This window comes from Pseudomonas paracarnis (genome assembly GCF_904063055.1).
Taxonomy (GTDB): Bacteria; Pseudomonadota; Gammaproteobacteria; order Pseudomonadales; family Pseudomonadaceae; genus Aquipseudomonas; species Aquipseudomonas paracarnis.
Genome location: NZ_CAJFCN010000001.1, coordinates 1 through 57,671 on the forward strand (window position 1 = coordinate 1; position 57,671 = coordinate 57,671).

The 57,671-nt window shown below is 59.6% G+C and carries 48 protein-coding genes (1 of these 48 running past the window's edge); 27 read left to right on the forward strand and 21 right to left on the reverse strand.

Annotation, left to right across the window (positions count from 1 at the left end):
* Window positions 1–145: 145 nt before the first annotated feature.
* From JMV15_RS00005 to JMV15_RS00055, 11 genes are all read right to left on the reverse strand, one after another.
* Window positions 146–1,117 carry a peptide ABC transporter ATP-binding protein gene (locus JMV15_RS00005; RefSeq protein WP_014716895.1) on the reverse strand — a complete coding sequence of 324 codons (972 nt, stop codon included), beginning with the start codon at window positions 1,115–1,117 and terminating at the stop codon, window positions 146–148.
* A complete protein-coding gene (locus JMV15_RS00010; RefSeq protein ID WP_014716896.1) occupies window positions 1,117–2,085 on the reverse strand; it encodes an ABC transporter ATP-binding protein in 969 nt (322 codons plus the stop codon). The genes JMV15_RS00005 and JMV15_RS00010 overlap by 1 nt, the downstream gene beginning before the upstream one ends.
* Window positions 2,086–2,095: 10 nt before the next feature.
* Window positions 2,096–3,007 carry an ABC transporter permease subunit gene (locus JMV15_RS00015; RefSeq protein ID WP_003188486.1) on the reverse strand — a complete coding sequence of 304 codons (912 nt, stop codon included), beginning with the start codon at window positions 3,005–3,007 and terminating at the stop codon, window positions 2,096–2,098.
* A 10-nt stretch (window positions 3,008–3,017) separates the two neighbouring features.
* Window positions 3,018–4,028 carry an ABC transporter permease subunit gene (locus tag JMV15_RS00020; protein ID WP_003171721.1) on the reverse strand — a complete coding sequence of 337 codons (1,011 nt, stop codon included), beginning with the start codon at window positions 4,026–4,028 and terminating at the stop codon, window positions 3,018–3,020.
* Window positions 4,029–4,104: 76 nt separating this feature from the next.
* Entirely contained in the window at window positions 4,105–5,703 is a 1,599-nt protein-coding gene (locus JMV15_RS00025; RefSeq protein WP_014716897.1) for an ABC transporter substrate-binding protein, read from the reverse strand.
* A gap of 80 nt (window positions 5,704–5,783) precedes the next feature.
* A complete protein-coding gene (locus JMV15_RS00030; protein ID WP_014716898.1) occupies window positions 5,784–7,178 on the reverse strand; it encodes an OprD family outer membrane porin in 1,395 nt (464 codons plus the stop codon).
* Between the two features lie 171 nt (window positions 7,179–7,349).
* Window positions 7,350–8,903: an ABC transporter substrate-binding protein gene (locus tag JMV15_RS00035; RefSeq protein WP_370694796.1), complete on the reverse strand. Its 1,554-nt coding sequence runs from the start codon at window positions 8,901–8,903 to the stop codon at window positions 7,350–7,352.
* Window positions 8,904–9,259: 356 nt separating this feature from the next.
* Window positions 9,260–10,888 (reverse strand): ABC transporter substrate-binding protein, encoded by a 1,629-nt coding sequence (locus tag JMV15_RS00040; RefSeq protein ID WP_201491214.1) that lies wholly within the window; start codon window positions 10,886–10,888, stop codon window positions 9,260–9,262.
* A gap of 258 nt (window positions 10,889–11,146) precedes the next feature.
* Complete coding sequence (locus JMV15_RS00045; protein ID WP_038448905.1) at window positions 11,147–12,748, reverse strand: ABC transporter substrate-binding protein; 1,602 nt, start codon at window positions 12,746–12,748, stop codon at window positions 11,147–11,149.
* A 103-nt stretch (window positions 12,749–12,851) separates the two neighbouring features.
* Window positions 12,852–16,199, reverse strand: coding sequence for a dermonecrotic toxin domain-containing protein (locus JMV15_RS00050; RefSeq protein ID WP_038448907.1), 3,348 nt, complete (start codon window positions 16,197–16,199; stop codon window positions 12,852–12,854).
* 180 nt (window positions 16,200–16,379) lie between these two features.
* Window positions 16,380–17,093: an SIMPL domain-containing protein gene (locus JMV15_RS00055; RefSeq protein WP_038448909.1), complete on the reverse strand. Its 714-nt coding sequence runs from the start codon at window positions 17,091–17,093 to the stop codon at window positions 16,380–16,382.
* Window positions 17,094–17,298: 205 nt separating this feature from the next.
* Here JMV15_RS00055 and JMV15_RS00060 point away from each other — a divergent pair, with 205 nt between their 5' ends.
* The 3 genes from JMV15_RS00060 (at window position 17,299) to JMV15_RS00070 (ending at window position 20,938) form a co-directional block, all read left to right on the forward strand.
* On the forward strand, window positions 17,299–18,561 hold the full coding sequence (locus tag JMV15_RS00060; protein WP_003188495.1) for an ATP-binding protein: 1,263 nt from the start codon (window positions 17,299–17,301) through the stop codon (window positions 18,559–18,561).
* On the forward strand, window positions 18,554–19,114 hold the full coding sequence (locus tag JMV15_RS00065; protein WP_003171731.1) for a response regulator transcription factor: 561 nt from the start codon (window positions 18,554–18,556) through the stop codon (window positions 19,112–19,114). Before JMV15_RS00060 ends, JMV15_RS00065 begins: the two co-directional genes overlap by 8 nt.
* Before the next feature lie 99 nt (window positions 19,115–19,213).
* Window positions 19,214–20,938 carry an ABC transporter ATP-binding protein/permease gene (locus tag JMV15_RS00070; RefSeq protein ID WP_014716904.1) on the forward strand — a complete coding sequence of 575 codons (1,725 nt, stop codon included), beginning with the start codon at window positions 19,214–19,216 and terminating at the stop codon, window positions 20,936–20,938.
* Window positions 20,939–21,133: 195 nt separating this feature from the next.
* Here the strand turns inward: JMV15_RS00070 and JMV15_RS00075 are convergent, their stop codons facing one another.
* Window positions 21,134–21,571, reverse strand: coding sequence for a YhcB family protein (locus JMV15_RS00075; RefSeq protein ID WP_003171734.1), 438 nt, complete (start codon window positions 21,569–21,571; stop codon window positions 21,134–21,136).
* Window positions 21,572–21,717: 146 nt separating this feature from the next.
* Here JMV15_RS00075 and JMV15_RS00080 point away from each other — a divergent pair, with 146 nt between their 5' ends.
* From JMV15_RS00080 to zapE, 3 genes are all read left to right on the forward strand, one after another.
* A complete protein-coding gene (locus JMV15_RS00080; RefSeq protein ID WP_038448913.1) occupies window positions 21,718–22,347 on the forward strand; it encodes an alpha/beta hydrolase in 630 nt (209 codons plus the stop codon).
* A 16-nt stretch (window positions 22,348–22,363) separates the two neighbouring features.
* Window positions 22,364–23,719, forward strand: a complete 1,356-nt coding sequence (locus JMV15_RS00085) for a tryptophan--tRNA ligase (RefSeq protein WP_038448915.1) — start codon at window positions 22,364–22,366, stop codon at window positions 23,717–23,719.
* Between the two features lie 79 nt (window positions 23,720–23,798).
* The gene (gene zapE, locus JMV15_RS00090; RefSeq protein ID WP_014716907.1) at window positions 23,799–24,893 is read left to right on the forward strand and encodes a cell division protein ZapE; all 1,095 of its coding nucleotides are present in this window, start codon (window positions 23,799–23,801) and stop codon (window positions 24,891–24,893) included.
* Window positions 24,894–25,031: 138 nt separating this feature from the next.
* Here the strand turns inward: zapE and JMV15_RS00095 are convergent, their stop codons facing one another.
* On the reverse strand, window positions 25,032–25,952 hold the full coding sequence (locus JMV15_RS00095) for a GlxA family transcriptional regulator (protein WP_172832691.1): 921 nt from the start codon (window positions 25,950–25,952) through the stop codon (window positions 25,032–25,034).
* A gap of 220 nt (window positions 25,953–26,172) precedes the next feature.
* Here JMV15_RS00095 and JMV15_RS00100 point away from each other — a divergent pair, with 220 nt between their 5' ends.
* Entirely contained in the window at window positions 26,173–27,309 is a 1,137-nt protein-coding gene (locus JMV15_RS00100; RefSeq protein WP_019816964.1) for an acyl-CoA dehydrogenase family protein, read from the forward strand.
* Between the two features lie 144 nt (window positions 27,310–27,453).
* Here JMV15_RS00100 and JMV15_RS00105 read toward each other — a convergent pair whose 3' ends face one another.
* Window positions 27,454–28,494, reverse strand: a complete 1,041-nt coding sequence (locus JMV15_RS00105) for an NADP(H)-dependent aldo-keto reductase (protein ID WP_014716910.1) — start codon at window positions 28,492–28,494, stop codon at window positions 27,454–27,456.
* Window positions 28,495–28,744: 250 nt separating this feature from the next.
* On the opposite strand from JMV15_RS00105, the gene rplM reads away from it, so the two are divergent.
* The 8 genes from rplM (at window position 28,745) to JMV15_RS00145 (ending at window position 34,542) form a co-directional block, all read left to right on the forward strand.
* A complete protein-coding gene (rplM, locus tag JMV15_RS00110) occupies window positions 28,745–29,173 on the forward strand; it encodes a 50S ribosomal protein L13 (protein WP_003188508.1) in 429 nt (142 codons plus the stop codon).
* 14 nt (window positions 29,174–29,187) lie between these two features.
* Complete coding sequence (rpsI, locus tag JMV15_RS00115; RefSeq protein WP_002555064.1) at window positions 29,188–29,580, forward strand: 30S ribosomal protein S9; 393 nt, start codon at window positions 29,188–29,190, stop codon at window positions 29,578–29,580.
* A 266-nt stretch (window positions 29,581–29,846) separates the two neighbouring features.
* Window positions 29,847–30,440, forward strand: a complete 594-nt coding sequence (petA, locus tag JMV15_RS00120) for a ubiquinol-cytochrome c reductase iron-sulfur subunit (RefSeq protein ID WP_003188524.1) — start codon at window positions 29,847–29,849, stop codon at window positions 30,438–30,440.
* On the forward strand, window positions 30,440–31,651 hold the full coding sequence (locus tag JMV15_RS00125) for a cytochrome b (protein ID WP_003188526.1): 1,212 nt from the start codon (window positions 30,440–30,442) through the stop codon (window positions 31,649–31,651). Before petA ends, JMV15_RS00125 begins: the two co-directional genes overlap by 1 nt.
* Complete coding sequence (locus tag JMV15_RS00130; RefSeq protein ID WP_038448919.1) at window positions 31,651–32,430, forward strand: cytochrome c1; 780 nt, start codon at window positions 31,651–31,653, stop codon at window positions 32,428–32,430. Before JMV15_RS00125 ends, JMV15_RS00130 begins: the two co-directional genes overlap by 1 nt.
* A 148-nt stretch (window positions 32,431–32,578) precedes the next feature.
* A complete protein-coding gene (locus JMV15_RS00135) occupies window positions 32,579–33,196 on the forward strand; it encodes a glutathione S-transferase N-terminal domain-containing protein (protein ID WP_003188529.1) in 618 nt (205 codons plus the stop codon).
* Window positions 33,197–33,213: 17 nt separating this feature from the next.
* The gene (locus tag JMV15_RS00140) at window positions 33,214–33,633 is read left to right on the forward strand and encodes a ClpXP protease specificity-enhancing factor (protein ID WP_014716912.1); all 420 of its coding nucleotides are present in this window, start codon (window positions 33,214–33,216) and stop codon (window positions 33,631–33,633) included.
* A gap of 159 nt (window positions 33,634–33,792) precedes the next feature.
* On the forward strand, window positions 33,793–34,542 hold the full coding sequence (locus JMV15_RS00145) for a FadR/GntR family transcriptional regulator (protein WP_003188534.1): 750 nt from the start codon (window positions 33,793–33,795) through the stop codon (window positions 34,540–34,542).
* Between the two features lie 130 nt (window positions 34,543–34,672).
* Here JMV15_RS00145 and JMV15_RS00150 read toward each other — a convergent pair whose 3' ends face one another.
* On the reverse strand, window positions 34,673–35,830 hold the full coding sequence (locus JMV15_RS00150; protein WP_038448921.1) for a hypothetical protein: 1,158 nt from the start codon (window positions 35,828–35,830) through the stop codon (window positions 34,673–34,675).
* A gap of 233 nt (window positions 35,831–36,063) precedes the next feature.
* Here JMV15_RS00150 and kdgD point away from each other — a divergent pair, with 233 nt between their 5' ends.
* The 5 genes from kdgD to JMV15_RS00175 all read left to right on the forward strand — a co-directional run bounded on the left by kdgD (window position 36,064) and on the right by JMV15_RS00175 (window position 42,715).
* On the forward strand, window positions 36,064–36,975 hold the full coding sequence (gene kdgD, locus JMV15_RS00155; protein ID WP_003188537.1) for a 5-dehydro-4-deoxyglucarate dehydratase: 912 nt from the start codon (window positions 36,064–36,066) through the stop codon (window positions 36,973–36,975).
* Between the two features lie 54 nt (window positions 36,976–37,029).
* Entirely contained in the window at window positions 37,030–38,475 is a 1,446-nt protein-coding gene (locus JMV15_RS00160) for an aldehyde dehydrogenase family protein (RefSeq protein WP_014716914.1), read from the forward strand.
* 182 nt (window positions 38,476–38,657) lie between these two features.
* Window positions 38,658–40,022, forward strand: a complete 1,365-nt coding sequence (locus JMV15_RS00165) for an MFS transporter (RefSeq protein WP_014716915.1) — start codon at window positions 38,658–38,660, stop codon at window positions 40,020–40,022.
* A gap of 10 nt (window positions 40,023–40,032) precedes the next feature.
* The gene (gene garD, locus JMV15_RS00170; protein WP_019816962.1) at window positions 40,033–41,586 is read left to right on the forward strand and encodes a galactarate dehydratase; all 1,554 of its coding nucleotides are present in this window, start codon (window positions 40,033–40,035) and stop codon (window positions 41,584–41,586) included.
* A gap of 187 nt (window positions 41,587–41,773) precedes the next feature.
* The gene (locus JMV15_RS00175; RefSeq protein WP_038448924.1) at window positions 41,774–42,715 is read left to right on the forward strand and encodes an AEC family transporter; all 942 of its coding nucleotides are present in this window, start codon (window positions 41,774–41,776) and stop codon (window positions 42,713–42,715) included.
* A gap of 124 nt (window positions 42,716–42,839) precedes the next feature.
* On the opposite strand, the gene JMV15_RS00180 is transcribed toward JMV15_RS00175, so the two are convergent.
* From JMV15_RS00180 to gatC, 6 genes are all read right to left on the reverse strand, one after another.
* Window positions 42,840–43,223 carry a carboxymuconolactone decarboxylase family protein gene (locus tag JMV15_RS00180; protein WP_034126296.1) on the reverse strand — a complete coding sequence of 128 codons (384 nt, stop codon included), beginning with the start codon at window positions 43,221–43,223 and terminating at the stop codon, window positions 42,840–42,842.
* The gene (locus JMV15_RS00185; protein ID WP_014716918.1) at window positions 43,220–44,299 is read right to left on the reverse strand and encodes a calcium/sodium antiporter; all 1,080 of its coding nucleotides are present in this window, start codon (window positions 44,297–44,299) and stop codon (window positions 43,220–43,222) included. Before JMV15_RS00185 ends, JMV15_RS00180 begins: the two co-directional genes overlap by 4 nt.
* A gap of 26 nt (window positions 44,300–44,325) precedes the next feature.
* Window positions 44,326–44,697, reverse strand: a complete 372-nt coding sequence (locus JMV15_RS00190) for a septal ring lytic transglycosylase RlpA family protein (protein ID WP_014716919.1) — start codon at window positions 44,695–44,697, stop codon at window positions 44,326–44,328.
* Window positions 44,698–44,854: 157 nt separating this feature from the next.
* The gene (gene gatB, locus JMV15_RS00195) at window positions 44,855–46,300 is read right to left on the reverse strand and encodes an Asp-tRNA(Asn)/Glu-tRNA(Gln) amidotransferase subunit GatB (protein ID WP_005784800.1); all 1,446 of its coding nucleotides are present in this window, start codon (window positions 46,298–46,300) and stop codon (window positions 44,855–44,857) included.
* Window positions 46,301–46,310: 10 nt separating this feature from the next.
* Window positions 46,311–47,762: an Asp-tRNA(Asn)/Glu-tRNA(Gln) amidotransferase subunit GatA gene (gene gatA, locus JMV15_RS00200; RefSeq protein ID WP_014716920.1), complete on the reverse strand. Its 1,452-nt coding sequence runs from the start codon at window positions 47,760–47,762 to the stop codon at window positions 46,311–46,313.
* Between the two features lie 16 nt (window positions 47,763–47,778).
* The gene (gene gatC / locus JMV15_RS00205) at window positions 47,779–48,066 is read right to left on the reverse strand and encodes an Asp-tRNA(Asn)/Glu-tRNA(Gln) amidotransferase subunit GatC (protein ID WP_003188556.1); all 288 of its coding nucleotides are present in this window, start codon (window positions 48,064–48,066) and stop codon (window positions 47,779–47,781) included.
* Window positions 48,067–48,276: 210 nt separating this feature from the next.
* On the opposite strand from gatC, the gene mreB reads away from it, so the two are divergent.
* The 7 genes from mreB to JMV15_RS00240 all read left to right on the forward strand — a co-directional run.
* A complete protein-coding gene (mreB, locus tag JMV15_RS00210; RefSeq protein ID WP_002555108.1) occupies window positions 48,277–49,314 on the forward strand; it encodes a rod shape-determining protein MreB in 1,038 nt (345 codons plus the stop codon).
* 139 nt (window positions 49,315–49,453) lie between these two features.
* Complete coding sequence (mreC, locus tag JMV15_RS00215; protein ID WP_201491305.1) at window positions 49,454–50,521, forward strand: rod shape-determining protein MreC; 1,068 nt, start codon at window positions 49,454–49,456, stop codon at window positions 50,519–50,521.
* Window positions 50,521–51,009, forward strand: a complete 489-nt coding sequence (gene mreD, locus JMV15_RS00220; RefSeq protein ID WP_003188558.1) for a rod shape-determining protein MreD — start codon at window positions 50,521–50,523, stop codon at window positions 51,007–51,009. Before mreC ends, mreD begins: the two co-directional genes overlap by 1 nt.
* A gap of 50 nt (window positions 51,010–51,059) precedes the next feature.
* Window positions 51,060–51,656, forward strand: coding sequence for a Maf family protein (locus tag JMV15_RS00225; protein WP_020301268.1), 597 nt, complete (start codon window positions 51,060–51,062; stop codon window positions 51,654–51,656).
* A 70-nt stretch (window positions 51,657–51,726) separates the two neighbouring features.
* On the forward strand, window positions 51,727–53,184 hold the full coding sequence (rng, locus tag JMV15_RS00230) for a ribonuclease G (protein ID WP_003188562.1): 1,458 nt from the start codon (window positions 51,727–51,729) through the stop codon (window positions 53,182–53,184).
* A gap of 78 nt (window positions 53,185–53,262) precedes the next feature.
* The gene (locus JMV15_RS00235; RefSeq protein ID WP_201491215.1) at window positions 53,263–57,078 is read left to right on the forward strand and encodes a YhdP family protein; all 3,816 of its coding nucleotides are present in this window, start codon (window positions 53,263–53,265) and stop codon (window positions 57,076–57,078) included.
* A 48-nt stretch (window positions 57,079–57,126) separates the two neighbouring features.
* Window positions 57,127–57,671, forward strand: partial view of a carbon-nitrogen hydrolase family protein gene (locus JMV15_RS00240; RefSeq protein WP_014716924.1) — the 5' portion only. It continues 304 nt past the right edge of the window; the window shows 545 of its 849 coding nt (coding positions 1–545); it begins with the start codon at window positions 57,127–57,129; its stop codon lies off the right edge, out of view.

A 57,671-nucleotide genomic window follows, 5' to 3' on the forward strand; every position in this document is an offset into this window, starting at 1 on the left:
ACCACACAGGCGCTGGTAATACTGGCCCGCAAGCTTGCTAGGGTGGTGTTCGCTCTGCTGAAAGGGCAAAGCGAATATCAGCCAAAAGTTGGTTGAGGGTTGCCCCTCAACCATAGAATCTCCCACAGTGGGAAACAATGTTGCTTCAGGCCACGAATTGCTCCGCGTAGTGACAAGCCACCTGCCGGTTATCCAACGGCCGCAACAGCGGCTCCTCACTGCTGCAGCGCTCGGTCGCATACGGGCAGCGCTTGTGGAACGCGCAACCCGGCGGCGGGTTCAGTGGGTTGGGCAGTTCGCCGACGATCTTGATCTTTGGCTTGCTCGGGTCCGGGTGAATGGTCGGCGTGGCCGACAGCAGCGCCTGGGTGTAAGGGTGCAGCGGGCGTGCGTAGATGTCTTCCTTGGGGCCCACCTCAACCGGGCGGCCGAGGTACATCACCATCACATCGTCAGCTACGTGCTGTACCACCGCCAGGTTGTGGGAAATGAACACGTAGGCGGTGTTGAATTCCTGCTGCAAATCCATGAACAGGTTAAGCACCTGTGCCTGGATCGACACGTCCAGCGCCGAGGTCGGTTCGTCCGCCACCAGCACCTTGGGTTGCAGCATCATTGCGCGAGCCAGGGCGATACGCTGGCGCTGACCACCGGAGAACATGTGCGGGTAGCGCTGATAATGCTCAGGGCGCAGGCCCACTTGCTTCATCATCGCCTGCACTTTTTCGCGGCGCTCGGCAGCGGACAGGTGGGTGTTGATCAGCAACGGCTCCGCCAGTTGATCACCGACTTTCTGGCGTGGGTTCAACGAGGCATAGGGGCTCTGGAACACCATCTGCACGTCTTTGCGCAATTGCTTGCGCTGAGCCTTGTTGGCGCCGGCCACTTCTTGCCCGGCGATTTTCAACGAGCCCGACGAGGGCTCTTCAATCAGCGTCAGGGCGCGGGCCAGGGTGGATTTGCCACAGCCCGACTCGCCTACCACGGCGAGGGTCTTGCCGGCTTCCAGCTCAAAAGACACACCATTAAGAGCACGCACGGTGGCGTGGCCTTTGAAGAGGCCACGGGACACTTCGTAGTGACGGGTGAGGTCGCGGGCGGTAAGTACGACGGCCATTACGCCACCTCCTGGTTCAACGGGTAGAAGCAGCGGGCAAGGCTGTTGCTTTTCGGATCGAGGCCCGGCCGCTGGGCGCGGCAGGAGTCCTGCACATACGGGCAGCGCGGCGACAGCAGGCAACCCTGCGGACGGTCATAGCGGCCCGGCACGATGCCCGGCAGCGTGGCCAGGCGCGTGGCACCCAGGCTGTGCTCGGGAATCGCCTTGAGCAACGCTTCGCTGTACGGGTGTGCCGGAATGTCGAACAACTGCGGCACCTGGCCGACTTCCACGGCCTGGCCGGCGTACATTACGCACACGCGCTGGGCAGTCTCAGCCACTACCGCGAGGTCGTGAGTGATCAGCACCAGGCCCATGTTCTGCTCTTTTTGCAGGGCCAACAGCAGCTCCATGATCTGCGCCTGGATGGTCACGTCCAACGCAGTGGTCGGTTCATCGGCGATCAGCAGTTTCGGTTCGCCGGCAATCGCCATGGCGATTGCCACGCGTTGGCTCATACCACCGGACAATTGGTGCGGGTAGGCATCCATACGGCTGGCAGCGCCTGGGATCTCGACCTTTTCCAGCAGCTCGATGGCGCGTTTGCGTGCTTGTTTGCCGGACATTTTCAAATGCAGGCGCAGCACTTCTTCGATCTGGAAACCCACGGTGTAGCTGGGGTTCAGCGCGGTCATCGGATCCTGGAACACCATCGCCAGGTCTTTGCCGACGATCTGGCGGCGCTGGCGGTTGCTCAACTTGAGCATGTCCTTGCCGTCGAAGTTCAGCGCATCGGCGGTGACGATGCCGGGGTGCTCGATCAGGCCCATCAGCGCCATCATGGTCACGGATTTACCCGAGCCCGACTCGCCAACGATTGCCAGGACTTCGCCCTTGTCGACGGAAATGTCGAGGCCATCGACTACCGGCACGGCGGTCTTGTCGCCGAAGCGCACGTTGAGATTCTTGATTTCTAACAGTGACATGGGAATCTCCTCAGGCGGCGTTCTTGAGTTTCGGGTCCAGCGCGTCGCGCAGGCCGTCACCCATCAAGTTGATTGCCAGCACGCTGAGCAAAATGGTCAAGCCAGGCAGGCTCACCACCCACCAGGCGCGTTCGATGTAGTCGCGGGCCGAAGCCAGCATGGTGCCCCACTCAGGGGTTGGCGGTTGTACGCCAAGGCCGAGGAAGCCCAGGGCCGCGGCATCGAGAATCGCCGAGGAAAAGCTCAAGGTCGCTTGTACGATCAGCGGCGCCATGCAGTTAGGCAGCACGGTGATGAACATCAGGCGTGGCAGGCCGGCGCCGGCGAGGCGGGCGGCAGTCACGTAGTCGCGGTTCAGTTCGCCCATCACGGCGGCGCGGGTCAGGCGCACATAGGATGGCAACGACACGATGGCGATGGCGATCACGGTGTTGATCAGGCCAGGGCCGAGGATGGCCACAATCGCCACGGCCAGCAGCAGCGATGGCAGGGCCAGCATGATGTCCATCAAGCGCATGATGGTCGGGCCGAGCAAGCGCGGGAAGAACCCAGCGAACAGGCCCAGCAGGATGCCCGGGATCAGCGACATCACCACCGACGATAAACCGATCAGCAACGACAGGCGCGAGCCCTGGATCAGGCGCGAGAGCAAGTCACGGCCCAGTTCGTCGGTGCCCAGCAGGAACTGCATCTGCCCGCCTTCCAGCCAGGCCGGTGGCGTGAGCAGGAAGTCTCGGTATTGCTCGCTGGGGTTATGCGGCGCAACCCACGGGGCGAAGATCGCGCAGAACACGATCAGCAACATGAACAGCAGGCCGGCAACCGCGCCTTTGTTCTTGGAGAAGGCTTGCCAGAATTCTTTGTACGGGGACGGGTACAGCAGGCTCTGATCGACTGCTGACACTTGAGTAGGTGTGGTCATGGTCATGATCTCAGCGCTGGTGACGGATGCGTGGGTTGGCGAAGCCGTAGAGGATATCCACCACGAAGTTCACCAGGATCACCAGGCAGGCGATCAGCAGAATGCCGTTTTGCACCACCGGGTAGTCCCGCGCGCCAATGGCTTCGATCAGCCATTTGCCGATGCCGGGCCACGAGAAGATGGTTTCGGTCAGTACCGCACCGGCCAGCAGCGTGCCGACTTGCAGGCCGACCACAGTGAGCACCGGGATCAGCGCGTTACGCAGGCCGTGCACGAACACCACGCGCGCCGGCGACAGGCCCTTGGCCTTGGCGGTACGGATGTAGTCCTCACGCAGCACTTCGAGCATCGACGAACGGGTCATGCGCGCGATCACCGCCAGCGGGATGGTGCCGAGTACGATGGCTGGCAGGATCAGGTGGTGCAACGCATCCCAGAACGCGTCCGGCTCGTCGGCCAGCAGGGTGTCGATCAGCATGAAGCCGGTGCGTGGCTCGATGTCGTAGAGCAGGTCGATACGCCCGGACACCGGGGTCCAGCCCAGGCTCACCGAGAAGAACATGATCAGGATCAGGCCCCACCAGAAGATCGGCATCGAATATCCCGCCAGGGAGATGCCCATCACCCCGTGGTCGAACAGGGATCCTCGTTTGAGTGCCGCGATCACCCCGGCCAACAGGCCCAGAATACCGGCGAACAACAGCGCGGCCATGGACAGTTCCAGGGTCGCGGGGAAGAGGGCGGTGAACTCGGTCCACACGCTGGTGCGAGTGCGCAACGATTCGCCAAGGTCGCCCTGGGCGAGCTTGCCGACGTAATCCAGGTATTGCGCATACAGCGGCTTGTTAAGGCCAAGGCGCTCCATTGCCTGGGCGTGCATTTCGGGGTCAACCCGTCGCTCGCCCATCATGACTTCTACGGGGTCGCCTGGAATCATGCGAATCAACGCAAAGGTCAGCAACGTGATGCCGAAGAACGTGGGGATCAATAACCCCAATCGGCGGGCAATAAAACTAAACATCTTGGTGTGTACCTCAATCAGCCGGTTAGGCAGGTCCGGCACCGTCAATGTCGACGGTGCCGAGCGTTTTTCTTATTTACTTCACCTGGGTGGTGGCGAAGTTATTGGTAGTCAGAGGGCTTTGGGTATAACCCTCGACGTTCTTGCGCATGGCGGTAAACATTTTCGGGTAGGCCATGGGGATCCACGGTTGGTCCTTCTCGAAAACGGCCAAAGCTTGTTCATAGAGTGCAGCGCGTTCGGCGGGTTCAGCGTCGGCGCGGGCCTTGTCGATCAAGTCTTGAAACTCTTTGTTACACCAGCGGGCGTAGTTTTCGCCGTTTTTCGCTGCGTCGCAACTCAGGTTAGGGGTGAGGAAGTTATCCGGGTCGCCGTTATCCCCGGCCCAGCCTGCAGAAACCATGTCGTGTTCGCCGGCTTTAGCGCGCTTGAGCATTTCGCCCCACTCCATGACCTTGATATTGACCTTCAGGCCAATCTGGGCCAGATCCGCCTGCATGCGCTGGGCGCCGAGCATCGGGTTGGGGTTGGTCGGGCCGCCGCCGTTACGGGTAAACAGGGTGAACTCGGTGCCTTCCGGTACGCCGGCTTCCTTGAGCAGGGCGCGCGCCTTGTCCAAGTCGCGAACTGGGTTTTTCAGCTTGTCACTGAAGCCCAGCAGCGTCGGCGGGTACGGCCCGGTGGCATCGACGGCGTTGCCTTTGCCGTACAGCGATTCGTTGTAGCCCTTTTTATCGAAGGCAATATTGATCGCGTGACGTACCCGCGCATCGCTCATGTACTTGTGGGTGGTATTCATGGCGGTGTAGCTGGTGGTCATCGCCGCTAGTTCCGCCACTTTCAGGTTGGGATCAGCCTTGGCGCTGGGTACATCATCGGGCTTGGGATACAGCGCGATCTGGCATTCGTTGGCCTTGAGCTTTTGCAGGCGCACATTGCTATCGGTGGTGATTGCCAGAATAAGCGGGTCGGCCGGCGGCTTGCCACGGAAGTACTCCGGGTTGGCCTTGAAACGCACCTGGGCATCTTTTGCGTAGCGGTTGAAGATGAACGGCCCGGTGCCGATGGGCTTGGCGTTCAGGTCATCGGTCTTGCCGGACTTGAGCAACTGGTCGGCATATTCGGCGGAGTGAATCGAGGAAAACGCCATGGCCAGGTCGGCCAGGAACGGGGCTTCAGGACGGGTCAGGGTAAAGACGACGGTGTGATCGTCGGTTTTCTCTACGCTCTTGAGCAGTTCTTTAAAGCCCATGCTTTCGAAGTACGGATAGCCCACGTTGGACTTTTTATGCCAAGGGTGATTCGGGTCCAGCTGGCGCTGGAAGCTCCAAAGCACATCATCGGCATTCAGGTTGCGCGTGGGTTTGAAATAGTCGGTGGTGTGGAACTTGATGTCGTCACGCAGGTGGAAGGTGTAGGTCAGGCCATCGGCGCTGATTTCCGGCAGGTCTTTGGCCAGGGCAGGCACCACTTCTGTGGTGCCGGGCTTGAAGTCCACCAGGCGGTTGAACATGGTTTCAGCGGCGGCGTCAGCGGTCACGGCAGTGGTGTACAGGACCGGGTCGAAACCTTCCGGGCTGGCTTCGGTGCAGACCACCAGCGGTTTGGCCGAAACGCCGATCGCCACGCTCAACAGCGCAGCGGCCATGGCGGCTTGTAGTGGGAGCATTTTCATTCAGAGCCCTCTGCAATCGATGGAACCAGAAAAGCGTAGGCGGCAAGCTCGTCCTGAGCTCGCCGCCTGCCTGGCACTAATTAAAGGATGTTGAACGGGATGGTGGTAACCAGACGGAACTCTTTGATGCTGCCGTCGGACTGGAACTCGCTGCCACGGTGCTCAACATAGGTTGCGCGCACGGTGGTGGCTTTGAGCGGGCCGCTCTGCAGCGCGTAAGAGGCGCCTACACCGTATTCCTGGTGCTTCTCGCCGTCCTGGGACTGGATGCCGTCATAGGCAAACTTGGCCCGGCCATTGTTGCCGGTGTAGTGGGTACCATCGATGCCCCAGCCGCGTGCCGAGTAGGCGTTGAACTTAAGGCCAGGTACGCCGTATTCAGCCATGTTGATGGCATAGGCGATCTGGAAGGATTTCTCGTTCGGGCCGTTGAAGTCAGACGTCAGGGAGTTGGCCAGGTAGATACCGTTGGTTTCGTGCAGGTAGTCGAAGTACTCGTTACCGTTCACTTGCTGGTAGCCAAAGGTCAGGCTGTGTGCCTGGTGAGTCAGGCCCAGGGAGAGGGAGAAGGTATCGTTGTCGATTTCCCCCATCTCTTTTTTGCCTTCATCGACAGTCTTGTAGTAGTTGAAGCCGGTGGTCAGGCCCAACTGCTGCGCGTCGCCCAGCTCGTGGGTGGCGCCGAAGTAGTACTGGTTCCAGAAGTCCTTCACGTTAGCGGCGAAGAAGCTGGTCTTCAGGCTTTTCAGCGGCTGGTAGTTCACACCCAGGGTCGACACTTTGTCGGTTTCTGCGCCATTGCCGTATTCGGTACGGAATTTCGACAGGCTCTGCTCGCTACGTGGGGAAACGCGGTCGAACACGCCGCCCTGGAACGACAGGTTGCTGAACTCTTCGCTGTTGAAGCTCACGCCCTGGAAGCTCGAAGGCAGAGCACGGTTGCCGATGGTGTCGACGATGCCGCTGCTGAAGTTCTGGCGACCGGCGGTCAGTGTGGTGTTGGACACACGGAATTGCACGTTGGCCAGGCCCAGTTTGCTCCACTGGTCTACGGCGTCACCGTTGGAGTCGGCCAGGGTACGGTTGGAGCCGCCTTTGATATCACGCTTGCTGCGGTCCAGTACCAGGGCGTTGTACACCGCCACTTCAGTCTTGACCCCAACGGTGCCCTGGGTGAAACCCGAGCTGGCGTTGAGGATGGTGCCTTGGACCCAGTTGGTACGGTTGCGATCGGTCAGGGTCTGGCCGTGTTTCTGGTACGAGAAGGTGCCCCCGCGGTATTTGCTTTCATGGGAGTACCAGTTACGCGTGGTGCCGCCCAGGCTGAAATCTTCGATAAAGCCTTTGGCCTCGCTTTGGGCGCTGGTGCCGGCCAGGGTGGTAGGAACGAAGTCCTGGCTTTGCGTTTCAGCGTAGGCGGTGGCCGTGATGCTGCTGATGGCCAAGGCCAGAAGCGCTTTGCTGCTCAGTTTCATGGGTGAAGCTCCTTTGGTTCTCTTTTTTAATGCCGGTCTTTTTGGGTGATCCGGCTATTGGGTGTGGAACTTGTTCAAGCTATTGCAAACGTTTGGCGTAGGAAAATTCCCAACAAAAGCCTGCACGTTTGCCGGGGAGCTGATTTCGCTCCCCGCCATCCGGTTATTTTCTTATGGGTTGATGCTGACGCCCGAGAACACGTTGCGACCGAAGGGGCTTACCTTGAAGCCTTCGACTTTGGCGCTTAACGGCTGGTTGACCGTCGAGTGGGCGACTGGCGTGATCGGCACCTGCTGCTTGAGCAGTTGCTGCGCCTGTTTGTACAGAACAGTCCTTTGTTCACGGTCGGTCACGACCTTGGCTTGCTTGATCAGCTTGTCGTACGCCGGGTCGCACCACATGGAGTAGTTGTTCCCGCCGATGGCGTCGCAGCTGTAGAGGGTGCCGAGCCAGTTGTCCGGGTCACCGTTGTCGCCGGTCCAGCCGATCAGGCTGACATCGTGCTCACCGTTCTTGGTGCGTTTGATGTACTCGCCCCATTCATAGCTGACGATCTTGACCTTGAGACCGATCTTGGCCCAGTCGTTCTGCAGCATTTCCGCCATCAGCTTGGCGTTGGGGTTGTACGGGCGTTGCACCGGCATGGCCCACAGGGTGATCTCGGTGCCTTCCTTGACGCCAGCGGCCTTGAGCAACTGCTTGGCTTTTTCCGGGTCGTAGGCGGCGTCCTTGATGCTGTCGTCGTAGGACCACTGCGTGGGTGGCATGGCGTTGACCGCCAGTTGCCCGGCGCCCTGGTACACAGCATTGAGGATGCTCTGCTTGTTCACCGCCATATCCAGCGCCTGGCGTACTTCCAACTGATCGAACGGCTTGTGGCGTACGTTGTAGGAGATATAGCCCAGGTTGAAGCCCGGTTTGGTCAGCAGTTGCAGGTTCGGGTCGGTCTTGAGGGCTTCGACGTCGGCGGGGCGTGGATGCAGGGTCACCTGGCATTCGCCGGCCTTGAGCTTCTGCACGCGCACCGAGGCGTCGGTGTTGATGGCGAAGATCAGTTGGTCCAGCTTGACGCGGCTCGGGTCCCAGTACTGTTTGTTGCCCACGTAGCGGATCTGCGAGTCTTTCTGGTAACGCTGGAACACGAAGGGGCCAGTGCCGATCGGCTTCTGGTTGATGTCGCTGGGCCGGCCTTGCTTGAGCAACTGCTCGGCGTATTCCGCCGAAAGGATCGCGGCAAAGCTCATGGCGATATTCTGCACGAACGCGGCGTCGACCGTGTTCAGGGTCATCACCACGGTGTACGGGTCGGTTTTCTCGACCTTGGCGATGTTCTTGTTCAGGCTCATCCCGTTGAAGTACGGAAACTCGGTGGGGTAGGCCTTACGGAACGGGTGTTCGGGGTCAAGCATGCGATTGAAGGTGAACAGCACGTCGTCGGCGTTGAAGTCTCGCGTCGGCTTGAATTCCTTGTTGCTGTGGAACTTCACCCCTTCACGCAGGTGGAAGGTGTAGGTCAGGCCATCAGGGGAAATATCCCACTTGGTTGCCAGCCCAGGGACGACGTCGGTCGCGCCTTTTTCGAACTCCACCAAACGGTTATACAAAGGCTCCGCCGCATCGTTGTCGGTAGCGGTGGTGTATTGCGCAGTGTCAAATCCTGCCGGGCTGCCTTCGGAGCAGAACACCAGGCTCTTTTTCTCGGCGGCTTGGCCCATGGTGGCCATGGCCAGCAGGCTGGTGGCAAACAGAGCGGATACAACGGTGGTATGGCGCATGACGATCCCGGTCCTTGTTTGTAGTTATCAACAGCGAGCCTACCTGCTGGCGTGCAGCCAGGCAGACCTCACTGATCCCACACACAGCAAGTGCCCTTCCCAGAGTGATGCCTCTGCTGTCCTACGACCTTATGGGGCGTTGACCTTGCAGTAAATGCGTCAATTCTGACTGACCTTGTAGGCAACGGAGGCACGGGTCGCAGTTCATTGCTGTAAGACGGCAACGCTTGCAAACGTAGTCTGTTTCCTAAGGTCCAGGCGGATGGAATAACGGCGACGTTATGAAACGTCGCCGTTATTGGTCCTTACTTGCCGCTGACGCTAACGCCGTAGAAGGAATTCAAGCCAAACGGGCTGATCTTGAAGTCCTGCACGGTATTACGCATGGGTTGATACACCGTCGAGTGCGCGATAGGTGTGTAAGGCAATTCGCGTTTAAGCAGCTGTTGCGCCTGTTTGTACAGTTCGGTGCGCTTGGCGACATCCGTGGTCGATTTGGCCTGGCTGGTCAGGTCGTCATACTGTTTATTAACGAACTTGGAGAAGTTGTTACCGTTCAACGCCGGGGACGAAAACAGGGTGCCCAGCCAGTTGTCAGGGTCACCATTGTCACCGCTCCAGCCGATGATCATCGCCTGGTTCTCGCCACCTTTGGAACGCTTGATGTACTCGCCCCACTCGTAGCTGACGATGTTGACCTTCAGGCCGATCTGTTTCCAGTCGCTCTGCAGCATCTCGGCCATCAGCTTGGCGTTCGGGTTGTACGGACGCTGAACCGGCATGGCCCAAAGAGTGATCTCGGTGCCTTCCTTTATGCCAGCCTCCTTGAGCAGTTCCTTGGCTTTGGCAGGGTCGTACTTGGCGTCCTTGATCGTAGTGTCGTACGACCATTGGGTGGGTGGCATGGCATTGACGGCCAATTGCCCAGCGCCCTGGTACACGGAGTCGATGATCTGCTGCTTGTTCACCGACATGTCCAAAGCCTGGCGAACCCGCAGGTCAGCCAGCGGGTTTGGCGTCGTCTGGCCCTTGAGCACAGGCATCACGTTGTAGGCGATGTAGCCCAGGTTGAAGCCGGCCTGGTGCGGCATCTTCATGTCCTTGTCCGCTTCCAGCGGCTTGATATCGGCCGGGCGAGGATAGGCTGTGATCTGGCACTCGTTCTTTTTCAGTTTCTGGATGCGTACTGAAGGGTCCGTGGAGATTGCGAAGATCAGGTTATCGATCTTGACGTCTTCAGGCTTCCAGTATTCCTTGTTGCCGGTGAAGCGAATGTTGGAGTCTTTCTGGTAGCTCTTGAACACGAACGGGCCAGTGCCGATCGGCTTCTGGTTGATGTCGGCGGCCTTGCCTTCCTTCAACAGTTGGGCGGCATATTCGGCCGACTGGATCGATGCAAAGCTCATCGCGAGGTTCTGGATAAACGCCGCGTCCACGGTGCCAAGGGTGAACTTGACGGTGTGGTCATCGACTTTCTCGATGTTCTTGATGTTCTTGTCCATCTCCATGTCCGAGAAGTACGGGAACTCGGTAGGGTAGGCCTTACGGAACGGATCGTCTTTATTGATCATTCGGTTGAAGGTGAACAGTACGTCGTCAGCCGAAAATTCACGAGTAGGCTTGAAGTACGGGGTGGTATGGAACTTGACGCCTTCGCGAAGGTGGAAGGTGTACGTCAGGCCATCCGGGGAAACGTCCCAGCTGGTGGCCAGGCCAGGAACGACGGCGGTGCCGCCACGTTCGAACTGGCTCAGGCGGTTGAACATGGTTTCGGCCGAGGCATCGAAGTCTGTTCCGGTGGTGTACTGGCCTGGGTCGAAACCGGCCGGGCTCCCTTCGGAGCAGAACACCAGGTTAGTTGCCGCAAGGGCTACGGGGGCAGCGGCCATAAGGCCAGCGCTCACTAATAACGGAAGGACTGCGTGTTTAAGCATGTTGGCCTCATGATTTGTTGTCATTTTTGGTGGTGAGGGCGACCTCGTGAGTCGGCCTGCGGATACTTATGCAGGCGCCATACCCAATGCAAGATGCAGAGCGGTTGCAAAGGGAAAACTGTGGTACGAACGTACAGGAATGTCGCAATTATGAAAGTTTCGACACAAAAGTGCTTATTTGGAGGGTTTTTTCGGTGCAAATGGCGCACCAAAAATGCCCATCCGAGGCGTCTAGCGCACTCGGTTGGGGCATTGATGTTACTTATCTAGACCCACGCCGTAGAAGGGCGTCAGTCCAAACGGACTGATCTTGAAATCCTGCACTTGCTTGCGCATAGGCTGGAAAACCGTCGAGTTTGCAATGGGCGTTATAGGTACTTGTTCCTTAAGGATTTTCTGGGCCTGTTGATACCACTTGATGCGCTGCTCGCGGTCGCTGCTGACCTTGGCTTGTTGCACCAACTTGTCGTAGGCCGGGTTACACCATTTGGCATAGTTGCTGCCCTTGACCGCGGCACAACTGTAGAGCACGCCTAGCCAGTTATCGGGGTCGCCGTTGTCGCCGGTCCAGCCATAAATCATTGCATCGTGCTCGCCGTTTTTGGCGCGCTTGATGTACTCGCCCCACTCATAGCTGACGATGTTGGCCTTGATACCGACCTTGGCCCAATCCTGTTGAATCATCTGCGCGGACATCCGTGCATTAGGATTCGAGGCGCGTTGTACGGTCATCGCCCACAGGTTAATGGTGGTACCTGGTGCAACCCCTGCTTCTTTTAGTAGCAACCGGGCCTTGGTCGGGTCGTAGGGCGCATCGTGTATCGTGGGGTCATAAGACCACTGCGCGGGAGGCAGTGCGTTCTGCGCCAATTGTCCGGCGCCCTGGTAAACGGCCTTGATGATGGCGGGCTTGTCGATGGCCATGTCCAGGGCCTGACGAACCTTGAGTTGATCCAGCGGCGGGTGAGTCACGTTATAGGCCAGGAAGCCCAGGTTGAAGCCTGCTTGTTGCAATACGCGCAGGTTGGGGTCTTGCTTCATCATTTCGATATCGGCAGGGCGCGGGTAACCGCTGACCTGGCATTCGCCTGCCTTGAGTTTCTGCAGGCGCGCGGCGGCGTCCGGGGTGATGGCGAATATCAGGTTGTCGAGCTTCACATCCTCGGGTTTCCAATACTGTTTATTGGCCACATAACGGATCTGCGAGTCCTTCTGATAACGCTTGAACACAAACGGCCCGGTACCGACCGGTTGCTGGTTGATCTGCTCGGCCTTGCCTTGTTTCAACAACTGGGCGGCGTATTCGGCCGATTGAACAGAGGCAAAGCTCATGGCCAGGTTTTGCACGAACGAAGCATCGACAGTGTTCAAGTTGAACCGCACAGTGTGCTCGTCGAGTTTTTCGACGCTTTTGATCGTGGTGTTCAAACCCATGTCGGTGAAGTAGGGCGATTCGGACGGGTAGGCCTTGCGAAACGGGCTGTCGGCATCGAGCAAGCGATTGAAGGTGAACAGCACGTCATCGGCGTTGAAATTGCGGGTCGGGATGAAGTAGTCGGTGGTGTGGAACTTGACCCCGTCACGCAGGTGGAAGGTGTACGTCAGGCCGTCCTTCGATACATCCCAGCTTGTCGCCAGACCAGGTTCTACCTCGGTGCCGCCACGCTTGAACTGGGTCAGGCGGTTGAACACGGTTTCGGCGGAGGCATCAAAATCGGTGCCGCTGGTGTATTGGCTGGGGTCGAAGCCGGCGGGACTGGCTTCGGAGCAATAGACCAGGGTGGTGGTGGCCTGGGCCATGGGCATACAGGCCAGCAGGCTTGCGGCGATCAATAGTGGTTTGAAGGCGATTCTTTCCATGGAGACCCCTGAAATGGCAAGCATATTAGGCTGCCCAAACAAAAACGGCGGTTACCGAGGTTACCGCCGTTCAGGTGTTTCAGGTAAGGGGCCATTAGCCGGTTTATGCATTTACTATGTAGGTGACCTCGACCTTGGTAGGAGCATCTTTATCGATCGCATAGGCACCGTCCAACTCGTTACTCTCCCGTATCGTGAAGGTCCTGTTGATTGTTAACTTTACACCCGGAGCATTTTGGATATTTTTATCGGCGTTAGAGAAGTGTCCTTCAGAAGTCATATGGACCTTGGCCAGGTTGTTCGAGGGATCGTATTCAATCTGAAACTGGGTATTGTCAGCCTTAAAAAAATAGCCCTTCTGCAGAGTCACCTCTTCTTTGTTCAGGTCAAGTTCGTGTAGGTCAACGATAGCGGGCCCGGCAGAGCCTTGATGAGCCACTTCGGAGATGCGAGCCCGCAGATCGGCATTGGGAATTGCCGCTTCGAACTGCGCAATCCTTGCTTGCTTGGCACCCGCCGTCGTGTCTGCTGTTGCGTTCAGCTCAGTAGTCACTGACAAGGCGTTTTCGGTAGTGGTGACAGTGTAAGGATTACGATCGATATCCTTGACGAAGGCGGGCGAATACTCGCTGGCACCGTATTCCGTGGTGTGTGCTATCTCTTCCGGCAACAAGGTAAAATTCGGTTCTTCAAGGGTCCACGAGGTGATGAGCTTTTTTTTAATTATTCCTTCTTCCTCGATGTGACTGAAAGAGAACTCGTAGTTGGTTCCCGCTTTGTTCTTCAAGATTTCATCGAACTGTTCGGCACCGGCTATTTTTTTTCCATCGATATCGACAAATTCATCGGCAAAAGTGGGTGGGGACTTCAGGTCATCACTCGGCGTTGGCGAAACTGGACGACGTAGCCATGCAAACAACCCAGCACCGTCGCCGGGCGCGCGAGCCCATTCGCCATCGCGCCCGGGTGTTATTACCGTCAGCCCTGCGCGAGTATCCGGGTCAATAATTTTGGCAAATGAGTCGCCGGTCCTGTAGCGCCCGGATATTTCAAAGACCTTGCTCGTCCCTGTTTCATCAGTAAGGCGTACGAATTGGCGGAACGCCCCGGTGTCGTCAGTCATTCGATAAACCCCCAGTGCATCTCGGGTGGCATTTTTTATCAATGCCTCACCCTCAGGGACCGCATATTTGGCCAGCGGGATGAGTGACCGGGAGTCAGGCAGGGGCTGTGGAGCAGGTTTGCCAGCGCGCGTACCCCCGGACGGTCCCGGTTGTGGTTCCGCGACTTCATTGGCGGGGGTTGGGGTAATCGGTTCACCCAGTGGTAATTCTTTTTCGGGAGGCAATGCAAAAGGGTCTTCGGGGACTGAGCTGGCTCCGATCGAGAAGAGTGTGTTCAGTAAGCCATCGAACGCCTTGGAGGCACCCTCGTCACGCTCTTGCACTGTGTCGCCAGACGAGGTTTTTTCTGCGCCCAGCGCCAATTCGGTCAATCCTGTCACGACGGCTACCGCGGCCACGGGTGCGGCAATCGGCGCAAGTTTGGCCAATAAGCCAGCCGCCACGGTAATGTCGTTGAGCCAGGTGTCTCGAGTCTCTTCGCTGTTTGACTTGATGACCACGTCAGCATCGCTTTTCATGCGCTCCTGGGTGGTGGTCGCCAGGGTAGTAAATAAGTCGCCGGTAATTTTCGAGTGGCTTGCATCGATTGCCGGTCCCTTCAGTTCGCCGCTGGCCATTTTCTTCAGGTGTGTATCCAAGCCATCTTTCGTTTCGCCTACGTGGGTGAACCACAGGAGGGGCATAAGTACTTTCGCCGCTCTGGCGGCAAAACCGGCGGTTTGGTCCTGGCGATAAATCATCGGGAAGTGACTCGCCAAGGCCTCACTTTTTTTCGGATCTTTTGCCTGATCAATCAGCCATTGTTCCAGCTTTTGCGCAGAGTCGAACCTGAGAAACGCCGGCTCGGCGCCTGGGATGTAAAGCACTTGCCGGCCACCGTCGCCCGCGCTGAATCGCACAATGTCGCTGGAGGTAAAACCGTGGATGCTCAAGGCATTCGCCTGTACAGGGGCTTTTATCGGTGTTTTGGCTTTGAGTTGGTCGACGCTGATCGGTGCATTTTCATCCAGGGGCAGGTCGGGTACTGCTGCCATCACCATCTTGTAGTCGTCACGAGTGAATTGGTGTTCGGGTGCTTGCAGCGCACGTTCAACTGCAGGCCATGCTTGAGCTGTCTTGAATTGTTTGCGGGCCTGGAAGGTGAACTCGCCTTTGATCGCCGTCTGGTAGCTATCGGAATGAGAGTTCCAGAAGTTGTCGATCTTCTGGGTCATTTGGCTCTGGAAGTCAGTCTTCCAGCTTTCATGCATCACTTGCGACGGTTTGAGGTCGATCTGGTTGTGCTTGCCGTAGCCGCCTTTTTCGCTTTGCCCAGCAGGTTGGGTATACAGCCCCGCTTCCAGGTCCAGGTTGCCGGGCACCCAATCGTGCTCGGAGAAGTTTTTCAGCAGGGCGTCGGGCAGGCGCAGCGAAGACCAGGGCTCTTGGAATGTGTGTTCCCAGCCGGTCGCCGTGTCTGCACTTTCGCCACCTTTGAAACGGTTCAGGTACACGGTGTCGGAGTCGATAGGTTTGCCCGTGAGTTTGAGCAGCAGGTCATCCGCCCACTTTTTGGCCTCTGCCCGCGTATTGGGCAGGTTGTTGGCGACGTCAACCGCCAAACGCTTGTAAGCCAACGCCTGTGGTGCGGTGCTGTAGTAATTGGCGGCATTGTGTTTTTGCACTTGCAGCGCTTGTGAAGAGCGGCTGCTGGCAGGGCGCAGGCGGTCATTGGCGGGGATAGGGTCGAAGCTGTCTTTATGTTCCAGATACCTTATTTGTGTTCGAGCCTGGGACAGCGTTTGGGGAAGGGACACGCCTTCAAAGTTGGCCACCACTTTTGCACTGACCTGTATGGAGTCCTTACCCAGCCTCACACGCAAATCACCGTTATTGCCAGGGGCGATAACTTTTGCGGTCTCCAGCAAGGGGCCTGAAATTTGTCCCCAGCCTGATGTATCCGAGAGATGGAAGGTTTTCGTTTTGCCCTCGATCTCGGCGGACAAGGTACCTGTAGACGGGTTGATTGAAAGCAAGGTGTCCGGGGCGAAGTGTTGTTCGCGCAGCCAGCCCTGTACCACGGCGTTTTCCACATGCATGCGATACAGCCCGAGCCATTGGCCCAGAGTGCTTTGGGGCGGCACGGTTATCAGCCCGGCATTGCCGTGCAACACCTTGCGTTGTACGGCCTCGAGGTAGGCCTTGAGCAGTGCTGTTTCATCGGGTTGGACAGCCTTTGGCGTGGGCGGTGACGATGCCGGCGTCGCCTGAGCTTGAGTGTTGGATGTCGCAGTAGCGACGACGGGTGGCAGCGATAACGAGGGGGTTGGATCGAGTGATAGGGACATGAATTCGGCTCTCATTGTATGAATAAATGCCAGCACAGCCCTCCCTGGTAGCTATGGCAGTAATGAGTCGTGAAAACCGGACACTTGATTCCTACGAGATGTGCTGCCGTATATGACGGCGCGCGTGCGCGCAAAAAAAGCGCAATCCCGTGGGGCTGCGCCTTTGTTCTGTCTAAAAAGTTACTGTAAAACTTCGATCACACCATCGGCACTCATGCTGACCTGGCTGGTACCTGCTTCCACTTCCGGCGTCGGTGCTGAATCGGCCATCGCGGCTTTCATCATCATGCCGCCATTGCGGGCGTAGGGCATCGGGTAGCCATTGGTGTTGAAGTTCAGGTTGACGATCTTATAGCCCTTGCCACCGAGTGCATCGGTCGCCAATTGTGCGCGCGCCTTGAATGCAGCCACGGCGTCTTTGAGCAGCGCATCTTCGCTGGCCTTGCGCGTGGCATCGGCGATGGCGAAGTCCATGCTGTCCATTTTCAACGTGTTCAACAGCTCGCCGGTGAGCTTGGACAGCGCCGGGAAGTCCGCGCTTTCCAGGCGCAGCTCGGCGCGTTCACGCCAGCCGGTGATCTTCTGGTTCTTGCTGTCGTAGATCGGGTAGCTGTTGCGGCTGCCCTGGCGCAAGGTCACGCCTTTGACTTCGCGGGCCTGGCCCAGGGCCTGGTTCAGGGTGGTGGTGATTTCGGCCGCGAGCTTGGCCGGGTCGGCGTTTTGCAATTCGGTGTAAAGGGTGACGATCATCTTGTCGCGGGCCACTTCCTGGCTGGCTTCGGCGCGCAGGGAGATCTGGTTGTAATGCAATGCATCGGCGGCCATGGCCGGCAGGCTGGCCAGGGCGCTGGCGCTGAGGGTAATGATGGCTGCACTGCGAATGAAACGAGACATGGAAGCTCCTTGAGATAGTCGTGCTCGGTATGACTGTAGACGTTGGCACTGGGTTCTTCGGGTTTACACATTACCTACAAGTTATGCCGGCGCCGACGAACGGTCATTTACCCGGCCTGCGTCAAAGAGCCACACACGCCGTGCCAGCAGGTCTGCTTCGTTTATACTCGTGCCGATCCGCCTGCAGCGCTCAACGGGAGAGCTCATGCTCGCCGCCGTAAAACTGACTTCCGCCACTCGCCAGAACCTTTGGCGCCTGACGTTCATTCGCACCCTGGTATTGGCCGCACAGGCTGGTTCCGTCGGGCTTGCCTATTGGTTCGACCTGCTGCCGCTGCCCTGGCTGCAACTGGCCGTGACCCTGGGTTTTTCCACCGTATTGTGTGTGTTCACCGCCATTCGATTGCGTACCACTTGGCCGGTGACCGAGTTGGAATATGCTCTGCAACTGGCCTGTGACCTGTTTATCCACAGCGTGTTGCTGTACTTCTCCGGTGGGTCCACCAACCCCTTCGTCTCCTACTACCTGGTGCCTTTGACCATCGCTGCCGTCACCCTGCCGTGGCGCTATTCGGTGGTGCTGTCGGGGATTGCGCTGACGCTGTACACCCTGCTGTTGGCGCAGTTCTACCCCTTGCAGACGTTCCCCATCGCCCGGGAAAACCTGCAGATCTACGGAATGTGGTTGAGCTTCGCCCTGTCTGCGGCAGTCATCACCTTCTTTGCCGCGCGCATGGCCGAAGAACTGCGCCGCCAGGAAGAACTGCGCGCCATTCGCCGTGAAGAAGGCCTGCGTGACCAGCAGTTGCTGGCTGTCGCCACCCAGGCCGCAGGCGCTGCCCATGAGTTGGGCACGCCGCTGGCGACCATGAGCGTGCTGCTCAAGGAAATGACCCAGGACCATCACGACCCGGCCCTGCAGGACGATTTGAGCGTGCTGCAGGAACAGGTCAAGCAGTGCAAGCTGACGTTGCAGCAACTGGTGCGCGCCGCTGAAGCCAATCGCCGTCTGGCGGTCGAAATGCAGGACGTCACCCAGTGGCTCGATGAGGCGCTCAACCGCTGGCACCTGATGCGTCCCGAAGCCAGTTACCGTTTCAACCTGCTGGGCCAAGGCAGCGTGCCGCGCATGGCGCCACCGCCGGACCTGACCCAGGCGCTGCTCAACTTGCTGAACAATGCAGCCGACGCTTGCCCTGAAGGCCTCGGCGTGCAGTTGGACTGGGACGCGGAAAACGTCACCATCAGCATTCGTGACCACGGCGCGGGCGTGCCGTTGGCCATTGCCGAGCAGATCGGCAAACCCTTCTTTACCACCAAGGGCAAAGGCTTCGGCCTGGGCCTGTTTTTGAGCAAGGCCAGCGTGACCCGCGCGGGCGGCTCAGTGAAGCTCTATAGTCATGAGGAAGGTGGCACGCTCACCGAGCTGCGCCTGCCCCGTGTCGCACGAGGAGATATCGATGAGTGACGAGATCCAAGTCGAAGGCGAAGAACTGCCGCACCTGTTGCTGGTAGATGACGACGCGACCTTTACCCGCGTGATGGCGCGCGCCATGAGCCGGCGCGGTTTTCGCGTCAGCACTGCAGGCTCTGCCGAAGAGGGCCTGACCATCGCCCAGGCCGACCTGCCGGACTACGCCGCCCTCGACCTGAAAATGGACGGCGACTCGGGCCTGGTACTGCTGCCCAAGCTGCTGGAACTCGACCCGGAAATGCGCGTGGTGATCCTCACCGGTTACTCCAGCATTGCCACCGCCGTCGAGGCGATCAAGCGCGGCGCTTGCAATTACCTGTGCAAACCCGCGGATGCCGACGACGTGCTGGCCGCCTTGCTGTCCGAGCATGCCGACCTCGACACCCTGGTGCCGGAAAACCCGATGTCGGTGGACCGCCTGCAGTGGGAACACATCCAGCGCGTGCTGACCGAGCACGAAGGCAATATCTCCGCCACCGCCCGCGCTTTGGGCATGCATCGGCGTACCTTGCAGCGCAAGTTGCAGAAGCGCCCGGTACGACGCTGAACGGCGACTGAACAACTCGCTTCAGGCTGCACGGACGCACGAACCGATCCCCTATGATCGGTTCAAACGCCTGTGACTTTTTCCTACCGAGCCTGAACGATGAATCAGAATGCTGAATATCGCGCGGTCAACGACGCGGTGCGTGGGCAATTCTTCCGCCGAACCTGGGCGATGATCACACCCTATTGGCGCAGTGAAGAGAAGGGCAGGGCCTGGCTGCTGCTGGCCGCAGTGATTGGCCTGTCGCTGTTCAGCGTGGCGATCTCCGTGTGGATCAACCACTGGTACAAAGACTTCTACAACGCCCTGGAGAAGAAGGACACCGCGGCCTTCTGGCAGTTGATCGGCTATTTCGGCGGGATCGCGGCGGTGGCGATACTCGGTGCGGTGTACCGCCTTTACCTGACCCAGATGCTGACTATCCGCTGGCGCGCCTGGCTCACCGAAAAACACTTCAGCCGTTGGCTGGCCCACAAGAATTACTACCAGCTGGAGCAGGGCGGCTATACCGATAACCCGGACCAGCGGATTTCCGAAGACCTCAACAACTTCACGTCCGGCACCTTGAGCCTGGGCCTTGGGTTGCTGCGTAACGTGGTCAGCCTGGTGTCATTCTCGATCATCCTGTGGGGTGTCTCGGGCAGCATCGAAGTGTTCGGCGTCACCATCCCCGGTTACATGTTCTGGTGTGCGTTGCTGTACGCCGCCGTGGGCAGTTGGCTGACGCACCTGATCGGCCGGCGCTTGATTGGCCTGAGCAACCAGCAACAACGCTTTGAAGCGGACCTGCGTTTTTCCATGGTGCGGGTGCGTGAGAATGCCGAAAGTATCGCCCTGTACAACGGCGAGCCGAATGAAAGGCAGCGCCTGAGCACCCGCTTCGGCAAAGTCTGGCAGAACTTCTGGGACATCATGAAAGTGTCCAAGCGCCTGACCTTTTTCACCGCCGGCTACAGCCAGATCGCAATCATCTTCCCCTTTATCGTCGCCGCGCCGCGCTATTTCACCGGCAAGATCGAGCTGGGCGAGCTGATGCAAATCAACTCGGCGTTCGGCAACGTGCAAGAGAACTTCAGCTGGTTTATCAACGCCTATTCGGAGCTGGCGACATGGCGCGCCACCAGCGACCGTCTGCTGAGTTTCCAGCAGGCCATGAGCGACAACGAGCAACGCACGCCGGCGATCGACGTGCGCCCTGAAGGCGAGCGCCTGGTGATCAAGGACCTGGGCATGGACCTGGCCGACGGCCGTCACCTGCTCACTGATGCCGACATGACCGTGGAGCCTGGCGAGCGCGTCATGCTCAGCGGGCGTTCCGGCAGCGGCAAGAGCACTTTGCTGCGGGCGATGGGGCATCTGTGGCCCGCCGGTCATGGCAGCATTCGCTTACCGGCGACGCGCTATCTGTTCCTGCCACAGAAGCCTTACTTGCCGATTGGTACGCTCAAGGCCGTGTTGAGTTATCCACAGGACGACAGCGTCTATCCGGCAGAACGTTATGCACAGGTCCTGGAGACTTGCCGCCTGCCGCACCTGGTCAATCGCCTGGATGAAGCCAACCACTGGCAACGCATGCTCTCGCCGGGTGAGCAACAGCGCCTGGCCTTTGCCCGTGCGCTGTTGTTTGCACCGCGATGGCTATACATGGATGAGGCAACCTCGGCCATGGATGAAGAAGACGAAGCAACCTTGTACCAGGCGTTGATCGATGAGTTGCCGGGGTTGAGCATCGTCAGCGTCGGCCACCGCAGCAGCCTCAAGCGTTTCCATGGGCGGCATGTGCGCATCGACGGTGGGCGGTTGCAGGAACAACAACCGACCTGAACGCGTGCGCGCTCGATGTGGGAGCCGGGCTTGCCCGCGATGGCGGAGTGTCTGAGGCAGGTGTGTCAACGGGCACGCCGCTATCGCAGGCAATCCAGCTCCCACAGGAGGCGGTGTTGTCTGATGATTCAGGCACCTAATAAAAAGCCCGGCTGATCATCGATCAGCCGGGCTTTTTTATTGCCCGAAGATGACTTACTTCTTCAAGCCGTAATGCTCATCCAACATGCCTGGAGCGTTCGGCGTCTTTGGCGCGTAGTCCCGTGGTGGCTCCTGGTTTTCCCGAGGCGGGGTCAGGCGTTCCCGTGGGGTTTGCGGTGCATCGGAATGCAGCGCGGCCAGCAGGCGCTGGCGGGTGATGTCGTCGAGGGCCAGGCGGTTAGCGCCATCGGCGAGGTGATCCTGTACTTCCTGGTAGCTCTGGGTGAGCTTCTTGACCAGGGTCGCGGTGCTGTTGAAGTGGGTAACAACCTCGTTCTGATAACTGTCAAAACGTTCCTGAATGTCATCCAGCTGACGCTGCGTGCGGTTAGGCGCGGCATTCGGCAGCAGGCGGGCAACCAGGAAACCAATGGCGACACCGGCAACCAGGGCAAGAGTCGGCAACAACCAAACTAAGAGCGAGTGTTCCACGAGTCCTTCCTCTATAAACGGCTTTGCTTTACGTTAACGGCTCAAACCTGCGCTGTATACCGCGATTAAGCTCGCAATGATGCCATGCACAGACTTTTAGCTAGACGAGTCGACCCCTTGAGAGGTCACGGAGTTCATCCTTGCTCATGCGTGAAACCCCCGTTTTGATCGATGGCCCGGCGGGCCAATTGGAAGCCCTGTACCTGGATCACCCCGAACCACGTGGCCTGGCGCTGGTTTGCCACCCTAACCCGGTGCAGGGTGGCACCATGCTCAATAAAGTCGTCTCGACCCTGCAACGCACTGCCCGCGATGCGGGTTTGATTACTTTGCGTTTCAATTACCGTGGTGTGGGTGCCAGTGCCGGTACTCACGATATGGCCACCGGTGAGGTCGACGATGCTGAAGCGGCCGCCACCTGGCTGCGTGAAAAGCACCCGGACCTGCCGATCACCTTGCTCGGTTTTTCCTTCGGCGGTTACGTGGCTGCCAGTCTCGGCGGGCGTTTGGAGGCCAAGGGCGAAAAGCTCGCGCACCTGTTCATGGTGGCTGCGGCGGTGATGCGCCTGGGCGAGTCGGACGTGCTGCCCCAAGGCTGCCCATTGACCCTGATCCAGCCGGAAAGCGACGAAGTGGTCGACCCGCAAGTGGTCTACGCCTGGTCCGCCGCCCTGAAACGCCCCCATGAGCTGCTGAAAGTGGCAGAATGCGGACACTTTTTTCATGGCAAGCTGACCGATCTCAAGGATCTGGTGCTGCCACGCCTTTCGAATTGATGACAAGCGATCACCCATGACGACCCGTACCCGTATCCTCACCGGCATCACCACCACCGGCACGCCGCACCTGGGCAACTACGCCGGTGCGATTCGCCCGGCGATCCTCGCCAGCGAAGACGCGAATGCCGATTCCTTCTACTTCCTGGCCGACTACCACGCCCTGATCAAATGCGATGACCCGCAGCGCATCCAGCGCTCGCGTATGGAAATCGCCGCGACCTGGCTGGCCGGTGGCCTGGATGTGAACCGGGTGACCTTCTACCGCCAGTCGGACATCCCGGAAATTCCCGAGCTGACCTGGCTGCTGACCTGCGTTGCCGCCAAGGGCCTGCTCAACCGCGCCCATGCCTACAAGGCCTCGGTGGACAAGAACGTGGAGAACGGCGAAGACCCAGATGCGGGCATCAGCATGGGCCTGTACAGCTACCCGGTGCTGATGGCCGCGGACATCCTGATGTTCAACGCGCACAAGGTGCCGGTGGGCCGCGATCAGATCCAGCACGTGGAAATGGCCCGCGACATCGGCCAGCGTTTCAACCACCTGTTCGGCAACGGTAAAGAATTCTTCACCATGCCCGAGGCGTTGATCGAAGAAAGCGTGGCCACCTTGCCAGGCCTGGATGGTCGCAAGATGTCCAAGAGCTACGACAACACCATCCCGTTGTTCACCAGCGCCAAGGACATGAAGGACGCGATCTCGCGGATCGTCACCGACTCCCGCGCGCCAGGCGAAGCCAAGGACCCGGACAATTCGCACCTGTTCACCCTGTACCAGGCGTTCGCGACCAAGGCCCAGGAAGCACAATTCCGTGGCGAGCTACTAGAAGGCCTGGGCTGGGGCGAGGCGAAGAACCGTCTATTCCAACTGCTCGACGGCCAGCTCGGCGAAGCGCGCGAGCGTTACCACCAACTGATGTCGCGCCCATCGGACATGGAAGACCTGCTGCAGGTCGGCGCCAAGAAGGCCCGCGCTGTGGCGGCACCGTTCCTGGCCGAGCTGCGTGAAGCGGTGGGCCTGCGTTCGTTCGTCAACCAGGCGGCGGCGCCGGTCGCCACCAAGAAAAAAGCGGCAAAGGCTGCGCGGTTTGTGAGCTTCCGTGAAGACGATGGCAGCTTCCGCTTCCGCCTGCTGGCGCCTAACGGTGAACAGCTTCTGGTTTCACGCAAATTTTCTGATGGTAAGTTGGCAGGCGCTGCAACTAAAGATCTTCAGTCGGGTAAGACACTGGATATTCGCGAAGAAGGAACCACCTTCAGCGTCTGGCTGGAAGGCTACTGCATCGCAGATGGGCCTTTCTTCGAAGAGATTTCATCTCGCGATGCCGCCATCGCCGCTTTGCGCGCTGCGTTGACCCCAATCGAGGATTAACCCGACCAAGGGTTGATTGCCATTATCCGGGGCCGTCGTTACAGTGTCGGCCCGTTTTTGTTGCCTTGCTAACGAAATTATGACGCCCCTAGAACGATATCAAGCTGATCTGAAACGCCCCGAGTTCTTCCACGACGCGGCCCAGGAAAATGCCGTGCGTCATTTGCAGCGCCTGTACGAGGACCTCGTGGCCGCGTCGCAAAGCAAGCCAGGGATGTTCAGCAAGCTGTTTGGCAAGAAAGACCACACGCCGGTCAAGGGCCTGTATTTCTGGGGCGGCGTGGGTCGGGGCAAGACTTACCTGGTAGACACCTTCTTTGAAGCGCTGCCGTTCAAGGAAAAAGTGCGTACGCACTTCCACCGCTTCATGAAGCGCGTGCACGAAGAGATGAAGACCCTGCCGGGCGAGAAAAACCCGCTGACCATCATCGCCAAGCGTTTCGCCCAAGAGGCCCGGGTGATCTGCTTCGATGAATTTTTCGTCTCCGACATCACCGACGCCATGATCCTTGGCACCCTGATGGAAGAACTATTCAAGAACGGTGTGACCCTGGTGGCCACGTCGAACATCGTGCCCGATGGCCTGTACAAGGACGGCCTGCAACGTGCGCGCTTCCTGCCGGCCATTGCGCTGATCAAGCAGAACACCGATATCGTCAACGTCGACAGCGGCGTCGACTACCGCTTGCGTCATCTGGAGCAAGCCGAGCTGTTCCACTTCCCGCTCAACGAAGCGGCGCACGAAAGCCTGAAGAAAAGCTTCCGTGCGCTGACGCCGGAATGCACGCAAGCGGTGGAAAACGACAAGCTGATGATCGAGAACCGCGAAATCATCGCGCTGCGCACCTGCGATGACGTGGCCTGGTTCGAGTTCCGCCAACTGTGCGATGGGCCACGCAGCCAGAACGATTACATCGAGCTGGGCAAGATCTTTCACGCCGTGATCTTGAGTGGTGTGGAACAGATGGGCGTGACTACCGACGATATCGCCCGACGGTTCATCAACATGGTCGATGAGTTCTACGACCGTAACGTCAAGCTGATCATCTCGGCGGAAGTCGAACTCAAGGACCTCTATACCGGCGGCCGCTTGAACTTCGAATTCCAGCGCACCTTGAGTCGCCTGCTGGAAATGCAGTCCCACGAGTTCCTGTCGCGCGGCCACAAGCCTTAAGCAATCTCCGGCTCAATGGAGAGCTAATGTGGGAGCCGGGCTTGCCCGCGATGGCGGTGTATCAGTCAATTATAGGTTGGGTGATACACCGTCATCGCAGGCAAGCCAGCTCCCACAATGGCTTGTGTTGGCCTGGAGTCAGGCGGCCTGCTGAAATTGCTGGCGATACTGGTTGGGCGACAACTCCGTGTGCTGCCTGAACAACCGCGCAAAGAAACTCGCATCGTCGTAACCCACCTCGTAGCTGATGGTCTTGATGCTCTTGCGGCTGCCCGAGAGCAAGCCCTTGGCCGTTTCGATGCGTAGGCGCTGCAGGTAATGCAGCGGCTTGTCACCGGTGGCGGTCTGGAATCGGCGCATGAAGTTGCGGATGCTCATGCCGTGTTCCCGGGCGACGTCTTCAAAGCGGAATTTGTCGGCAAAGTGCTCTTCAAGCCAGTGCTGGATCTGCAGGATGATCACGTCCTGATGCAGCTTCTGCCCGCCAAACCCGATCCGCCCCGGTGAATAGTTGCGCTGCACCTCATAGAGAATGTCGCGGGCCACCGCCTGGGCGATGTTGGCGCCGCAGAAGCGTTCGATCAGGTAGATATAAAGGTCGCAGGCCGACGTGGTGCCGCCGGCGCAATACAGGTTATCGGCATCCGTGAGGTGCTTGTCCTGGTTGAGCTGCACCTTGGGGAAGCGCTCTGTGAAGGCATTGAAGAAGCGCCAGTAGGTGGTCGCCTCCTTGCCATCGAGCAGCCCGGCTTCGGCCAGCCAGAACACCCCGGTGGCCTCGCCGCAGAGAACGGCGCCGCGGGCGTGCTGGTCGCGCAGCCACGGCAGCACCTGCGGGTAGCGGGAGCACAGGGCATCGAAGTCGTCCCAGAAGGCCGGCAGCACAATGATGTCGGCGTCTTCGAGGCCGCCGTCCACTGGCATGATCACATCGCTGAAGCTGCGCACGGACTGGCCGTCGGGGCTGACCAGGCGCGTTTCGAACCCTGGGGTCAGGCCCAGCCCTTGCTGTTTGCCATGGCGCAGGCTGGCGAGATGGAAGAAATCCTTGGCTTGCATGAGGGTTGAAGCGAATACCCGATCAATGGCCAAAATGCTGACGCGCCGCAACGGCGTGGAGATTTGGTTAGACATAATTTCATTTATTCTTATAGGGGAAAGTGGTCACCAGACGGCTGGATCGTCTTATTTTTTGTCGCATGTGTCCAGTGTCCCGTGACGCCTTCGGGGCATAGGCTCTGTGGGCTCGTCCTTGTCCGACAATCCACGCAGGTGACCCATGATCCCCAGAACCTTGTTCAGCTCGGAGCACGAACTCTTCCGTGAGAGCGTACGCACTTTCCTCGAAAAGCATGCCGTGCCCTTCCATGGGCAATGGGAAAAGCAGGGCTATATCGACCGTAACTTGTGGAACCAGGCGGGGGAGGCGGGCATGTTGTGTTCCCACCTGCCAGAGGAGTATGGCGGGCTGGGCGCGGACTTTCTCTATAGCGCGGTGGTGATCGAAGAAGTCAGCCGCCTGGGTTTGACCGGCATCGGTTTTTCCCTGCATTCGGATATCGTCGCGCCCTACATCCTGCATTACGGCAGTGAAGCGCTGAAGCACAAGTACCTGCCCCAGTTGATCTCCGGAGAGAGGGTCACAGCCATTGCCATGACCGAGCCGGGCGCCGGTTCCGACCTGCAAGGGGTCAAGACCAGCGCAGTGCTGGACGGTGACGAGTATGTGATCAACGGCTCCAAGACCTTTATCACCAACGGTTACCTGGCCGATCTGGTGATTGTCGTCGCCAAGACCGACCCCAAGGCTGGCGCCAAGGGTACCAGTCTGTTCCTGGTGGAAGCCGACACGCCGGGCTTCGACAAAGGTAAGCGCCTGGAGAAAGTTGGCATGAAGGCCCAGGACACCTCGGAGCTGTTCTTCCAGGATGTGCGCGTGCCCAAGGAAAATCTGCTGGGCCAGGCGGGCATGGGCTTTGCCTACCTGATGCAAGAGTTGCCGCAAGAACGCCTGACCGTGGCGATTGGCGCGCTGTCCTCAGCCGAAGCGGCGTTGCAGTGGACCCTGGACTACACCCGTGAGCGCAAGGCGTTCGGCAAGGCGATCGCCGACTTCCAGAACACCCGGTTCAAGCTGGCGGAGATGGCCACCGAGATTCAGATTGGCCGTGTGTTTGTCGACCAGTGCATGGCCTTGCATCTGGAAGGCAAGCTGGACGTGCCCACGGCGGCGATGGCCAAGTACTGGGCCACCGACCTGCAGTGCAAGGTGCTCGATGAGTGCGTGCAGTTGCATGGCGGCTACGGCTTCATGTGGGAATACCCGATTGCCCGGGCCTGGGCGGATGCGCGGGTGCAGCGCATTTATGCGGGGACCAATGAGATCATGAAGGAGATCATTGCGCGGGCACTTTGATTGTTAGGTGCTCTTGATTGATCGTTCCCACGCTCCGCGTGGGAACGCCTCATGTGACGCTCCGCGTCACGACTCTGAAAGCGGACGCAGAGCGTCCAAGGCGGCATTCCCACGCATAGCGTGGGAATGATCAGTGCGGATCAATCAAGGTGCTGGGTTTGGATGATCCTTCTGAATCGCCTCAATCCCTTCCAACACTTCTTTCGATAATTTCATGTCGGCACTGGCGATGTTGCTGTCCAGTTGTTCCAGCGATGTGGCCCCAATAATATTGCTGGTCACAAACGGTTGCTGCGTCACAAACGCCAGCGCCATCTGCGCCGGGTCCAGGCCATGTTCCCGCGCAAGAGCCACATACCGGCTGCACGCCGCTTCCGATTGCGGGTTGAAGTAGCGGCTGAAGCGGCTGTACTCGGTCAGGCGCGCCTTGGCCGGGCGAGCGCCATTTTCGTACTTGCCACTGAGCATGCCGAACGCCAAAGGCGAATAGGCCAACAAGCCGCACTGTTCACGAATGGCAACCTCCGCCAGGCCCACTTCAAAACTGCGGTTGAGCAGGTTGTAGGGGTTCTGGATCGACACGGCGCGCGGCCAACCGCGGGCTTCGGCCAGGGCGAGGAACTTCATGGCGCCCCACGGCGTTTCGTTGGACAGGCCAATGTGGCGGATCTTGCCGGCCTTTACCTGTTCATCCAGGGCTTCGAGCGTTTCCTCCAGTGGGGTGAGGTCGTCTTCGTCCTTGTGCTTGTAGCTCAACTGGCCGAAGAAGTTGGTGCTGCGCTCCGGCCAATGCAGTTGGTAGAGGTCGATCCACTCGGTCTGCAGGCGCTTGAGGCTGGCGTCCAGGGCTGCGGCGATGTGCTTGCGGTTGTGGCGCAGGTGGCCATCGCGGATATAGTCGATGGTGTTGCCGGGGCCGGCGATCTTGCTGGCGAGAATCCAGTCGGCGCGGTCGCCACGGCTTTTGAAGTAGTTGCCGATGTAGCGCTCGGTGGTGGCGTAGGTGTCGGCCTTGGGCGGCACCGGGTACATTTCTGCGGTGTCGAGGAAGTTGATCCCCGCGGCCTTGGCCCTTTCGATCTGCGCGAAGGCCTCTGCCTCGCTGTTCTGCTCGCCCCAGGTCATGGTGCCCAACGCGATCGCGCTGACATTCAGATCGGTGCGGCCCAGCTGTCGGTAATCCATCGGGTACTCCTTCGGGGTAAAACAATCATAAAAGCAGGTTGAATTTTTTTTCGCAATCTGCATAATTGCCCACCTCTTTCTGCAGTGGAAGTGATGCGCCGCCTGCCGAAGAATCTTGCCGTTGAACGGACGCGCCGACCCGAGCCCCCGATAGCGTCTGTATCCGGCTGCCTTTGACCTTGTCAAAGTACGCACTATTCAGTAAGATCCGCCGTCTAAATTTACAGGCGGCCCCTGAGGCTATTAAAGAATGACAACTTTTACTGCAAAACCGGAAACAGTTCAGCGCGACTGGTTTGTCGTCGACGCCGCTGGTCAGACCCTGGGTCGTCTGGCCACTGAAGTCGCCAGCCGTCTGCGTGGCAAGCACAAGCCTGAATACACCCCGCACGTTGATACCGGCGACTACATCGTCATCATCAACGCTGAGCAGGTTCGTGTAACCGGCAACAAAGCAAGCGACAAAATGTACTACCGTCACTCCGGTTTCCCAGGCGGTATCAAGTCTTCCAACTTCGAAGGCCTGATTGCCAAGAAGCCTGAAGCCCCGATCGAAATCGCGGTCAAAGGCATGCTGCCTAAGGGCCCACTGGGTCGCGATATGTTTCGCAAGCTGAAAGTCTATGCGGGCGCTGTACACCCTCATGCTGCTCAGCAGCCCCAAGAACTGAAGTTTTAACGGAATAGTTCATTATGTCGGCGACTCAAAATTACGGCACTGGCCGTCGCAAAACCGCAACCGCACGCGTTTTCCTGCGTCCGGGCACTGGTAACATCTCGATCAACAACCGCTCCCTGGACAACTTCTTCGGTCGCGAAACTGCCCGCATGGTAGTTCGTCAGCCGCTGGAATTGACCGAGACCGTTGAAAAGTTCGACATCTACGTCACCGTTATCGGTGGCGGTGTAAGTGGTCAAGCTGGCGCAATCCGCCACGGTATCACTCGCGCTCTGATGCAGTACGACGAAACCCTGCGTGGCGCTCTGCGCAAAGCTGGCTTCGTGACTCGCGATGCTCGTGAAGTTGAACGTAAGAAAGTCGGTCTGCGTAAAGCGCGTAAGCGTCCGCAGTACTCGAAGCGTTAATTCGCTTTACGTTCCACAAAAACGCCCAGCCTCCTCACGGAGCTGGGCGTTTTTTATTGCCTGCGATTTATGCACATTTTTCGCCGTGACAACTTGCCACATCCGTAGACCCCCTATACTACAAGGCCTGGAGGCGGAGCCCCGGGCAATTCCCTTGTCATACGTGGGGCTTTTCATTACCATCCGTCAAAATTTTTATAAGTAAAGATTCAACACTTAGTAGACGCCTGATTTAACAGGCCAAAAAGCTGATGGGAGAGGACTGAATGAGCAATGACGGCGTGAATGCAGGCCGGCGTCGCTTCTTGGTAGCAGCCACATCCGTGGTGGGTGCTGCAGGAGCGGTGGGGGCTGCGGTCCCGTTCGTGGGGTCATGGTTTCCCAGTGCCAAGGCGAAAGCCGCAGGTGCACCGGTGAAGGTGAATGTCAGCAAGATCGAGCCAGGCCAGCAGATGATTGCTGAGTGGCGCGGCCAGCCGGTTTTCATTGTTCGTCGTACCGAGGAAATCCTGGGGAATCTGAAGAAGATCGAAGGCCAGCTGTCTGACCCGACGTCCGAAAAGTCCGACCAGCCCGCCTACGCCAAGAACGAAGCGCGTTCGATCAAGCCAGAAATTCTGCTGCTGGTTGGTCTGTGTACCCACTTGGGTTGTTCACCTACCTTCCGCCCGGAAGTGGCGCCTGTCGACTTGGGCAAAGACTGGGTCGGCGGTTATTTCTGCCCGTGCCACGGTTCCCACTATGACCTCGCCGGCCGCGTCTACAAATCCCAGCCTGCGCCCCTGAACCTGCCGGTTCCTCCTCACAATTACGAATCTGACGACATCATTGTCATTGGCCTCGACAAGGAGAACGCGTGATGAGCAAGTTCATGGATTGGGTGGATGCGCGCTTCCCCGCCACTAAAATGTGGGAAGACCATCTCAGCAAATATTACGCGCCGAAAAACTTCAACTTCTTCTACTTCTTCGGCTCCCTGGCGCTGTTGGTGCTGGTCAACCAGATCGTCACTGGCGTGTGGTTGACGATGAGCTACACGCCGTCGGCGGAAGAGGCGTTTGCCTCTGTCGAATACATCATGCGTGATGTCGAGTACGGCTCGATCCTGCGCCTGTTGCACTCCACCGGTGCGTCGGCGTTCTTTATCGTCGTCTACCTGCACATGTTCCGCGGCCTGCTCTACGGCTCGTACCAGAAGCCCCGTGAGCTGGTGTGGGTCTTCGGCATGTTGATCTATCTGGCACTGATGGCCGAAGCCTTTATGGGCTACCTGCTACCTTGGGGCCAGATGTCGTACTGGGGCGCCCAGGTGATCATCTCGCTGTTCGGCGCAATCCCGGTGATCGGCAACGACCTGACCCAGTGGATTCGTGGTGACTACCTGATCTCCGGCATCACCTTGAACCGCTTCTTCGCCTTGCACGTGGTGGCCTTGCCGATCGTGATCCTGGGCCTGGTGGTCTTGCATATCCTGGCGCTGCACGAAGTGGGTTCCAACAACCCGGATGGCGTGGACATCAAGAAGCACAAGGACGAGAACGGCATCCCGCTGGATGGCATTCCGTTCCACCCGTACTACACCGTGAAAGACATTGTCGGCGTGGTCGTGTTCCTGTTTGTGTTCTGCTCGATCGTGTTCTTTTTCCCGGAGATGGGCGGTTATTTCCTGGAGAAGCCTAACTTCGAACAGGCCAACGCCTTCAAGACACCTGAGCACATTGCCCCGGTCTGGTACTTCACGCCGTTCTACGCGATCTTGCGCGCGATCCCCGACAAACTCATGGGCGTGATCGCCATGGGCGCGGCCATCGCGGTGCTGTTCGTGCTGCCGTGGCTCGACCGTAGCCCGGTCAAGTCAATGCGCTACAAAGGCTGGCTGAGCAAGATCTGGCTGTGGGTGTTCTGCATTTCATTCGTGATCCTGGGTGTGTTGGGTGTATTGGCGCCCACCCCTGAGCGGACGTTGCTGTCGCAGGTCTGCACCTTCCTGTACTTCGCCTACTTTATTCTGATGCCGTTCTATACCCGGCTCGAGAAGACCAAACCGGTTCCGGAAAGGGTGACTGGCTGATGAAAAAATTACTCGTTGCATTCGTGCTTGCGGCACTGCCGCTACTGTCCTTCGCTGCCGAACATGGTGCGCAGCTGGAAAAAGTCGATATCGATGTGTCTGACAAAGCCGCCATGCAGGATGGGCTGCGTACATTCACCAACTACTGCATGGGGTGCCACAGCGCCAAGTTCCAACGGTACGAGCGCGTTGCCGATGACCTGGACATTCCCCATGAAGTGATGCTCAGCCACGCGGTGTTCACGGGTGCCAAGATCGGCGACCACATGAACATCGGCATGCAACCGGCCGACGCCAAGACCTGGTTCGGCGCCGCACCGCCCGACCTTACCCTGGTGGCCCGTGTACGCGGTACCGACTGGCTCTACGGTTACCTCAAGTCCTTCTACGAAGACCCTGCACGCCCCTATGGCGTGAACAACAAAGTCTTCCCGAACGTCGGCATGCCGAACGTTCTGGTCGGCCTGCAGGGGCGCCAAGTGGTAGGATGCAAGCAGGTTCAGGTCGTTGAAGACGGCAAGAAGCAATATGATCCGTTGACCGGCACGCCGCTGACCCATGAAGCGTGCGATCAACTGACCATCGTGCCCAAGACCGGTACGCTGAACGAAGAGCAGTTCGACGAGAAGGTCAAGAACCTGGTGACCTTCCTGGCCTACTCGGCCAACCCGGTCAAACTGCAGCATCAGCGCATCGGTACCTACGTCTTGCTGTACCTGGCTTTCTTCTTCGTATTCGCTTATTTGCTCAAGCGTGAATACTGGAAGGATGTGCATTGATCCAACCGTAAGCAATTGCTGTTAATCTTGCGCGCCCAGCGGCATCTCTGAACACGTAGCGCCGGTTTGAACCGGTCGTTACAGGGATGCTTTCTGGGCGCGCTCGTTTTTGAGCTTTCGATAATTTCAACAAGCGAGGAGGACCGCCATGGGCGTGACCAACCGGTTGGCCTGTTACTCCGACCCCGCCGACCACTATTCCCACCGAGTACGTATCGTGCTCGCAGAGAAGGGTGTCAGCGCCGAGATCATCAGTGTGGAGGCGGGCCGTCAGCCGCCGAAGCTGATCGAAGTGAACCCTTACGGCAGCTTGCCCACCCTGGTCGATCGTGACCTGGCGTTGTGGGAGTCGACCGTGGTGATGGAATACTTGGATGAGCGTTACCCTCATCCGCCTTTGCTGCCGGTGTACCCGGTGGCGCGTGCCAACAGCCGCCTGCTGATCCATCGGATCCAGCGTGACTGGTGCGGGTTGGTGGATGTGATCCTGGATTCGCGTTCCAAAGAAGCCGCTCGTGTGCAGGCGCGCAAGGAATTGCGCGAGAGCCTCACCGGCGTTTCGCCATTGTTCGCCGATAAACCTTTTTTCCTCAGTGAGGAACAAAGCTTGGTGGATTGCTGCCTATTACCCATACTCTGGCGCTTGCCGATTCTGGGCATTGAACTGCCACGGCCGGCCAAGCCGTTGCTTGATTACATGGAGCGCCAGTTTGCGCGTGAGGCTTTCCAGGCAAGTCTGTCTGGTGCCGAACGCGATATGCGCTAAGGCTTAAGGAGCCGTTGATGAACTCCAGTCGACCTTACCTGGTCCGCGCGCTCTATGAGTGGATTGTGGACAACGATTGCACCCCGCACATGCTGGTCAATTCCGAATTTCCTGCGGTTCAGGTACCCCAGGGTTTTGCCAGTGACGGGCAAATTGTGCTGAACGTATCGCCCAGTGCCGTGCGCCACCTTCACATGGACAACGAAGCGGTGAGCTTCGAAGGGCGTTTCGGCGGTGTGCCCCATACGCTGTTCGTGCCCATCGGCGCCATCCTCGGGATCTACGCCCGGGAAAATGGCCAGGGCATGGTGTTCGATCTGGAGTCGCCTTTAGAGGATGACGAAACGATCGAAGGCGAAGACGGTGATGATGTACCGCCACCGGATACCGAGCCGCCGCGCCCTAGCGGTCGGCCAAGCTTGAAAGTGGTGAAGTAGGCGGATTTCGCTTACAGACCCATCTGAAAAATGCCCCGACGTCTGTCGGGGCATTTTTTTTGCGTGAAGGATATGGATGAAAGTCGCGCCAGAACGGTGATCGTACAACCACCATGGGCTATGATGCGGTCTTTAGTTCGTCGAGAAAGATGGTTCATCATGGAAAACGCCAGCGCCGCCCCACGTCTTCCCCGCAAGCGCCGCAGCCTTGCCCAGGAATTGGTCACGGTGTTGTCCGAGCAGATCCGCGATGGCCAGCTCAAACGCGGCGACAAGCTGCCCACCGAGTCGGCGATCATGGACGCCCATGGCGTCAGCCGGACGGTGGTGCGTGAAGCCATCTCGCGCCTGCAGGCGGCGGGGCAGGTCGAGACTCGCCATGGTATCGGCACCTTCGTGCTGGACACGCCAAGCCCCAGCGGTTTTCGCATAGACCCGGCCACCGTGGTGACCTTGCGTGATGTGCTGGCGATTCTGGAGTTGCGTATCAGCCTTGAAGTGGAGTCTGCTGGCCTCGCGGCGCTGCGTCGCAGCGATGAGCAACTGGCGGCCATGCGTGCGGCCCTCGATGCCTTGAATGAAAGTGCGGCCCACGCCGGCGATGCGGTGGCGTCGGACTTTGCCTTCCACCTGGAAATTGCGCTGTCTACCGGCAACCGCTACTTCACCGACATCATGACCCACCTGGGCACCAGCATCATTCCGCGTACCCGCCTGAATTCGGCGCGCCTGGCCCATGATGACCAACAGCACTACATGAGCCGCTTGAGCCGCGAACACGAAGAAATCTATGAGGCGATTGCCCGCCAGGATTCGGATGCGGCACGGGCGGCGATGCGCTTGCATTTGACCAACAGTCGCGAGCGACTGCGCCATGCCCATGAAGAGGCAGAGGCGCAGCGGGGCTGAGCTTTGCCCATGTGGGAGCTGGCTTGCCTGCGATGGCATCGACTCGGTGTGCCTGAATCACCGAGTTGACTGGATCGCAGGCAAGCCAGCTCCCACAGTTGATCTCCGTTATCTGGAGTACTGCGTCTGTTTAGCTGGCGGGTTGGTTTGGCTTGTAGTCCTTAAGCAACAAGTACGTACTCCATCCCCACCAATCATTGGTCCAGTGCTTGTCGTTCAAATCGTTGACGTCCTTGCGCCGCAGCACCTTGTCCCCCTCTATCTTGAACAGCGGCGAGAAGTTATTCGCCGGGTTCTGCGCGGCGTTCAGGTCGGGCACATACAGCGGTGCCTTGAACTCAGCCGGGGAGGGCGCGATGCCGCTGATGAAGGTTTCGAAGATTTCATCTGCCGAGGCCTGTACCGCCCGTTTGACCTGCACGCGATTGTCGGCGTCAATGCTGTCGAAGTAGCGCTTGTCGCCGTAGGCATGCCACTGAGCGCCCATGGCATTGCGCACCTTGAGCCCGAATTTACTGTCTTCATCGTGCATGAAGCGGCTGATCAGCGAGCCGAGTTCTCCTGGCGTCACCACTGCCGCCAGTTGTTTGCGCGGTACCCGCAGGTGGCCGGCGGAAAACAGATCGGTCAAAAAGTGATCGGCAAAGCTGTTCATGGCGTAAGCCAATTCCAGGGCCTGGTCGGTGCCGGTCTGATGGGCCACCACTGCCTGTTGCAGTGCTGCCGTATGGCCGGCCATGTAGGCCGACAAGGCCCACTCACCGAAGTGGTCGGCGTTGTCGGCTGCCAGTTTCAAGTAGCGGCCCAGTGGCACGAGGGCCGAAACAGCGCTGCCGCCGCCGGTGATGCGGTTCCACTCCTCGGACAACGTATCACCCAGGGCGTCGTAGGCTTCGTGCGGCTGTTTGCCGTCCTTGATCGCCTGGTTGACGGCGTTGATCTCCTTTTGCATCACCGCCAGGATCTTCTGCGCTTCTTGCCGTGAAGCGGGCAACACGGCGAGAGAGTTGAAAGCGGCGGTGAAGCGTTGCACGCGCTCGGACGGGGAGTTGCCATCGCTGATCGGTTGGCCGGGGATGCCATAGAAGTCGCCGCCCAGGGCGATTACTTGACCATAGGTCAGCGCGAGCCCGTTGGGCAGGTGCAGTTCGACTTGGCGCGCAGGGATGGCCGGGGCGTCCTTGCTGAAGCGAAGCAGGGTGTCATCGCCGATGGCGGTGTGTTCACCGCCTTCGAAGCGCAGGGTTGGCGGGTTTTTTTCGGGTGCTGCGAGTTCAAGACCTGACATGTTAGCTCCTTGCTATGTCGTAGGAATCTTCCGTGATAACTGTATACATATACAGTTATATGGATCATAGGTGAGAAATTTCCTACGTCAAGAGCCGCGTCTTAAGCCTTCGCAGGAGTACGCCGGATGAATTGCAGTTGACGAATTTATTTATAGTTGTACGATGACGTACGACATCATCAAAACCAACAACAACCTTTCGTTAGAAAGTCTTCGCCCAGGGTGTTCGAATAATGAATCCACAAGAACTGAAGTCCATCCTCTCCCACGGTCTGCTGTCTTTCCCGGTGACCGATTTCAACGCCCAGGGTGATTTCCACCAGGCGGGTTACATCAAGCGCCTGGAATGGCTGGCCCCTTATGGCGCCAGCGCCTTGTTCGCCGCAGGCGGCACAGGTGAGTTTTTCTCCCTGGCGGCCAGCGAATATTCCCAGGTGGTGAAAACCGCCGTGGATACCTGCGCGTCCAGCGTGCCGATCCTGGCCGGTGTGGGCGGTGCTACCCGCCAAGCCATCGAGTACGCCCAAGAGGCCGAACGCCTCGGCGCCAAAGGGTTGCTGCTGCTGCCGCACTACCTCACCGAAGCCAGCCAGGACGGGGTTGCCGCCCACGTTGAAGCCGTGTGCAAGTCGGTCAAGATCGGCGTGGTGGTGTACAACCGCAATGTCTGCCGCCTGACCGCACCGCTGTTGGAGCGCCTGGCCGAGCGCTGCCCGAACCTGATCGGCTACAAGGATGGCCTGGGCGATATCGAGTTGATGGTGTCGATCCGCCGTCGCCTGGGCGACCGTTTCAGCTACCTCGGTGGCTTGCCGACCGCAGAGGTTTACGCCGCAGCCTACAAGGCCCTGGGCGTGCCGGTGTACTCCTCGGCGGTGTTCAACTTCATCCCCAAGACGGCGATGGATTTCTATCACGCCATTGCCCGCGAAGATCACGCCACCGTCGGCAAGATCATCGACGACTTCTTCCTGCCGTACCTGGATATCCGTAATCGCAAGGCCGGTTACGCGGTGAGCATCGTCAAGGCCGGTGCGAAAATCGTCGGTTATGACGCCGGCCCCGTGCGCACGCCACTGACCGACCTGCTGCCGGAAGAGTACGAAGCCCTCGCCGCGCTGATTGACAAGCAAGGCGCGCAATAAATTATCCAGAAGGCCGCTGAGCAATCAGCGGCCTTTTGCGTCAGGAGAAGATTCGTGTCCCAAGCAAAGCGTTTTGAGAACTACATCAATGGCCAATGGGTAACCGGCGCCGACTACTGCACCAACATCAACCCCTCGGATGTGTCCGACGCCATTGGCGAATATGCCAAAGCCGACGTGGCCCAAGTCAACGCGGCCATCGACGCTGCCCGCGCCGCGTTCCCGGCGTGGTCCACCTCCGGTATCCAGGCGCGTCACGATGCGCTGGATAAAGTCGGCAGCGAGATTCTCGCCCGTCGTGAAGAACTCGGCACCCTGCTGGCCCGCGAAGAGGGCAAGACCCTCCCCGAAGCCATTGGTGAAGTGACCCGCGCCGGCAATATTTTCAAATTCTTCGCCGGTGAGTGCCTGCGCCTGTCGGGCGATTACGTGCCTTCGGTGCGCCCGGGCGTCAACGTTGAAGTGACCCGCGAAGCCCTCGGTGTGGTGGGCCTGATCACCCCGTGGAATTTCCCGATCGCCATCCCCGCGTGGAAAATCGCTCCGGCCCTGGCCTACGGCAACTGCGTGGTGATCAAGCCTGCCGAACTGGTGCCGGGCTGTGCCTGGGCCTTGGCCGAAATCATCTCCCGCGCCGGCTTCCCTGCCGGTGTGTTCAACCTGGTGATGGGCAGTGGCCGTGTGGTCGGCGACGTGCTGGTCAACAGCCCGAAAGTCGATGGCATCAGTTTCACCGGGTCTGTGGGTGTTGGGCGTCAGATCGCCGTCAGCTGTGTATCGCGCCAGGCCAAGGTGCAGTTGGAAATGGGCGGCAAGAACCCGCAGATCATTCTCGACGATGCCGACCTCAAGCAGGCTGTCGAGCTGTCGGTACAGAGTGCGTTCTACTCCACCGGCCAGCGTTGCACCGCCTCGAGCCGCTTGATTGTCACCGCGGGGATCCACGACCAGTTTGTCGCCGCCATGGCCGAGCGCATGAAGTCGATCAAGGTCGGCCACGCTTTGCATAGTGGTACCGACATTGGCCCGGTGGTGTCCCAGGCCCAGTTGGATCAGGACATGAAATACATCGACATCGGCCAGAGCGAAGGCGCCCGGCTGGTGAGCGGTGGCGGCCTGGTCACCTGCGACACCGAAGGCTATTACCTGGCGCCCACACTGTTTGCCGACAGTGAAGCGGCGATGCGCATCAGCCGTGAAGAGATCTTCGGCCCGGTGGCCAACGTGGTGCGCGTGGCGGACTACGAGGCGGCGCTGGCCATGGCCAATGACACCGAGTTCGGCTTGTCGGCCGGCATCGCCACCACCTCGCTCAAATATGCCAACCACTTCAAGCGCCACTCCCAGGCTGGAATGGTGATGGTCAACCTGCCGACGGCGGGGGTGGACTACCACGTTCCATTTGGTGGCCGTAAGGGCTCATCCTACGGTTCGCGTGAGCAAGGTCGCTATGCGCAAGAGTTCTACACCGTGGTGAAAACCAGCTACATCGGTTCGTAACACGCAGCACCCCGTGGCACCGGCTCCAGGTGGGAGCTGGCTTGCCTGCGATAGCCTCACCTCGGTCTCGCTGACACACCGAGGTGCCTGCATCGCGGGCAAGCCCGGCTCCCTCATAGTGCGGTTTCCACGGCAAAAAAATGATTACCCGCAAAAAAAATAATTAGTGGGAGTACTTCTACATGCAAGCGACCAAGCCGACCCACGTCCGCTATTTGATCCTGCTCATGCTGTTCCTGGTGACCACGATCAACTACGCCGACCGGGCCACCATCGCTATCGCCGGCTCCAGCCTGCAAAAAGACCTCGGTATCGACGCGGTCACCCTCGGTTATATCTTCTCTGCATTCGGTTGGGCCTACGTGGCCGGGCAAATTCCCGGTGGCTGGCTGCTCGACCGTTTCGGCTCGAAAAAAGTCTATGCCCTGAGCATCTTCACCTGGTCGCTGTTCACCGTGCTGCAAGGCTATGTCGGTGAGTTTGGCGTCTCCACTGCGGTGGTCGCGCTGTTCATGCTGCGCTTTATGGTGGGCTTGGCCGAGGCGCCGTCGTTTCCGGGAAATGCCCGTATTGTTGCGGCGTGGTTTCCTACGGCGGAACGCGGCACTGCGTCGGCGATCTTCAACTCGGCCCAGTATTTCGCCACGGTGTTGTTCGCGCCGTTGATGGGCTGGATCGTCTATCGCTTTGGCTGGCAGCACGTGTTTATCGTGATGGGCGTGATCGGCATTGTTTTCTCGCTGATCTGGCTGAAAGTTATCCACAGCCCGCGCCAGCATCCGATGATCAACGAGGCCGAGTTCAATCACATCGCCGCCAATGGCGCGATGGTCGATATGGATCAGGACAAGGGCAAGGGTAAGAAAACCGACGGGCCCAAGTGGGATTACATCCGCCAGCTTCTGACCAACCGCATGATGCTTGGCGTCTACCTGGGCCAGTATTGCATCAACGGTATCACCTACTTCTTCCTGACCTGGTTTCCGGTGTACCTGGTGCAGGAGCGTGGCATGACCATCCTCAAAGCCGGCTTCATTGCCTCGTTACCGGCGATCTGCGGCTTTATCGGCGGGGTGCTCGGCGGGGTGATTTCCGACTACCTGCTGCGCAAAGGCCATTCGCTGACCTTCGCACGCAAGGCGCCGATCATCGGTGGCCTGCTGATTTCCAGCAGCATCGTGGCGTGCAATTACGTGGACATCGAATGGATGGTGGTGGGCTTCATGGCCTTGGCCTTCTTCGGCAAAGGCGTTGGCGCATTGGGTTGGGCGGTGGTGTCCGACACCTCGCCGAAACAAATCGCCGGGCTCAGTGGCGGCTTGTTCAACACCTTCGGTAACCTGGCGTCGATCACCACACCGATTGTGATTGGCTACATCATCAGCACCACTGGCTCGTTCAAATGGGCGCTGGTGTTCGTCGGCGCCAACGCGCTGGTGGCGGTATTCAGCTACCTGGTGATTGTCGGCCCGATCAAGCGCGTGGTGCTCAAGGAGCCGCCCACCAAAGGCCCGGAGTTGACCAACCTTTCTCAAGCGCATTCCTGAGGTTCGTGTGATGCAGTTGATTGAACATGCCGACTCGCCGCGCTCGATCCGTTTGCACGAGCGCGACAATGTGGTGATCGTGGTGAACGATCAAGGGGTACCCGCCGGTACCGAGTTTCCCGACGGCCTCGTCACCGTGGATTTCATCCCGCAAAGCCACAAGGTGACCCTGGAAGACATCCCCGAGGGCGGCCAGATTATTCGCTACGGCCAGACCATCGGTTATGCCCTGGCGCCGATTCCGCGCGGCAGTTGGGTGCAGGAGGACCAGTTGCGCATGCCCACCGCACCGCCGCTGGACAGCTTGCCGCTGTCCACCGAGGTGCCTGAAACCCAGGCGCCTCTGGAGGGGTTTACCTTCGAGGGCTATCGCAATGCAGACGGCACCGTGGGCACGCGCAATATCCTCGGCATTACCACCACCGTGCAATGCGTGACCGGCGTGCTGGACCATGCGGTCAAGCGCATCAAGGACGAGTTGCTGCCCCAGTACCCGCATGTCGATGATGTGGTGGCGCTGACCCACAGCTACGGCTGCGGCGTGGCGATTACGGCGACGGATGCCTATATCCCCATCCGCACCGTGCGCAACCTGGCGCGCAACCCCAACCTGGGCGGCGAGGCCTTGGTGATCAGCCTGGGCTGCGAAAAGCTTCAGGCAGGGCAGGTGATGCACGATAACGACAGCTCCGTGGACCTGAGCGAGCCATGGCTGTATCGCTTGCAGGATTCCAGCCACGGCTTTACTGAAATGATCGAGCAGATCATGGCCCTGGCCGACGTGCGCTTGAAAAAACTCAACCAGCGTCGCCGCGAAACCGTGCCGGCCTCCGAGTTGATCCTGGGCATGCAGTGCGGCGGCAGCGATGCGTTTTCCGGCATCACCGCCAACCCGGCGCTAGGGTATGCCTCGGATCTGTTACTGCGCGCCGGCGCGACGGTGATGTTTTCCGAAGTGACTGAAGTGCGCGATGCGATTTACCTGCTGACCTCACGCGCGCAGAACCAGGACGTCGCCCGCGAGCTGGTCAGGGAAATGGACTGGTACGACCGTTACCTGGCCAAGGGCGAGGCAGACCGCAGCGCCAATACCACGCCGGGTAACAAGAAGGGCGGGCTGTCGAATATTGTCGAAAAGTCGTTGGGCTCCATCGTCAAATCCGGCAGCAGTGCCATCAACGGCGTGCTTGGCCCTGGTGAGCGCTTCAAGGAAAAGGGCCTGATCTTTTGCGCCACACCGGCCAGTGATTTTGTCTGCGGCACCTTGCAACTGGCGGCGGGGATGAACCTGCACGTGTTCACCACCGGGCGCGGCACGCCGTACGGGCTGGCGATGGCGCCGGTGGTGAAGGTCTCCACCCGCACCGAGCTGGCCCAGCGTTGGCCGGACCTGATCGATATCGACGCCGGGCGCATTGCCACGGGGCGGGCGAGTATCGAGGAGCTGGGTTGGGAGCTGTTCCACTTCTATCTGGATGTGGCCAGCGGCAAGAAGCAGACCTGGGCAGAGCGGCACAAGCTGCATAACGACATCACGCTGTTCAACCCGGCGCCGATTACCTGAGACCAGGCGCTAACCTGTGGGAGCTGGCTTGCCTGCGATAGCGGTGCATCAATTATGAGTGCATCGGCTGACATATTGCCATCGCAGGCAAGCCAGCTCCCACATTTGAATGGCGTTGCCCACACGAACCCGCTCGGACTGGCTTATCATTAGCCAACTAACGACGCCCACCAAGGTTCTCCCCGGCATGCTGGCAATCTTCCTCACCACCCTCACCATCACCGCGCCGGTGTTTGCCATGCTGTTCCTGGGCGTGTTTCTAAAGCGCATCAACTGGATCAATGACAACTTTATCCACACCGCATCGTCCCTGGTGTTCAACGTCGCCATGCCGGCGCTGCTGTTCCTTGGCATTCTGCATGCCGACCTGCACTCGGCGCTCAAGCCGGGGTTGCTGATCTACTTTTGCGTCGCCACCTTGGTGAGCTTTGCCATGGCCTGGGGCTGGGCAATCTTTCGTTGCAAGCGCGAAGACCGAGGCATCTACGCCCAAGGCGCGTTTCGTGGCAATAACGGGGTCATCGGCCTGGCACTGGCGGCCAGTATGTACGGCGACTACGGTATATCGCTGGGCGCGATCCTCGCCGCGCTGGTGATCCTCTTTTACAACACGCTGTCGACCATTGTGCTGGCGGTCTATAGCCCAGTGATCAAGTCCGACCCGTGGAGCATCTGCAAAAGTGTATTGGCCAACCCGCTGATTATCAGCGTGATCGTCGCCACGCCGTTCGCGTACTTCCAGATCGGCGTGCCCGGCTGGTTGGAGAAGTCCTTGCAGTACCTGTCGGACACCACGCTGCCGTTGGCGTTGATTTGCATCGGCGGCACCTTGTCCATGGCCGCGCTGCGCAAGAGCGGCAACATGGCGTTGAGCGCGAGCCTGATGAAGATGATCTGGCTACCAGTGATCGCCACGTTGGGCGCTTGGTTGCTGGGGTTCCGGGGGCCGGAGTTGGGGATTCTGTTTCTGTATTTCGGCGCGCCCACGGCCGCCGCGAGCTTTGTAATGGCCAGGGCGGCGGAGGGTAATCATGAGTTGGCGGCCGCGATTATCGTGATCACCACGTTGATGGCGGCGGTGACCACGAATATCGGGATTTTTGTGTTGCAGGCGGGTGGTTGGATCTGAAATAGGCGGGCAGGTTGAGGCCCCATCGCAGCGATGCGGCGACCCGACAAGCCAGCTCCCACATGTGGATGTGTGAATACACTCAAGTGTGGGAGCTGGCTTGCCTGCGATAACTATCTGGCAGTCACTGCTGATCCGCCTGATACGCCTCAATCACTTCTTGCGCCGCCCGAAACGCATCAATCGCCGCCGGCACCCCTGCATACACCGCGCAATGCAGCAGCGCTTCGCGGATCTCCTCCACCGTACAGCCATTATTCAGTGCACCGCGCACATGGCCCTTGAGTTCCTGCGGGCACTTGAGGGCGGTGAGGGCGGCGAGGGTGATCAGGCTGCGGGTCTTGAGCGGTAACCCTTCGCGGTTCCAGACGCTGCCCCACGCGTGCTCATTGACGAAGTCCTGCAGCGGTTGGGTGAACGCCGTGGCATTACCCAGGGCGCGGTCGACGAACGCATCGCCCATGACCTGGCGACGTACTTCAACCCCGGGTTTTTTCTGTTCGGTCATTGCGATTCCCTCTTGTGTTGGCGGTGCCAGGCGCGCAGTGAGGTGAACAACAGCAAAACCACTAACGCTGGCAGGACGTAATACAGCATCAATTGTTCAAGCTTGTTGGCCAGCGGCATGCCCGTGGTGAAGGCCATGACATGCAGCCCGTACGCCAGGTACAGCCCCAGCAGCACCAGCCCTTCGATACGTGTTACCCGATAGCCGGTATAGAACACCGGCAGGCACAGGATGATGGCGCCGAGCATCACCGGTAAATCGAAGTCCAGGGCGTTGGGTGATACCGAAAGCGGTGTCGGCGCCACCAGTGCGGTAAAACCCAGCACGCCGAGCAGGTTGAACAGGTTGCTGCCGATCACGTTGCCTACGGCAATCTCCCGTTCGCCACGCAACGCGGCGATCAGCGACGTGGCAAGGCACGGCAGCGAGGTGCCGACGCCGATCAACGTGAGGCCGATGACGCGCTCCGACAATCCGAGATCGCCCGCCACCTCCACCGCTGCGCCGAGCAACAAATGCCCGGCCAGCACCAGCACCAGCAAACCGCCGAGCATCAGCAGCACACTGCTCAGCCATGGCGCCTTCGCCACGGTGTCCAGAGTGCGCGGGCGCCGGGAATGACGTGTCTGGTAGTGCAATACGCCTAGGTAGGCCACCAGCGCCACCAGCAGCACGGCGCCATCGAAGGGCGTCAGCATTTCATTGGCGGCGAGGATAAACACCAGCAGGCCGGCGACGATCATCACCGGGATATCCACGCGCACCAGCTGCCGCGAGACCCGCAGCGGAATGATCAGTGCGGACAAACCCAGGGTCACAAGGATATTGAAGATGCTGCTGCCGATGACGCTGCCTACGGCAATGTCCGTGTTGCCGGCCAGCGTGGCCTGAAGACTGACGGTCATCTGTGGCGCACTGCTGCCGAAGGCGACGATGCTCAAGCCGATGATCAGTGGCCGCACCTTGAGGCTCGCCGCCAGGCGTACCGCGGCGCGTACCAGGATTTCAGCGCCGATGATCAGCAAGATCAGGCCGCCCACCAGTTCGAGCAGGCTCCAGGGTGAGAGGGCGTTCAATCCGAAAATGCTCAAGGCTGCCTCGATCAGTTGTTCAGGGCTTGCACGCGTACCCGTGCGGTACCGCTGCGCAGCATGCGCAACTGCTCGGCAGCCTTGCGTGAAAGGTCGATCAGGCGCCCACGGGTATGCGGGCCGCGATCAGTGATACGCACCACGACAGAACGGTTGTTGTCGAGGTTGGTCACCTTGACCTGGGTGCCGAAGGGCAGGCGCCGATGGGCGGCGGTCAAGGCGTTCTGGTTGAAAGGTTCACCGCTGGCGGTTTTCTTGCCATGGTGCTTGGCGCCGTAATAAGACGCGGTGCCGGTTTCGTCGTAGCCGTTGGGGTCGATGAGGCCGCTGGCGCAACCGGCCAGCAGGGAGGACAGGGCCAGGAGGCCGAGTAGACGCTTCATTGTCAGGAAGTCCCAGATGTAAATGTGGGAGCTGGCTTGCCTGCGATAGCATCGGCTCGGTGTAACTGAAACACCGAGGTGCCTGAATCGCAGGCAAGCCAGCTCCCACAAAAGGTCGGGGTGTAGGTGAAACTCCACTCCGACCATTTCACTGCAATCAGCCTTCGAGCTTGCTTTTGAGCAGTTCGTTCACCTGTTGCGGGTTGGCTTTGCCCTTGGAGGCTTTCATCGCCTGGCCGACAAAGAAGCCGAACATCTTGCCGCGCTTGGCTTCGTCTGCCGCACGGTATTGCTCGACCTGCTCGGCGTTGGCCGCGAGCATTTCATCGAGTACGGCCGAGATGGCGCCGCTGTCGGTGACTTGCTTGAGGCCACGCTTCTCGATGATCTCGTCGGCATTGCCTTCACCGGCAGCCATCGCTTCGAACACGGTCTTGGCAATTTTGCCGGAGATGGTGTTGTCCTTGATGCGCAGCAGCATGCCACCCAGTTGTTCGGCGGTGACCGGCGCTTCGTCGATTTCCAGGCCTTGTTTGTTCAACAGGCTGCCCAGCTCGACCATCACCCAGTTGGCCGCCAGCTTGGCGTCGCCGGCAATGCTCACGACTTTTTCGAAGTAGTTGGCTTGTTCACGGCTGGAGGCCAGGACGCTGGCATCGTAGACCGACAGGCCGAACTGCTCCTGGAAGCGCTCGCGTTTTTGCTGCGGCAGTTCCGGCAGGGTGGCGCGGATGTCATTGAGGAAGGAATCCTCCAGCACCACCGGCAACAGGTCCGGGTCGGGGAAGTAACGGTAGTCGTTGGCTTCCTCTTTGCTGCGCATGGCGCGGGTTTCGTCTTTGTTCGGATCGTACAGGCGCGTTTGCTGGATCACCTTGCCGCCGTCTTCGATCAGCTCGATCTGGCGACGTACTTCGCTGTTGATCGCCTTCTCGATGAAGCGGAACGAGTTGACGTTCTTGATCTCGCAGCGGGTGCCGAACTCGACCTGGCCCTTGGGGCGGATCGACACGTTGCAGTCGCAACGCAGCGAGCCTTCGGCCATGTTGCCGTCGCAGATGCCCAGGTAGCGCACCAGCGCGTGGATGGTCTTGACGTAGGCCACGGCTTCCTTGGCGCTGCGCATGTCCGGCTCGGACACGATCTCCAGCAGCGGCGTGCCAGCACGGTTCAGGTCGATACCGGTAGCGCCCGGGAATTCTTCGTGCAGGCTTTTGCCGGCGTCTTCTTCCAGGTGCGCACGGGTGACGCCGACGCGCTTGATGGTGCCGTCTTCCAGGGGAATGTCCAGGTGGCCCTTGCCGACAATCGGCAGTTCCATCTGGCTGATCTGGTAGCCCTTGGGCAGGTCCGGGTAGAAGTAGTTCTTGCGCGCAAACACGTTGTGCTGGCCGATCTCGGCGTCAATCGCCAGGCCGAACATCACGGCCATGCGCACCGCTTCCTGGTTCAGCACCGGCAATACGCCGGGCATGCCCAGGTCGACCAGGCTGGCCTGGGTATTGGGTTCGGAGCCGAACGTGGTGGCGCTACCGGAGAAAATCTTCGATTGGGTGGCGAGCTGGGTATGAATCTCCAGCCCGATCACAACTTCCCATTGCATAGTGTTCTCCTCAGAAGCCGGTAGGGGTGCGGGTGTGCCAGTCGGTATTCAACTGGTACTGGTGCGCCACATTGAGCAGGCGGCCTTCCTGGAAATACGGGGCGAGCAATTGCACGCCCACCGGCAGGCCATCGACGAAACCTGCGGGCATGGACAAGCCCGGCAAGCCCGCGAGGTTGGCGGTGATGGTGTAGAGGTCTTCCAGGTACTCGGCGATCGGGTCGCCGGTCTTGGCGCCGATCTTCCACGCCAGGTTTGGCGCGGTCGGGCCGAGGATCACATCGACTTCTTCAAAGGCGGCCATGAAGTCGTTCTTGATCAGGCGACGGATCTTTTGCGCCTTGAGGTAGTACGCGTCGTAGTAGCCGGCGGACAGGGCATAAGCACCGACCATGATCCGGCGCTGCACTTCACTGCCGAAGCCTTCGCCGCGGGAGCGTTTGTACAGGTCGGTGAGGTCTTTCGGGTTCTCGCAGCGATAGCCGAAGCGCACGCCGTCGAAACGCGACAGATTGGAAGAGGCCTCTGCTGGCGCGATCACGTAGTAGGCGGGAATCGCGTGCTGGTTGTTCGGCAGGCTGATTTCCTTGATCACGGCGCCAAGCTTTTCGAGCTCTTTGATGCTGTTTTGCACCAGTTCGGCGATACGCGGGTCGAGGCCAGCGCTGAAGTATTCCTTCGGCACGCCGATGCGCAGGCCCTTGATCGAGGTGTTCAGGCTGGCGCTGTAGTCCGGCACTGGCTCGTCGATGCTGGTGGAGTCCTGTTTATCGAAGCCTGCCATGCCTTGTAACAATATTGCGCAGTCTTCAGCCGTGCGTGCCAGAGGGCCGCCCTGATCGAGACTTGAGGCGTAGGCGATCATGCCCCAGCGGGAAACGCGACCGTAGGTCGGCTTCAGGCCGGTGAGGTTGGTGAAGGCGGCTGGCTGGCGGATCGAACCGCCGGTATCGGTGGCGGTAGCGGCCGGCAGGAAGCGCGCGGCCACGGCCGCCGCCGAACCACCGGACGAACCACCCGGGACGTGTTCCAGGTTCCACGGGTTTTTCACCGCGCCGTAGTAGCTGGACTCGTTGGCCGAACCCATGGCGAATTCGTCCATGTTGGTCTTGCCAAGGGTCACGGCGCCGGCGGCGGCCAGCTTGGCGACCACAGTGGCGTCGTAGGGCGCCTTGAAGTTGTCGAGCATCTTCGAGCCGCAGCTGGTGCGAATGCCCTGGGTGCAGAACAGGTCCTTGTGGGCGATCGGTGCGCCGAGCAGCGCACCATTCTCACCGTTGGCGCGACGGGCGTCGGCGGCCTTGGCCTGGCTCAGGGCCAGCTCCTCGGTGAGGCTGATGAAGCTGTTGACCTTCGGATCGAGCGCGGCGATACGCGCCAGCAAGGTCTGGGTCAGCTCTTCGGAAGAAAACGATTTGTCGGCGAGACCGCGGGCGATCTCGGCCAGAGTCATGTGATGCATGAAAGGCTCTTTCCCTTTAGTCGATGACTTTCGGAACCAGGTACAGGCCGTTTTCGACCGCTGGCGCGATGGACTGGTAGGCCTCGCGATTATTGCGTTCGGTCACGACGTCTGCGCGCAGGCGCTGGCTGGCTTCCAGTGGGTGAGCCAGGGGCTCGATGCCGTCGGTATTCACGGCCTGCATTTGGTCGACCAGCCCGAGAATGCTGTTCAGGGCTGCGGTGGTCTGTGGAAGATCGGCATCATTAAGGCCAAGCGAGGCCAAATGTGCGATTTTTTCCACGTCGGAGCGTTCAAGCGCCATGGGATTCTCCAGTGGAAAACAGAACGGAGGGCGTCCGTGTGTTAGATTGTCGGAACACTACCGCATTTCTACGGTCATAAGGCCGCGATTGTGGGGGTTGGTGCACAGAAAGTCGGCCAATTTAGCACATTGGCGCCTTGCCCAAAATCCCTGTCGTTGTTAGAGTTTGCCGCACTTTTTTACCCACGCGTTGCCTAGGGTCCTTTCCCCATGTTCAAGAAACTGCGTGGCATGTTTTCCAGCGATCTCTCCATTGACCTGGGCACTGCCAACACCCTTATTTACGTGCGCGAGCGCGGAATCGTTCTGAATGAGCCATCGGTTGTGGCCATTCGGACCCATGGTAATCAGAAAAGTGTCGTTGCCGTTGGCACCGAGGCCAAGCGCATGCTCGGCCGTACACCAGGCAATATTGCTGCCATTCGTCCGATGAAGGATGGCGTGATCGCCGATTTCAGCGTCTGCGAAAAGATGCTGCAGTACTTCATCAACAAAGTTCACGAAAACAGTTTCCTGCAGCCCAGCCCTCGCGTGCTGATCTGCGTTCCGTGCAAGTCCACCCAGGTGGAGCGTCGTGCCATCCGTGAATCGGCCCTTGGCGCCGGTGCCCGTGAAGTATTCCTGATCGAAGAGCCGATGGCGGCTGCGATCGGTGCCGGCCTGCCGGTGGAAGAAGCGCGCGGTTCGATGGTGGTGGATATCGGTGGTGGTACTACCGAAATCGCCCTGATTTCCCTGAACGGTGTGGTGTATGCCGAATCCGTGCGCGTGGGCGGCGACCGCTTCGACGAAGCGATCATCACTTATGTGCGTCGTAACTACGGCAGCCTGATCGGCGAATCCACCGCCGAGCGCATCAAGCAGGAAATCGGCACCGCTTACCCAGGCGGCGAAGTGCGCGAAGTCGATGTGCGCGGTCGCAACCTGGCCGAAGGCGTTCCACGTGCCTTCACCCTGAACTCCAATGAAGTGCTGGAGGCTCTGCAAGAGTCCCTGGCCACCATCGTTCAGGCGGTGAAAAGTGCCTTGGAGCAATCGCCGCCGGAGCTGGCTTCCGATATCGCCGAGCGTGGCCTGGTACTGACCGGTGGTGGCGCCTTGTTGCGCGACCTCGACAAGTTGCTGGCCCAGGAAACCGGCCTGCCGGTGATCGTCGCCGAAGACCCGTTGACCTGCGTTGCCCGTGGCGGTGGTCGTGCGCTGGAAATGATGGATAAACACACCATGGACCTGCTCTCCAGCGAATAAGATTGCCTGGATGGTTCATGCTTCGTCGGCAGGCAGCACTTTGCAGTGCTGCCTGTTGGCGTTTATCTTCTTCAATCTGCATCCAGGCCGGTTTGATGCCGTATGAATAAAGAGAACATTTGCCTGGGAGGAGCGGCTTATTAAACCGCTTTTCGCCAAAGGCCCCTCATTGGGTGTGCGCTTATTGGTGCTGACCGTGCTTTCGGTCGCGCTGATGGTGGTCGATGCCCGCTTTGCACTGCTCAAGCCGGTGCGCAGCCAGATGTCGCTGGTGTTGATGCAGACCTACTGGATCACCGACCTGCCGGAACGTCTCTTCCAGGGCGTGTCCAGCCAATTTGGCAGCCGCACCGAACTGGTCGCCGAGAACGAAAAACTCAAGACTGAAAACCTGCTGTTGCAGGGGCGCATGCAAAAGCTGGCGGCCCTCACCGAGCAGAACGTTCGGCTGCGCGAGTTGCTCAATTCTTCCGCACTGGTCAACGAAAAGGTCGAGGTGGCCGAACTGATCGGCATGGACCCCAACCCCTTTACCCACCGCATCATCATCAACAAGGGTGAGCGCGACGGTGTGGTGCTTGGTCAGCCGGTGCTCGACGCCCGTGGCCTGATGGGCCAGGTGGTGGAGTTGATGCCCTACACCTCGCGGGTGCTGTTGCTGACGGACACGACCCATAGCATTCCGGTACAGGTCAACCGTAACGGTTTGCGCGCGATTGCCAGCGGCACCGGTAACCCGGAACGCCTGGAACTGCGCCATGTGGCCGACACCGCTGACATCAAGGAAGGCGACCTGTTGGTCAGCTCTGGCCTGGGCCAGCGCTTCCCGGCGGGTTATCCGGTGGCGACGGTCAAAGAGGTGATCCACGATTCCGGCCAGCCGTTCGCTATCGTTCGGGCGGTACCGACTGCCGCGCTGAACCGCAGCCGTTACCTGCTGCTGGTGTTCAGCGACAACCGCACCCCGGAAGAGCGCGCTAACGACGCTGCCCAGGCCCAGGAAGCGGAGGACCAGCAGAATGGCACCGCGCCTATCGTGCCGGCCACGGTGCCAAAACCTGCTTTTGTTGGTCCGCCTGCACCCGCGCCAGCCACGTCACCTGCACCGGCAGCACCTGTGGCAACGCCGGCCAAACCTGCCGCGCATAACGCGCGCCCGGCTAAACCGACCGCCGCTCCGGCCACCACACCGCAGAGGGGGGACTAATGGCGGGTACTCATTCACGCAATGGCTGGATCGTCTGGCTGACCTTCGCCATCGGCTTGCTGCTCAGCGTTTCGCCGCTGCCGCAGTTCATGGAAATCCTGCGCCCGCTCTGGCTGGCCTTGTTGCTGGCGTTCTGGTCATTGAACCTGCCGCACAAGGTGGGCATGGTCACGGCCATGTGCCTGGGGTTGGCCGAAGATGTGCTGTATGGCACCTTGCTGGGCCAGAACGCGTTGATCCTGACACTGATTACCTTCCTGGTGCTGTCGTTGCAACAGCGCCTGCGCATGTTCCCGATGTGGCAGCAGTGCCTGGTGATCCTGGTGATCTTCGGCCTGGCGCAGTTGGTGCAACTGTGGCTGAGCGCCTTGACCGGCAACCGTCAGCCTACGCTGGCGTTGGTCTTGCCGGCGCTGGTCAGTGCATTGTTGTGGCCCTGGATCAGTTTTGGCCTGCGCGGGCTGCGTCGTCGCTATAAAATCAATTGAATGGTTGCGAGGCTCTGCCTGGTTATCGAACTCAACAGGGAGAGGCTGCAATGAATTCGCTTTACCTGGCCTCGGGCTCCCCGCGGCGACGTGAGCTGTTGACCCAGATCGGTGTGCCCTTCACCGTGGTCAGCGCCGCTATTGATGAAACCCCTCTTGCCAACGAGCCTGCCGTTGCCTATGTCGAGCGCCTTGCGCGCGGCAAGGCGACGGCGGGTTTTATTGCGCTTGGCCAAACCCTGGGCGCCTGTGTATTGGGCGCCGATACGGCTGTGATCGTGGATGGCCAGATCCTGGGCAAGCCCGTTGACCAGGCCGATGCGCTGGCGATGCTGATGGCACTTTCCGGTCGAGAACATGAAGTGCTCACCGCCATTGCCCTGACTGACGGCCAGCGTTGCGAAACCCGATGTGTAAGCAGTCGTGTACGTTTTCGCGAGGTTTCTGTTCAGGAGGCTACCGCCTACTGGCACAGTGGTGAACCGCAGGACAAGGCCGGCGGCTATGCTATCCAGGGGTTGGGTTCGGTGTTCGTTGCCGGGCTCAATGGCAGTTATTCCGCGGTGGTGGGCCTGCCTGTGTGCGAAACCGCGCAACTCCTGGCGCAATTCGGCATACCCTGTTGGCAAAACCTTACCGTGTGCTGAACGCCGTATTCCAGCGCCAAGCCTTAAGCGACCGGTCACTATTGTGAAAACGCCTGAACGAGACCCAGCCATGAGTGAAGAGATTCTGATCAATATCACGCCGATGGAATCGCGCGTGGCGGTGGTAGAGAACGGTGTTCTGCAAGAAGTGCATGTCGAACGCACCCAAAAACGCGGGATCGTCGGCAATATCTACAAAGGCAAGGTGGTGCGTGTATTGCCGGGCATGCAGGCGGCCTTCGTCGACATCGGCCTGGACCGTGCAGCGTTTATCCATGCCTCGGAAATTTCCCTGCGCGAGGGCCCTGCGGTGGAAAGCATCAGCGCTCTGGTGCACGAGGGCCAGAGCCTGGTGGTGCAAGTCACCAAGGACCCTATCGGTTCCAAGGGCGCCCGCTTGACCACCCAGTTGTCGATTCCCTCGCGCTACCTGGTGTACATGCCGCGCACTGCCCATGTGGGCATTTCCCTGAAGATCGAAGATGAAGCCGAGCGCGAGCGCCTGAAGAAGGTGGTCAGCGACTGCGTCGCCGCCGAGGGCATCAAGGAAGCGGGTGGGTTTATCCTGCGCACCGCCGCAGAAGGCGCTGGCGCTGACGAGATCCTCATGGATATTCGCTACCTGCGGCGCCTGTGGGATCAGATCGACGCGCAGATCAAGACCATCGGCGCGCCCAGCGTCATCTATGAAGACCTTGGCCTGGCGCTGCGCACGCTGCGCGACCTGGTCAGCCCGAAGATCGAGAAAATTCGCATCGACTCGCGGGAAACCTTCCAGCGCACCACGCAATTTGTCGCTGAGTTGATGCCAGAAATCGCCGATCGCCTGGAACACTACCCCGGCGAGCGGCCGATATTCGACCTGTATGGCGTCGAAGACGAAATCCAGAAAGCCCTGGAACGCAAGGTGCCACTCAAGTCCGGCGGCTACCTGGTGGTAGACCCGGCAGAAGCCATGACCACCATCGACGTCAATACCGGCGCATTCGTGGGCCATCGCAACCTTGAAGAGACCATCTTCAAGACCAATCTCGAGGCGGCTACCGCTATTGCCCGCCAACTGCGCCTGCGCAACCTGGGCGGCATCATCATCATCGACTTCATCGACATGGAAGATGAAGAGCACCAGCGCCAGGTGCTGCGTACGCTTGAGAAGCAACTGGAGCGCGATCACGCCAAGACCAACATCATCGGCATCACCGAGTTGGGCCTGGTGCAGATGACTCGCAAGCGCACGCGTGAAAGCCTGGAACAGGTCCTGTGCGAGCCGTGCAGCAGTTGCCAAGGGCGCGGCAAACTGAAGACCCCGGAAACGGTTTGCTACGAGATTTTCCGCGAGATCCTGCGGGAGGCACGCGCCTATCAGGCCGAAGGTTATAGAGTACTTGCCAATCAGAAAGTGGTGGATCGCCTGCTGGACGAAGAGTCCGGTAACGTCGCCGAACTGGAAAGTTTTATCGGTCGCACGATTCGCTTCCAGGTCGAAACCATGTATTCCCAGGAACAATACGACGTGGTGTTGCTCTGATCCCCAACTGTGCACTTTCTTCGAGACCGGCAGACCTTGATCTGCCGTCCGCTAACTGTTTTTTGAGGGTCGCCTGACATGGAGCGTCTGATACGCTTTTTTGCCGCTTTGACCCGTTGGGGCCTGGGCCTGTGTGCGTTGTCGCTGGTATTGGCGGCGGTGTATGTGAGCCTGGGGCGCGAACTCACCCCGCTGGTGGCTGAATACCGCGCCGAAGTCGAGGCCAAGGCCCAGGCTGCGCTGGATACGCCGCTGCACATCGGTAGTCTTGAAGGCCGTTGGAGCGGGTTTGCCCCGGTATTGCTGGCCCACGACGTCATGGTCGGCGAGGGCAGCAGTGCCTTGCGCCTGGACCAGGTGGAAGTGGTGCCGGATATGTGGGCCAGCCTGATGGCCCGCGAAGTGCGTATCGCCCATCTGCAAGTCAGTGGCTTGCAACTGAGTGTCAAGGAGGACCAGGACGGCCGCTGGACCCTGCAAGGCTTGCCGGTGCAGGACGACCAGCCGTTGGACCCGCAACAACTGCTGACGCGCATGCAAATGGTCAAGCGCGTGTCGGTGCTGGACAGCCAGGTGACCCTGCAACCCTTCGACCAGGCGCCAGTGACCGTGACCTATGTGGGCCTGAGCCTGCATACCGGCATGAGCCAGCAGCGTCTGGATGCTCGCCTGACATTGCCCGATGGCCAACCGTTGGCGGTCAGCCTGCGCAGCCGCATTCGCGCCAGTCAGTGGAAAGACGCTGAGGTCGATGCCTACCTGAGCCTGCCGCAAAGCGACTGGGCCAAGTGGATTCCCGCCAGGCTGACCCAGCAATGGAAGCTGACGCAATTGAAGGCCGGCGGTGAGTTTTGGCTCAGTTGGGCCAAAGGCACGGTGCAAAGCGCGGCGGTACGCCTCAATTCGCCCCAAGTGAAGGGCAGCTACGCCGACCGTAAGCCGGTGCACCTTGAAAACCTGGCCCTGACCGCCTACCTGCAACGCAGTGACACTGGCCTCAAGGTGCTGTTTGATTCCCTGGCGATGAACATTGGCGAAACCCGCTGGGAATCGCGCCTGCAATTGCAGCAAAACCTGGCGACCGACAAAGAACAGGAGGTGTGGAAATTGCAGGCCGACCGTCTCGACCTGGCCCCCATTACCCCGCTGCTCAACGCCTTGGCGCCGCTGCCGGACGGTTTCGCCAAGGCCGTCGAACACCTCAAAGCCACTGGCCTGTTACGCAATGTGCTGGTGGACTTCCGACCGCAAGACACCACCGACCGAAAACTCAGTTTTGCCGCCAACCTGGAACGTGTCGGCTTCGATGCCTACTTTGGCGCGCCAGCCGCACGCAATGTGTCCGGCAGCATCAGTGGCGACCTGGGCCAGGGCGAATTGCGCATGGACAGCAAGGACTTTTCCTTGCATCTGTATCCGATCTTCGCCAAGCCGTGGCAGTACATCCAGGCCAATGCACGCCTGACCTGGAAGCTGGACAAGCAAGGCTTCACCCTGATCGCCCCATATATCAAGGTACTGGGCGAGGAAGGCAAGGTGGCGGCGGACTTCCTGATTCGCCTGCATTTCGACCACAGCCAGGAAGACTACATGGACCTGCGGGTCGGCATGGTCGATGGCGATGGCCGTTTCACCCCCAAGTACCTGCCCGCCGTGTTGAGCCCGGCGCTGGATGAGTGGTTGCGCACAGCGATCCTCAAGGGCGCGGTGGACGAAGGCTTCTTCCAGTACCAGGGTTCGCTCAGCCACAATGCACTGCCCGCGTCGCGCAATATCAGCCTGTTCTTCAAGGTGCATGATGCCGAACTCGCCTTCCAGCCGGGCTGGCCTCATGTGAACAAGGTCAATGGCGAAGTGTTTGTCGAGGAGAGCGGCGTACGCATTCTGGCGAGCAAGGGCCAATTGCTCGACACCCAGGTCAAGGATGTCTACGTCAATATCCCCCACGCCCCAGCGGGCGGGGACAGTCATCTGCTGCTTACGGGCGGGTTCTTTGGCGGTTTGGGCGACGGCCTGAAGATCCTTCAAGAAGCGCCGATTGGCACGGCGTCTACGTTCGCTGGCTGGAAAGGCGAGGGCGACCTGCAAGGTAGCCTGGACCTGGACGTACCGCTGGCCAAAGGCACTGAGCCCAAGATCGTGGTGGACTTCAAGACCGACAAAGCGCGCCTGCAATTGGCGGAACCGCCGCTGGACCTGACCCAGCTCAAGGGTGATTTTCGCTTCGACAGCGCCAAGGGCCTGAGCGGGCAGAAGATCTCGGCCCAGGCGTTCGACCGCCCCATCACGGCGCAGATCTTTGCCGAAGGCAAACCGGGTAATATCAGCACGCGGGTGACTGCCAATGGCCAGGTCACCGTCAAGCGCCTTACGGACTGGTTGAAAATCAGCCAGCCGTTGCCGGTCTCCGGCGATATTCCGTACCAGTTGCAAGTGATCCTCGACGGCGCGGACAGCCAATTGATGGTCAACTCCAACCTCAAGGGTGTCGCGGTGGACCTGCCGGCACCGTTCGGCATGCCGGCCAGCCAAGGACGTGACAGCACCTTCCGCATGACTTTGCAGGGTGCTGAACGCCGTTACTGGTTTGATTACGGCGAGCTGGCTAACTTCACCTTTGCTGCGCCGCCGGACAAGTTCAATGATGGCCGCGGCGAACTGTTCCTCGGCGATGGTGATGCCGTGCTGCCCGGTGCCAAGGGCCTGCGCATTCGTGGCGTGCTGTCGGAACTGGATATCGATCCCTGGAAGAAACTTGTGGATCGCTACGCGGGCAATGATCCGGGTGGCAACGCCAAGCAACTGCTCAGCGGTGCGGACTTCAAAGTGGGCAAGCTGACCGGGTTTGGTACCCAGTTTGACCAGCTCAGCTTGCAGCTCGATCGCAAACCAGCGGCCTGGGGCCTGCAACTCGATAGCCAGCAAGCCAAGGGCGCGGTGAACCTGCCGGACGCCAAAGGCGCGCCGATTGCGGTCAACCTCAAGTATGTGAAATTGCCTGCGCCAGACCCGACCGCGCAGGCGGACGAAAACGCGCCGGACCCGCTGGCCGATATCGACCCCAAGAGCATTCCGGCACTGGATATTGCCGTCGACCAGCTGTTCCAGGGCTCGGACCTGATCGGGGCCTGGACGCTGAGGATCCGCCCGACCGCCAAGGGCCTGGCCTTCAATAACCTCGACCTTGGCCTCAAGGGCATGCTGCTCAAGGGCGCTGGGGGTTGGGAAGGTGCGCCAGGCGCCAGCAGCAGTTGGTACAAGGGCCGCCTCGATGGGCGCAACATTGCCGACGTGCTCAAGGGCTGGGGTTTTGCGCCTACGGTGACCAGCGAAGACTTCCATCTGGACGTGGATGGCCGCTGGCCGGGGTCGCCGGCCTGGGTCGGGCCCAAGCGGTTTTCCGGCAGCCTGGATGCCGCGTTCCGTAAAGGTCAGTTCGTTGAAGTGGAGGGCGGGGCCCAGGCATTGCGAGTGTTTGGCCTGCTTAACTTCAACTCCATTGGCCGGCGTTTGCGTTTGGACTTTTCCGACTTGTTCGGCAAGGGCTTGAGCTACGACAGGGTCAAAGGCTTGTTGGCCGCCAGTAATGGCGTGTTCGTGACCCGCGAGCCCATCACCATGACCGGGCCTTCCACCAATCTGGAGCTTAACGGCACCCTGGATCTGGTTGCCGATCGCGTCGACGCCAAATTGCTGGTCACCTTGCCTGTGACCAACAACCTGCCGATTGCGGCGCTGATTGTCGGTGCGCCGGCCATTGGTGGTGCGCTGTTTTTGATCGACAAGCTGATCGGTGACCGGGTTTCGCGCTTCGCCAGTGTGCAATACAAGGTGCAAGGCCCCTGGAAGGATCCAAAAATCACCTTCGACAAGCCATTTGAAAAGCCAAACTGAGAGCCTGTGGAGTAGCATGGCCCCATGCCCTGTATGGAGTGTCGGCCCATGTCCTTTGCGGTAATTCAAATGGTCAGCCAGAGTGACGTGCTGGCCAACCTCGCCCAGGCGCGTCGCCTGCTGGAGCAGGCGGCGGCCGATGGCGCGAAACTCGCGGTGCTGCCAGAGAATTTCGCCGCCATGGGGCGCCGCGATGTGGCCGACATTGGCCGCGCCGAGGCGTTGGGGCAAGGCCCTGTGCTGCCCTGGTTGAAACAGGCCGCCCGCGACCTCACCTTATGGATAGTGGCCGGCACCTTGCCGCTGCCACCCAAGGACCAGCCCCACGCCAAACCCAATGCTTGCTCGCTGCTGATCAACGATCAGGGTGAAATAGTCGCTCGCTACGACAAACTCCACCTGTTTGATGTGGACGTAGCGGATGCTCGCGGTCGTTATCGCGAATCTGACGACTATGCTTTCGGTAACCAGGTGGTGGTGGCGGATACGCCGGTGGGCCGTGTGGGGTTAACGGTGTGCTACGACCTGCGGTTCCCCGAGCTGTACAGCGAGTTACGTGCGGCGGGGGCTGAACTGATTACCGCGCCCTCGGC

Excerpts from the sequence above, each read along its gene's own strand:
- JMV15_RS00005 (WP_014716895.1), bottom strand. The coding sequence starts at position 1,117 with ATGGCCGTCGTACTTACCGCCCGCGACCTCACCCGTCACTACGAAGTG.
- JMV15_RS00010 (WP_014716896.1), bottom strand. The coding sequence starts at position 2,085 with ATGTCACTGTTAGAAATCAAGAATCTCAACGTGCGCTTCGGCGACAAG.
- JMV15_RS00015 (WP_003188486.1), bottom strand. The coding sequence starts at position 3,007 with ATGACCACACCTACTCAAGTGTCAGCAGTCGATCAGAGCCTGCTGTAC.
- JMV15_RS00020 (WP_003171721.1), bottom strand. The coding sequence starts at position 4,028 with ATGTTTAGTTTTATTGCCCGCCGATTGGGGTTATTGATCCCCACGTTC.
- JMV15_RS00025 (WP_014716897.1), bottom strand. The coding sequence starts at position 5,703 with ATGAAAATGCTCCCACTACAAGCCGCCATGGCCGCTGCGCTGTTGAGC.
- JMV15_RS00030 (WP_014716898.1), bottom strand. The coding sequence starts at position 7,178 with ATGAAACTGAGCAGCAAAGCGCTTCTGGCCTTGGCCATCAGCAGCATC.
- JMV15_RS00035 (WP_370694796.1), bottom strand. The coding sequence starts at position 8,903 with ATGGCCACCATGGGCCAAGCCGCCGAGAAAAAGAGCCTGGTGTTCTGC.
- JMV15_RS00040 (WP_201491214.1), bottom strand. The coding sequence starts at position 10,888 with ATGCTTAAACACGCAGTCCTTCCGTTATTAGTGAGCGCTGGCCTTATG.
- JMV15_RS00045 (WP_038448905.1), bottom strand. The coding sequence starts at position 12,748 with ATGGAAAGAATCGCCTTCAAACCACTATTGATCGCCGCAAGCCTGCTG.
- JMV15_RS00050 (WP_038448907.1), bottom strand. The coding sequence starts at position 16,199 with ATGTCCCTATCACTCGATCCAACCCCCTCGTTATCGCTGCCACCCGTC.
- JMV15_RS00055 (WP_038448909.1), bottom strand. The coding sequence starts at position 17,093 with ATGTCTCGTTTCATTCGCAGTGCAGCCATCATTACCCTCAGCGCCAGC.
- JMV15_RS00060 (WP_003188495.1), top strand. The coding sequence starts at position 17,299 with ATGCTCGCCGCCGTAAAACTGACTTCCGCCACTCGCCAGAACCTTTGG.
- JMV15_RS00065 (WP_003171731.1), top strand. The coding sequence starts at position 18,554 with ATGAGTGACGAGATCCAAGTCGAAGGCGAAGAACTGCCGCACCTGTTG.
- JMV15_RS00070 (WP_014716904.1), top strand. The coding sequence starts at position 19,214 with ATGAATCAGAATGCTGAATATCGCGCGGTCAACGACGCGGTGCGTGGG.
- JMV15_RS00080 (WP_038448913.1), top strand. The coding sequence starts at position 21,718 with ATGCGTGAAACCCCCGTTTTGATCGATGGCCCGGCGGGCCAATTGGAA.
- JMV15_RS00085 (WP_038448915.1), top strand. The coding sequence starts at position 22,364 with ATGACGACCCGTACCCGTATCCTCACCGGCATCACCACCACCGGCACG.
- zapE (WP_014716907.1), top strand. The coding sequence starts at position 23,799 with ATGACGCCCCTAGAACGATATCAAGCTGATCTGAAACGCCCCGAGTTC.
- JMV15_RS00095 (WP_172832691.1), bottom strand. The coding sequence starts at position 25,952 with ATGCAAGCCAAGGATTTCTTCCATCTCGCCAGCCTGCGCCATGGCAAA.
- JMV15_RS00100 (WP_019816964.1), top strand. The coding sequence starts at position 26,173 with ATGATCCCCAGAACCTTGTTCAGCTCGGAGCACGAACTCTTCCGTGAG.
- JMV15_RS00105 (WP_014716910.1), bottom strand. The coding sequence starts at position 28,494 with ATGGATTACCGACAGCTGGGCCGCACCGATCTGAATGTCAGCGCGATC.
- rplM (WP_003188508.1), top strand. The coding sequence starts at position 28,745 with ATGACAACTTTTACTGCAAAACCGGAAACAGTTCAGCGCGACTGGTTT.
- rpsI (WP_002555064.1), top strand. The coding sequence starts at position 29,188 with ATGTCGGCGACTCAAAATTACGGCACTGGCCGTCGCAAAACCGCAACC.
- petA (WP_003188524.1), top strand. The coding sequence starts at position 29,847 with ATGAGCAATGACGGCGTGAATGCAGGCCGGCGTCGCTTCTTGGTAGCA.
- JMV15_RS00125 (WP_003188526.1), top strand. The coding sequence starts at position 30,440 with ATGAGCAAGTTCATGGATTGGGTGGATGCGCGCTTCCCCGCCACTAAA.
- JMV15_RS00130 (WP_038448919.1), top strand. The coding sequence starts at position 31,651 with ATGAAAAAATTACTCGTTGCATTCGTGCTTGCGGCACTGCCGCTACTG.
- JMV15_RS00135 (WP_003188529.1), top strand. The coding sequence starts at position 32,579 with ATGGGCGTGACCAACCGGTTGGCCTGTTACTCCGACCCCGCCGACCAC.
- JMV15_RS00140 (WP_014716912.1), top strand. The coding sequence starts at position 33,214 with ATGAACTCCAGTCGACCTTACCTGGTCCGCGCGCTCTATGAGTGGATT.
- JMV15_RS00145 (WP_003188534.1), top strand. The coding sequence starts at position 33,793 with ATGGAAAACGCCAGCGCCGCCCCACGTCTTCCCCGCAAGCGCCGCAGC.
- JMV15_RS00150 (WP_038448921.1), bottom strand. The coding sequence starts at position 35,830 with ATGTCAGGTCTTGAACTCGCAGCACCCGAAAAAAACCCGCCAACCCTG.
- kdgD (WP_003188537.1), top strand. The coding sequence starts at position 36,064 with ATGAATCCACAAGAACTGAAGTCCATCCTCTCCCACGGTCTGCTGTCT.
- JMV15_RS00165 (WP_014716915.1), top strand. The coding sequence starts at position 38,658 with ATGCAAGCGACCAAGCCGACCCACGTCCGCTATTTGATCCTGCTCATG.
- garD (WP_019816962.1), top strand. The coding sequence starts at position 40,033 with ATGCAGTTGATTGAACATGCCGACTCGCCGCGCTCGATCCGTTTGCAC.
- JMV15_RS00175 (WP_038448924.1), top strand. The coding sequence starts at position 41,774 with ATGCTGGCAATCTTCCTCACCACCCTCACCATCACCGCGCCGGTGTTT.
- JMV15_RS00180 (WP_034126296.1), bottom strand. The coding sequence starts at position 43,223 with ATGACCGAACAGAAAAAACCCGGGGTTGAAGTACGTCGCCAGGTCATG.
- JMV15_RS00190 (WP_014716919.1), bottom strand. The coding sequence starts at position 44,697 with ATGAAGCGTCTACTCGGCCTCCTGGCCCTGTCCTCCCTGCTGGCCGGT.
- gatB (WP_005784800.1), bottom strand. The coding sequence starts at position 46,300 with ATGCAATGGGAAGTTGTGATCGGGCTGGAGATTCATACCCAGCTCGCC.
- gatA (WP_014716920.1), bottom strand. The coding sequence starts at position 47,762 with ATGCATCACATGACTCTGGCCGAGATCGCCCGCGGTCTCGCCGACAAA.
- gatC (WP_003188556.1), bottom strand. The coding sequence starts at position 48,066 with ATGGCGCTTGAACGCTCCGACGTGGAAAAAATCGCACATTTGGCCTCG.
- mreB (WP_002555108.1), top strand. The coding sequence starts at position 48,277 with ATGTTCAAGAAACTGCGTGGCATGTTTTCCAGCGATCTCTCCATTGAC.
- mreD (WP_003188558.1), top strand. The coding sequence starts at position 50,521 with ATGGCGGGTACTCATTCACGCAATGGCTGGATCGTCTGGCTGACCTTC.
- JMV15_RS00225 (WP_020301268.1), top strand. The coding sequence starts at position 51,060 with ATGAATTCGCTTTACCTGGCCTCGGGCTCCCCGCGGCGACGTGAGCTG.
- rng (WP_003188562.1), top strand. The coding sequence starts at position 51,727 with ATGAGTGAAGAGATTCTGATCAATATCACGCCGATGGAATCGCGCGTG.
- JMV15_RS00235 (WP_201491215.1), top strand. The coding sequence starts at position 53,263 with ATGGAGCGTCTGATACGCTTTTTTGCCGCTTTGACCCGTTGGGGCCTG.